The 54,436-nt window shown below is 72.4% G+C and carries 57 protein-coding genes and 1 tRNA gene (2 of these 58 only partly in view); 21 read left to right on the plus strand and 37 right to left on the minus strand.

The window, feature by feature from the left end; translation table 11 throughout:
• The 5 genes from ACI3EY_RS09395 to ACI3EY_RS09415 form a co-directional block, all read left to right on the plus strand.
• Positions 1-382, plus strand: the 3' portion of a protein-coding gene (locus ACI3EY_RS09395) for a glutamate ABC transporter substrate-binding protein (protein ID WP_405040241.1). It extends 461 nt beyond the left edge of the window; 382 of the gene's 843 nt are visible here — the last part of the coding sequence; its start codon lies beyond the left edge, outside the window; the stop codon is at positions 380-382.
• Positions 383-473: 91 nt separating this feature from the next.
• Positions 474-1,154: an amino acid ABC transporter permease gene (locus ACI3EY_RS09400; RefSeq protein ID WP_405037618.1), complete on the plus strand. Its 681-nt coding sequence runs from the start codon at positions 474-476 to the stop codon at positions 1,152-1,154.
• Entirely contained in the window at positions 1,151-2,077 is a 927-nt protein-coding gene (locus ACI3EY_RS09405) for an amino acid ABC transporter permease (protein ID WP_405040242.1), read from the plus strand. The genes ACI3EY_RS09400 and ACI3EY_RS09405 overlap by 4 nt, the downstream gene beginning before the upstream one ends.
• Before the next feature lie 185 nt (positions 2,078-2,262).
• Positions 2,263-2,982, plus strand: coding sequence for a TetR/AcrR family transcriptional regulator (locus tag ACI3EY_RS09410; protein WP_405040243.1), 720 nt, complete (start codon positions 2,263-2,265; stop codon positions 2,980-2,982).
• Entirely contained in the window at positions 2,979-4,280 is a 1,302-nt protein-coding gene (locus ACI3EY_RS09415) for an alpha/beta fold hydrolase (RefSeq protein ID WP_405040244.1), read from the plus strand. The genes ACI3EY_RS09410 and ACI3EY_RS09415 overlap by 4 nt, the downstream gene beginning before the upstream one ends.
• An 89-nt stretch (positions 4,281-4,369) precedes the next feature.
• Here the strand turns inward: ACI3EY_RS09415 and ACI3EY_RS09420 are convergent.
• The 3 genes from ACI3EY_RS09420 to dnaG form a co-directional block, all read right to left on the minus strand.
• A tRNA-Asn gene (locus ACI3EY_RS09420) sits at positions 4,370-4,442 on the minus strand.
• Positions 4,443-4,497: 55 nt separating this feature from the next.
• Positions 4,498-5,064, minus strand: a complete 567-nt coding sequence (locus ACI3EY_RS09425; RefSeq protein WP_405040245.1) for a hypothetical protein — start codon at positions 5,062-5,064, stop codon at positions 4,498-4,500.
• A gap of 2 nt (positions 5,065-5,066) precedes the next feature.
• A complete protein-coding gene (dnaG, locus tag ACI3EY_RS09430) occupies positions 5,067-7,010 on the minus strand; it encodes a DNA primase (RefSeq protein WP_405040246.1) in 1,944 nt (647 codons plus the stop codon).
• A 232-nt stretch (positions 7,011-7,242) separates the two neighbouring features.
• Between dnaG and ACI3EY_RS09435 the strand changes: the two genes are divergently transcribed.
• Both ACI3EY_RS09435 and ligD read left to right on the plus strand, forming a co-directional pair.
• Positions 7,243-8,748 carry a DHA2 family efflux MFS transporter permease subunit gene (locus tag ACI3EY_RS09435; protein WP_405040247.1) on the plus strand — a complete coding sequence of 502 codons (1,506 nt, stop codon included), beginning with the start codon at positions 7,243-7,245 and terminating at the stop codon, positions 8,746-8,748.
• 4 nt (positions 8,749-8,752) lie between these two features.
• Positions 8,753-9,712, plus strand: coding sequence for a non-homologous end-joining DNA ligase (gene ligD / locus ACI3EY_RS09440; protein WP_405037605.1), 960 nt, complete (start codon positions 8,753-8,755; stop codon positions 9,710-9,712).
• 5 nt (positions 9,713-9,717) lie between these two features.
• Here the strand turns inward: ligD and ACI3EY_RS09445 are convergent, their stop codons facing one another.
• Genes ACI3EY_RS09445 through ACI3EY_RS09460 form a run of 4 tightly spaced genes read right to left on the minus strand, consistent with a single transcriptional unit; the run spans position 9,718 to position 13,755 of the window.
• Positions 9,718-10,332: a hypothetical protein gene (locus tag ACI3EY_RS09445; protein WP_405040248.1), complete on the minus strand. Its 615-nt coding sequence runs from the start codon at positions 10,330-10,332 to the stop codon at positions 9,718-9,720.
• Positions 10,332-11,453 (minus strand): hypothetical protein, encoded by a 1,122-nt coding sequence (locus ACI3EY_RS09450; RefSeq protein WP_405040249.1) that lies wholly within the window; start codon positions 11,451-11,453, stop codon positions 10,332-10,334. Before ACI3EY_RS09450 ends, ACI3EY_RS09445 begins: the two co-directional genes overlap by 1 nt.
• Positions 11,450-12,472, minus strand: coding sequence for an NAD(P)H-dependent flavin oxidoreductase (locus tag ACI3EY_RS09455; RefSeq protein ID WP_405040250.1), 1,023 nt, complete (start codon positions 12,470-12,472; stop codon positions 11,450-11,452). The genes ACI3EY_RS09450 and ACI3EY_RS09455 overlap by 4 nt, the downstream gene beginning before the upstream one ends.
• Positions 12,472-13,755: a deoxyguanosinetriphosphate triphosphohydrolase gene (locus ACI3EY_RS09460; protein WP_405040251.1), complete on the minus strand. Its 1,284-nt coding sequence runs from the start codon at positions 13,753-13,755 to the stop codon at positions 12,472-12,474. The genes ACI3EY_RS09455 and ACI3EY_RS09460 overlap by 1 nt, the downstream gene beginning before the upstream one ends.
• A gap of 40 nt (positions 13,756-13,795) precedes the next feature.
• Between ACI3EY_RS09460 and ACI3EY_RS09465 the strand changes: the two genes are divergently transcribed.
• Positions 13,796-14,593 (plus strand): MOSC domain-containing protein, encoded by a 798-nt coding sequence (locus ACI3EY_RS09465; RefSeq protein WP_405037600.1) that lies wholly within the window; start codon positions 13,796-13,798, stop codon positions 14,591-14,593.
• On the opposite strand, the gene ACI3EY_RS09470 is transcribed toward ACI3EY_RS09465, so the two are convergent.
• The gene (locus tag ACI3EY_RS09470; RefSeq protein WP_405040252.1) at positions 14,552-15,109 is read right to left on the minus strand and encodes a hypothetical protein; all 558 of its coding nucleotides are present in this window, start codon (positions 15,107-15,109) and stop codon (positions 14,552-14,554) included. The genes ACI3EY_RS09465 and ACI3EY_RS09470 overlap by 42 nt on opposite strands.
• On the minus strand, positions 15,109-15,381 hold the full coding sequence (locus tag ACI3EY_RS09475) for a DUF2277 domain-containing protein (RefSeq protein ID WP_405040253.1): 273 nt from the start codon (positions 15,379-15,381) through the stop codon (positions 15,109-15,111). The genes ACI3EY_RS09470 and ACI3EY_RS09475 overlap by 1 nt, the downstream gene beginning before the upstream one ends.
• Positions 15,382-15,440: 59 nt before the next feature.
• On the opposite strand from ACI3EY_RS09475, the gene ACI3EY_RS09480 reads away from it, so the two are divergent.
• Positions 15,441-16,340, plus strand: a complete 900-nt coding sequence (locus ACI3EY_RS09480) for a sulfurtransferase (protein WP_405040254.1) — start codon at positions 15,441-15,443, stop codon at positions 16,338-16,340.
• Between the two features lie 18 nt (positions 16,341-16,358).
• On the opposite strand, the gene ACI3EY_RS09485 is transcribed toward ACI3EY_RS09480, so the two are convergent.
• From ACI3EY_RS09485 to ACI3EY_RS09505, 5 genes are all read right to left on the minus strand, one after another.
• Complete coding sequence (locus ACI3EY_RS09485) at positions 16,359-16,883, minus strand: type 1 glutamine amidotransferase domain-containing protein (RefSeq protein WP_405037596.1); 525 nt, start codon at positions 16,881-16,883, stop codon at positions 16,359-16,361.
• A 37-nt stretch (positions 16,884-16,920) separates the two neighbouring features.
• Entirely contained in the window at positions 16,921-18,123 is a 1,203-nt protein-coding gene (dusB, locus tag ACI3EY_RS09490) for a tRNA dihydrouridine synthase DusB (RefSeq protein WP_405040255.1), read from the minus strand.
• Between the two features lie 68 nt (positions 18,124-18,191).
• Complete coding sequence (locus ACI3EY_RS09495; protein WP_405040256.1) at positions 18,192-19,004, minus strand: hypothetical protein; 813 nt, start codon at positions 19,002-19,004, stop codon at positions 18,192-18,194.
• Entirely contained in the window at positions 19,004-19,537 is a 534-nt protein-coding gene (locus ACI3EY_RS09500) for a SigE family RNA polymerase sigma factor (RefSeq protein ID WP_405040257.1), read from the minus strand. The genes ACI3EY_RS09495 and ACI3EY_RS09500 overlap by 1 nt, the downstream gene beginning before the upstream one ends.
• Before the next feature lie 118 nt (positions 19,538-19,655).
• On the minus strand, positions 19,656-20,546 hold the full coding sequence (locus ACI3EY_RS09505) for a LysR family transcriptional regulator ArgP (protein ID WP_405037592.1): 891 nt from the start codon (positions 20,544-20,546) through the stop codon (positions 19,656-19,658).
• A gap of 83 nt (positions 20,547-20,629) precedes the next feature.
• Between ACI3EY_RS09505 and ACI3EY_RS09510 the strand changes: the two genes are divergently transcribed.
• Positions 20,630-21,241 carry a LysE/ArgO family amino acid transporter gene (locus ACI3EY_RS09510; protein WP_405037591.1) on the plus strand — a complete coding sequence of 204 codons (612 nt, stop codon included), beginning with the start codon at positions 20,630-20,632 and terminating at the stop codon, positions 21,239-21,241.
• Here the strand turns inward: ACI3EY_RS09510 and ACI3EY_RS09515 are convergent, their stop codons facing one another.
• Positions 21,242-22,651 carry a glycine--tRNA ligase gene (locus tag ACI3EY_RS09515; protein ID WP_405040258.1) on the minus strand — a complete coding sequence of 470 codons (1,410 nt, stop codon included), beginning with the start codon at positions 22,649-22,651 and terminating at the stop codon, positions 21,242-21,244.
• A 57-nt stretch (positions 22,652-22,708) separates the two neighbouring features.
• On the opposite strand from ACI3EY_RS09515, the gene ACI3EY_RS09520 reads away from it, so the two are divergent.
• Complete coding sequence (locus tag ACI3EY_RS09520) at positions 22,709-23,071, plus strand: DUF6703 family protein (protein WP_405037589.1); 363 nt, start codon at positions 22,709-22,711, stop codon at positions 23,069-23,071.
• Between the two features lie 7 nt (positions 23,072-23,078).
• Here the strand turns inward: ACI3EY_RS09520 and ACI3EY_RS09525 are convergent, their stop codons facing one another.
• On the minus strand, positions 23,079-24,014 hold the full coding sequence (locus ACI3EY_RS09525; protein ID WP_405040259.1) for a hypothetical protein: 936 nt from the start codon (positions 24,012-24,014) through the stop codon (positions 23,079-23,081).
• A gap of 255 nt (positions 24,015-24,269) precedes the next feature.
• On the opposite strand from ACI3EY_RS09525, the gene ACI3EY_RS09530 reads away from it, so the two are divergent.
• The 5 genes from ACI3EY_RS09530 (at position 24,270) to ACI3EY_RS09550 (ending at position 28,132) form a co-directional block, all read left to right on the plus strand.
• Positions 24,270-25,226 carry a metal ABC transporter substrate-binding protein gene (locus ACI3EY_RS09530; RefSeq protein ID WP_405040260.1) on the plus strand — a complete coding sequence of 319 codons (957 nt, stop codon included), beginning with the start codon at positions 24,270-24,272 and terminating at the stop codon, positions 25,224-25,226.
• Positions 25,223-25,969, plus strand: coding sequence for a metal ABC transporter ATP-binding protein (locus ACI3EY_RS09535; RefSeq protein WP_405040261.1), 747 nt, complete (start codon positions 25,223-25,225; stop codon positions 25,967-25,969). Before ACI3EY_RS09530 ends, ACI3EY_RS09535 begins: the two co-directional genes overlap by 4 nt.
• Positions 25,966-27,006, plus strand: a complete 1,041-nt coding sequence (locus tag ACI3EY_RS09540) for a metal ABC transporter permease (RefSeq protein WP_405037585.1) — start codon at positions 25,966-25,968, stop codon at positions 27,004-27,006. Before ACI3EY_RS09535 ends, ACI3EY_RS09540 begins: the two co-directional genes overlap by 4 nt.
• Positions 27,006-27,392, plus strand: coding sequence for a Fur family transcriptional regulator (locus tag ACI3EY_RS09545; RefSeq protein WP_405037584.1), 387 nt, complete (start codon positions 27,006-27,008; stop codon positions 27,390-27,392). Before ACI3EY_RS09540 ends, ACI3EY_RS09545 begins: the two co-directional genes overlap by 1 nt.
• 80 nt (positions 27,393-27,472) lie before the next feature.
• Positions 27,473-28,132: a GNAT family N-acetyltransferase gene (locus ACI3EY_RS09550; protein WP_405040262.1), complete on the plus strand. Its 660-nt coding sequence runs from the start codon at positions 27,473-27,475 to the stop codon at positions 28,130-28,132.
• Between the two features lie 13 nt (positions 28,133-28,145).
• Here the strand turns inward: ACI3EY_RS09550 and ACI3EY_RS09555 are convergent, their stop codons facing one another.
• Positions 28,146-28,931 carry an isoprenyl transferase gene (locus tag ACI3EY_RS09555; RefSeq protein WP_405040263.1) on the minus strand — a complete coding sequence of 262 codons (786 nt, stop codon included), beginning with the start codon at positions 28,929-28,931 and terminating at the stop codon, positions 28,146-28,148.
• Positions 28,931-29,662, minus strand: coding sequence for a DNA repair protein RecO (recO, locus tag ACI3EY_RS09560; RefSeq protein ID WP_405040264.1), 732 nt, complete (start codon positions 29,660-29,662; stop codon positions 28,931-28,933). The genes ACI3EY_RS09555 and recO overlap by 1 nt, the downstream gene beginning before the upstream one ends.
• 126 nt (positions 29,663-29,788) lie before the next feature.
• Between recO and ACI3EY_RS09565 the strand changes: the two genes are divergently transcribed.
• Entirely contained in the window at positions 29,789-30,424 is a 636-nt protein-coding gene (locus ACI3EY_RS09565) for an alpha-ketoglutarate-dependent dioxygenase AlkB (RefSeq protein ID WP_405037580.1), read from the plus strand.
• A gap of 24 nt (positions 30,425-30,448) precedes the next feature.
• Positions 30,449-31,123: a VOC family protein gene (locus tag ACI3EY_RS09570; protein WP_405037579.1), complete on the plus strand. Its 675-nt coding sequence runs from the start codon at positions 30,449-30,451 to the stop codon at positions 31,121-31,123.
• Between the two features lie 31 nt (positions 31,124-31,154).
• On the opposite strand, the gene ACI3EY_RS09575 is transcribed toward ACI3EY_RS09570, so the two are convergent.
• The 15 genes from ACI3EY_RS09575 to fumC form a co-directional block, all read right to left on the minus strand.
• Positions 31,155-31,682 (minus strand): hypothetical protein, encoded by a 528-nt coding sequence (locus tag ACI3EY_RS09575; RefSeq protein WP_405040265.1) that lies wholly within the window; start codon positions 31,680-31,682, stop codon positions 31,155-31,157.
• Positions 31,660-33,126 carry a sodium:solute symporter family protein gene (locus ACI3EY_RS09580; protein WP_405040266.1) on the minus strand — a complete coding sequence of 489 codons (1,467 nt, stop codon included), beginning with the start codon at positions 33,124-33,126 and terminating at the stop codon, positions 31,660-31,662. Before ACI3EY_RS09580 ends, ACI3EY_RS09575 begins: the two co-directional genes overlap by 23 nt.
• Positions 33,123-33,392, minus strand: a complete 270-nt coding sequence (locus ACI3EY_RS09585; protein WP_405037576.1) for a hypothetical protein — start codon at positions 33,390-33,392, stop codon at positions 33,123-33,125. Before ACI3EY_RS09585 ends, ACI3EY_RS09580 begins: the two co-directional genes overlap by 4 nt.
• Before the next feature lie 92 nt (positions 33,393-33,484).
• On the minus strand, positions 33,485-36,016 hold the full coding sequence (gene ptsP / locus ACI3EY_RS09590) for a phosphoenolpyruvate--protein phosphotransferase (RefSeq protein WP_405037622.1): 2,532 nt from the start codon (positions 36,014-36,016) through the stop codon (positions 33,485-33,487).
• 6 nt (positions 36,017-36,022) lie between these two features.
• On the minus strand, positions 36,023-36,649 hold the full coding sequence (gene dhaL / locus ACI3EY_RS09595; RefSeq protein WP_405037575.1) for a dihydroxyacetone kinase subunit DhaL: 627 nt from the start codon (positions 36,647-36,649) through the stop codon (positions 36,023-36,025).
• A 4-nt stretch (positions 36,650-36,653) separates the two neighbouring features.
• Positions 36,654-37,655: a dihydroxyacetone kinase subunit DhaK gene (gene dhaK / locus ACI3EY_RS09600; protein ID WP_405037574.1), complete on the minus strand. Its 1,002-nt coding sequence runs from the start codon at positions 37,653-37,655 to the stop codon at positions 36,654-36,656.
• Between the two features lie 64 nt (positions 37,656-37,719).
• Positions 37,720-38,643 (minus strand): GTPase Era, encoded by a 924-nt coding sequence (era, locus tag ACI3EY_RS09605; RefSeq protein ID WP_405037573.1) that lies wholly within the window; start codon positions 38,641-38,643, stop codon positions 37,720-37,722.
• Positions 38,633-40,000 carry a hemolysin family protein gene (locus ACI3EY_RS09610; RefSeq protein ID WP_405037572.1) on the minus strand — a complete coding sequence of 456 codons (1,368 nt, stop codon included), beginning with the start codon at positions 39,998-40,000 and terminating at the stop codon, positions 38,633-38,635. Before ACI3EY_RS09610 ends, era begins: the two co-directional genes overlap by 11 nt.
• The gene (gene ybeY / locus ACI3EY_RS09615; protein WP_405040376.1) at positions 39,997-40,512 is read right to left on the minus strand and encodes an rRNA maturation RNase YbeY; all 516 of its coding nucleotides are present in this window, start codon (positions 40,510-40,512) and stop codon (positions 39,997-39,999) included. Before ybeY ends, ACI3EY_RS09610 begins: the two co-directional genes overlap by 4 nt.
• On the minus strand, positions 40,509-41,540 hold the full coding sequence (locus ACI3EY_RS09620) for a PhoH family protein (protein WP_405037571.1): 1,032 nt from the start codon (positions 41,538-41,540) through the stop codon (positions 40,509-40,511). The genes ybeY and ACI3EY_RS09620 overlap by 4 nt, the downstream gene beginning before the upstream one ends.
• A 12-nt stretch (positions 41,541-41,552) precedes the next feature.
• A complete protein-coding gene (locus ACI3EY_RS09625; protein ID WP_405037570.1) occupies positions 41,553-42,944 on the minus strand; it encodes an MFS transporter in 1,392 nt (463 codons plus the stop codon).
• A complete protein-coding gene (locus tag ACI3EY_RS09630; RefSeq protein WP_405037569.1) occupies positions 42,941-43,672 on the minus strand; it encodes a 16S rRNA (uracil(1498)-N(3))-methyltransferase in 732 nt (243 codons plus the stop codon). The genes ACI3EY_RS09625 and ACI3EY_RS09630 overlap by 4 nt, the downstream gene beginning before the upstream one ends.
• 4 nt (positions 43,673-43,676) lie before the next feature.
• Entirely contained in the window at positions 43,677-44,795 is a 1,119-nt protein-coding gene (gene dnaJ, locus ACI3EY_RS09635; RefSeq protein WP_405037568.1) for a molecular chaperone DnaJ, read from the minus strand.
• Positions 44,796-44,887: 92 nt separating this feature from the next.
• A complete protein-coding gene (gene hrcA / locus ACI3EY_RS09640) occupies positions 44,888-45,907 on the minus strand; it encodes a heat-inducible transcriptional repressor HrcA (RefSeq protein ID WP_405037567.1) in 1,020 nt (339 codons plus the stop codon).
• 117 nt (positions 45,908-46,024) lie between these two features.
• Positions 46,025-47,437 (minus strand): class II fumarate hydratase, encoded by a 1,413-nt coding sequence (gene fumC / locus ACI3EY_RS09645; protein ID WP_405040267.1) that lies wholly within the window; start codon positions 47,435-47,437, stop codon positions 46,025-46,027.
• A gap of 24 nt (positions 47,438-47,461) precedes the next feature.
• Here fumC and ACI3EY_RS09650 point away from each other — a divergent pair, with 24 nt between their 5' ends.
• On the plus strand, positions 47,462-48,334 hold the full coding sequence (locus tag ACI3EY_RS09650; RefSeq protein WP_405040268.1) for a DUF3097 family protein: 873 nt from the start codon (positions 47,462-47,464) through the stop codon (positions 48,332-48,334).
• Between the two features lie 5 nt (positions 48,335-48,339).
• The gene (locus tag ACI3EY_RS09655) at positions 48,340-48,765 is read left to right on the plus strand and encodes a DUF4870 domain-containing protein (RefSeq protein WP_405037564.1); all 426 of its coding nucleotides are present in this window, start codon (positions 48,340-48,342) and stop codon (positions 48,763-48,765) included.
• 23 nt (positions 48,766-48,788) lie between these two features.
• Here the strand turns inward: ACI3EY_RS09655 and hemW are convergent, their stop codons facing one another.
• Positions 48,789-50,012 (minus strand): radical SAM family heme chaperone HemW, encoded by a 1,224-nt coding sequence (gene hemW / locus ACI3EY_RS09660; protein WP_405037563.1) that lies wholly within the window; start codon positions 50,010-50,012, stop codon positions 48,789-48,791.
• A gap of 84 nt (positions 50,013-50,096) precedes the next feature.
• Between hemW and ppk2 the strand changes: the two genes are divergently transcribed.
• The gene (gene ppk2, locus ACI3EY_RS09665; protein WP_405037562.1) at positions 50,097-50,987 is read left to right on the plus strand and encodes a polyphosphate kinase 2; all 891 of its coding nucleotides are present in this window, start codon (positions 50,097-50,099) and stop codon (positions 50,985-50,987) included.
• Positions 50,988-51,006: 19 nt separating this feature from the next.
• Here ppk2 and ACI3EY_RS09670 read toward each other — a convergent pair whose 3' ends face one another.
• The 3 genes from ACI3EY_RS09670 to lepA all read right to left on the minus strand — a co-directional run.
• Positions 51,007-51,861 (minus strand): hypothetical protein, encoded by an 855-nt coding sequence (locus ACI3EY_RS09670; RefSeq protein WP_405040269.1) that lies wholly within the window; start codon positions 51,859-51,861, stop codon positions 51,007-51,009.
• Between the two features lie 199 nt (positions 51,862-52,060).
• Positions 52,061-52,768 (minus strand): tRNA (guanosine(46)-N7)-methyltransferase TrmB, encoded by a 708-nt coding sequence (trmB, locus tag ACI3EY_RS09675; RefSeq protein WP_405040270.1) that lies wholly within the window; start codon positions 52,766-52,768, stop codon positions 52,061-52,063.
• Positions 52,765-54,436: the 3' portion of a translation elongation factor 4 gene (gene lepA / locus ACI3EY_RS09680; RefSeq protein ID WP_405037559.1), read on the minus strand. 218 nt of this gene lie beyond the right edge of the window; the window shows 1,672 of its 1,890 coding nt (coding positions 219-1,890); its start codon lies beyond the right edge, outside the window — the gene reads right to left on this strand; its stop codon occupies positions 52,765-52,767. Before lepA ends, trmB begins: the two co-directional genes overlap by 4 nt.

Raw genomic sequence — 54,436 nt, forward strand, 5'->3', positions numbered from 1 at the left:
CGCCGGGTCGACCCCGGCGGAGCGCGTGGCCGAGGAGTACCCGGGCGTCCAGATCCAGGAGTTCGACACCTACTCCCTGTGCGTCGAGAACCTCTCCAGCGGCCAGGTCGACGCGTTGACCACCGACGACGTCATCCTCGCCGGGTATGCCGCACAGTCCCAGTGGGAGGGCCAGTTCCAGGTCGTGGGCGCCCCGTTCAGCGAGGAGCTCTACGGCGTCGGCCTGAACCAGGACGACGAGCGGTGCGAGGAGATCAACACCGCCCTCGAGGAGCTCTACGAGGACGGCACGATGGACCAGATCATCGAGGACAACTTCGGAGCCGTGGGGTACACCCCCAGCGACGCGAACCCGCCCGAGATCGGTGGGCACTGCGCCTGACACCTGCTCGTCGTGGTGGCCGGCCGACGGTGGCTCACCGTCGGCCGGCCACCGGTGATCTACCTGCCGCTCTCACTCCGAAAGGGAGGTCATGCTCGAACTCATCGAGCGGTTCGATCTCGTCGGCGCCTTCAGGATGACCCTGTGGCTGGCCTTCTGGTCGGCCCTGTGGTCGTTGCTCATCGGCACCGTGGTGGCCATCATGCGGCTGTCCCCCGTGCGGGCACTGCGGATGCTGGGCAGCGCCTACGTGACGCTGATCCGCAACACGCCGCTGACCCTCATCATCGTCGCCTGCAGCTTCATCCTCTGGACCCAGCTCGGGGTGAACATGGCCTCCCGCGAGTCCCCGACCTACATCGACGACAACAACGTCCGCCTCGCGATCCTCGGCCTGTCCGTCTACCACGCAGCCTTCGTGTGCGAGGCGCTGCGCAGTGGTGTCAACACCATCCCGCTGGGGCAGGCGGAGGCCGCCCGGTCGATCGGCCTGACTTTCGCACAGAACATGCGGCACGTCATCCTGCCTCAGGCATTCCGAGGCGCCATCACACCGCTGGGCAACGTCCTGATCGCGCTCACCAAGAACACCACCGTGGCGACAGCCATCGGCGTCAGCCAGGCTGCCTTCGCGATGCGCAGGATGATCGAGTTCCGTCCTGATGTGCTGTTCAGCGTCTTCGCGCTGATCGCCATCGGCTTCGTCATCATCACGCTCCCGATGGGTATGGCCATCAGTGCACTCTCCTCGCGACTGGCGGTGAAGCGATGAGCTCCAGCAACGTCCTCTTCGACGTGCCCGGCCCCAAGGCCCTGCGGCGGCACATGATCTTCTCGGTCGTCGCGGCTGTCGTCATGCTGGGCGGACTCGGCTACGTCGTCCTGGTGCTGTGGAACCAGGACCAGATCACCGCGAGCCAGTGGGCTCCGATGCTCACCGCGGAGGCGTGGACGCAGTACGTCCTCCCCGGGGTCCGGGCTACGGTCGTCGCCGCCTTCTTCTCGATCATCATCGCCTTCGTCCTGGGCCTGGTGGCAGCCATGGGGCGGATGTCCGAGCTGCTGCCGCTGCGCTGGGTGGCGACTTTGTTCATCGAGTTCTTCCGCGCCGTCCCGGTGCTGATCATGATGATCTTCGCCTTGACCTTCCTGACGCGGTACACGGGCTTGGAAGCCGGGTCTCGGCCGTTGGTCGCGGTGATCATCGGCCTGGTCCTCTACAACTCGGCGGTGATCGCCGAGGTCATCCGATCCGGTGTCGGGTCGCTCCCCGCCGGCCAACGCGAGGGCGGCCTCTCCATCGGACTGATGCCGGCGCAGGTGCGGCGGGCCATCCTGGTTCCTCAGGCGCTCACGTCCATGCTGCCGACCTTGGTGAGCCAGATCGTCGTGATCCTCAAGGACACCGCACTGGGCTACATCATCCTGTATCCGGAGCTGCTGAACGCGGCGAGGCAGATGGGCTCGCGCTACGGGAACATGACCGTGGCGCTCTTGGTCGGGGCCGTGCTCTTCATCACCATCAACTGGCTGGTGACGACCTTCGCCGAGTGGCTGGAGGGCCGTCTACGGCGGCGCGGCCGCTCTGCCGGGCCGATCGGGCCCGCCCACGACGCCATCCAGACCGACGGGACGCCGGACGCGGCCGACGCGGGGGGCGGGCCGATCGGCGCGGTCGGTTCGAGAGGGACCTGAGCCGTCCCGGCGACGGCACGTGGAAGGGCCCGGCGCAGTGCGTCGGGCCCTTCCACGTGCGCTGCGCCCGACCAGCCTGAACCTCTCCTCACTCGTGTGGCTCACGACCGACGCTGCACCGCCGCCGAACATAGATCAAGATGACTCGATGTACTCTTACGGTCATCTAGTCATACGGAGGTCTTGTGCCACGTCCCAGCGTCAGTACCGACCACATCCTTGATGCCGCCGCCGAGCTGGTCGCTCGGCACGGCTTCGATCACGTGACCACAGCCGAGATCGCCAAGGCTGCAGGCGTCGCCAAGGGCGTCCTGTATCTGCGCTTCCCCGGCAAGGACGAGTTGCTTGATGGGGTCCTCGACCGTGAGTTCGCCAACGCTGTCCGTTCGATGCGCACGTCCGTCGAGGAGGACCCCCGGGGGGGCCTGCTGTCCCGGCTGTACCTTCACTCGCTGAAGGCTGTCCGCGCCAGTCCCGTCCTGACCGCTTTCTACGACTCCGTGCACGGCGAGTCACGTGTGGTGGCGCGGCTGGTCAGGCGTCGTTCCGGTAGCCGGTATCCGGCGCGTGAGCTGGTCGGAGCGGACTTCGTGGCCGAGCTGCACCGGGTCGGAATGATCCGCGGCGACGTCGACCCCGCCACCCTTCACCGGATCCTGAGCCTGTGGTCGATCGGTCTGGCTGTGAGCGCACCCCATGATGACGTCGACGAGCTCATCGTCGGCATGGGTGACCTCGTCGCACGCTCCCTCGACAGCGACGTCGCTGACACCACACCGGGCAAGATCGCGTTCAGCACGTTCGCGCAGAGAATCATCGACCAGGCAGACCGGCGTGCTCCCGTGACGGTGGCCCCGACGGCCCCACGGGGGCAGCGGACCAGCCCAGAGGCGGCGCCCTCGTGAGCCTCATCCCACCGGGGAGCACCGAGACCTTCCTCGATCTCGATGGCGGGCGGGTGCGGGTCCTCCGCTCCTCGATGGGCCATCCTGACGGGCGTGCCGTTCCCTCGCCCGTGCTGCTGATCCACGGTGGTGGCACGGATAACTCGGCCATCTCTTGGTACGAGGTCTTCGGCGCTCTTGGCCCGGAGCGCGAGGTGGTCGCCATCGACCTGCCCGGCTTCGGCCGTACGACCGGCATCGAACCGGTCGGCGGAGCACCCCAGCTCGCCGACTTCGTCGCCCGTGCCGCCCATGAGCTGAGCCTCTCCCCTGCCGTCGTGATGGGCGTATCCATGGGAGGGGACGTCGCGCTGAACCTGGCCATCCGCCACCCTCAGCTGGTCGAGGCCCTGGTGCTCATCGCCCCGGGCGGCCTGGTCCCGGTGTTCCGCAACCGGGTCGCGCAGTTCTTGGCGTGGTCGGCCGCCCAGCTACCCGACGTGTTGCTGATCCCCCTCACCGGGCTGGCGAGCCGCTACGTCGAGGCGGCCATCAAGGGGGTGGTCAAGGACCCGGACAGCTTGCCTCCGGACGTCCTGGACGAGTTCGTCCAGGAGGCCAAGCGTCCCCGCGCCGGGCTGGCCTATGGCCGCTACAACCAGGCGTCGCTCGGGCCGTGGTCGATGCGCAACAACCTCCTGCCCGAGGTGCACCGGGTCAGCGTGCCCGCGCTCTTCTTCCACGGCACGGACGACCCGCTGGTCGACCCCCAGGGCTCTCGCCGGGCCAGCGAACTCATGCCGAATGCCCGACTCGTGCTGGTCCCCGACTGCGGCCACTGGGCGCAGCTGGAAGCGCGGGACCGGTTCTTGACCGAGGTCCACGACTTCCTCCGCGCGGGCGACACCGGACGTCAGGCCGGTCATGAGGAGGTTGACGTCGATATGGTTGATGCAGCTGCAGGCAGGAGGACCGGCAAGGTGCGATGCGTGCTGGCCGCTGATCATGAGATTCCGACGCGTGCCCCGCTGGTCCTCGTGCCTGGCGATGTCGTCCAGGTCGGTGAGAGGGACAGGGAATGGCCGGCTTTCGTCTTCGTCACGGCGTCGTGGGGGACGGGGTGGGTACCCACTCGGCACATCGACATCGAGGGCTCGGTGGGCACTGTCCGTGTCGGATACGACACGACGGAACTTCCCGCATCGTCGGGAGAGCACGTCGACGTCGTCCTGGACGACCCTGAGAGCGGCTGGGCATGGTGTCGGAACACGGATGGTCGCGAGGGATGGATCCCTCATCGGGTGCTCACACCCGCGTGACGCCATCGAGTTCCCAGCCGCTCCCCACATCCACCCCAAGAGAGAGACCTCTGGCCAGCGCTTTCGCTGGCCAGAGGTCTGTGGACCTGCTCCCCCGACTGGACTCGAACCAGTAACCTGCCGGTTAACAGCCGGCTGCTCTGCCAATTGAGCTACAGGGGACTGTGCAAGCAAGGACGATAGCAAACGGCGCCCTGAGCACCGAAATCGTGTCCGGCTACGACGGGGCGGGGGGCATACCGACCTGGTCGCGGAGGTCGGCACGGGCCTCCAGCACGCCGTGCGCCAGCTCGGGGTCGTCCTCGTCGGCGCCCCGCCCGAAGAGCACCTGCTCGGTCAGCTCGCGGGTCGAGAGCACCGTCCGGATGGAGACCCGTGCCTTGCGGCGTGGCCCCAGGTCCACCGCCCGGGTCAGCACGACCGTGGCGCTGGTCCGTTCCCGGAAGACCTCGGGGACCGAGCCCGGGCCGGTACGTCGCTGCAGCACCCACTGGCGGCCACCGAGGAGGTCGACGAAGGTCACCGACAGCGCCCACAGGTCAGGGTCCCAGGCACCGGCGTCCACCTCGTGCCACGGCCGGTCCAGCACCATCTCCCCCTGCTCGGTGCGCTCCAGCAGCCGGTGGTTGGTGAGCACCAGCCAGTGCCCGTGCGCGTCCTCCTGGGCGGTGACCAGGACGCGCTCACCCCGGTCGAGCTCGGGCAGCGCGCCCGGCGGGAGGTCGGCGGGCGAGCCCTCCGGTGGAGGGAGCTCTCCGATGGTTCGCTTCGGCCACAGACGCATGATCAGTCCATCCTGGCCCGCAACCGGGCCCTCTCGCGATGCAGCTCCATGAGCCGCTCGTCCAGTCTCCGCTTGTCCGGGCTGCTCTCCGGCGCCCGGGACAGCTGTCCCCGCAGGTCGGCGATCTCCTGGTCGATGCCAGCCTGGCGGACGCGGAGCACGAGCCAGTCCACGAAGGCCTCCCGGGGCATGCCCGTGTCCGGGTCCAACCGGTCCGGGAGCATCGAGACCGCCAGCTCGTGCACCAGCGGGTGGACGGGCGGGGGTGTCCGCCCCAGCACCGCCTCCACCCAGCCGCGGGCGCTGACCTGGGCCGCCCCGGTGATCCCCCCGGCCTCTCGCAGGGCGTGCCAGATCGCCTGGTGCATCGGGGCCCGCAACGCCTCGGGGGCCAGCTCCTCCATGTCCTCGGCGACGATCGCCAACGGGTACTGCAACGCCACCTGGACCAGGTGACGCTCGGCCATCTGCACCGGGTCCCGCAGGTCGGGCGGGGGCAGCGCGGGCCGTTCCGGCGGGCCCTGCGCCTCCCCCCGGCCCTCCTCCGGGGAGGCGGGCCGCCGCTCGGGCGCGGCCGGCCGCTGCTGGGCGCGGTGCACCTCGGTGGTCAGCGAGGAGGGGTCGATGCCCATCCAGCCGGCGACGTCGCGGGTCACCTCGGGGCGCAGGGTGGCGTCCTTGATCTGCGCGAGGATCGGGGCCACCGCGCGCATGGCCTGCACCCGTTGGGCCGCCTCCCCCAGGTCGTAGGGGGCCAGCGTGGTCCGCAGCGCGAACTCGAACAGCGGGGTCGCGCCGGCGACGAGCTCGCGCACACCGGCACCCCGCTGCTCGTCGTCATCTCCCTCCCCGGCCAGCCACAGGTCGTTGGGGTCCTGCCCGTCGGCGGCGACCGCGACGTAGGACTGGGCGGCCCAGCGCTGGTCCTGCTCGAAGGCCTTCATCGCCGCCTTCTGCCCTGCCGCGTCACCGTCGAAGGTGAAGATCACCCGGGCCGGGGCCCGCCCCGCCTCGTCCCGCAGCATCCGGCGCAGGATCGAGATGTGGTCGCTGCCGAAGGCGGTGCCGCAGGTGGCCACCGCGGTCGGCACCCCGGACAGGTGCGCCGCCATCACGTCGGTGTAGCCCTCGACGACGACCGCGGTCCGCTCGGTCGAGATGGCCCTCTTCGCCAGGTCCAGCCCGTAGAGCACCCCGGTCTTCTTGTAGATCGGGGTCTCGGAGGTGTTGAGGTACTTCGCCGGGCTCCAGTCGTCGTCGTAGAGCCGCCGCGCCCCGAAGCCGACGGTGTCCCCGGTGATCGCCCTGATCGGCCACAGCACCCGCCCCTGGAACCGGTCCGAGAGCCCCCGGCCCCGCCGGTTCGCCAGGCCGCCCAGCAGCAGCTCCTCCTCGGTGAAACCCCGACCCCGCAGGTGCGAGACGAGGGCGGTCCCCTCACGGGGGGCATACCCGACCATGAAGGTGCCGGCGTGCGCCCCGGTGAAACCCTTGTCCCGCAGGAAGTCGCGGCCCTTGCGGCCCTCGGCCGAGGCCAGCAGCGCCTCGTGGTAGAACTCTTCGGCCACCCGGTGCGCCTCCATCAGCCGGGTCCGCTGACCGACCGGGGCCTGCTCACCGCGACCGCGCTCCCCCGGTCGGGTCTCCTCGTAGCGGAGCGTGATCCCGAGCTTGTCGGCGAGCCGCTCGACCGCCTCGCTGAAGGTCAGGTGGTCGATCTCCTGCAGGAAGGAGATGACGTCGCCACCCTCACCGCAGCCGAAGCAGTGGTATGTCCCCAGCGCCGGTCGGATCTGGAAGGACGGCGTCTTCTCGTCGTGGAACGGACACAGGCCCTTCATCGCGCCGACTCCGGCCCCGCGCAGGGTCACGTGGTCGCGGACCACCTCCTCGATGGAGGCGCGCTCCTTGACCGCCTGGACGTCCTCGTTCTTGATCCGCGGCACACGCACCTCCTCCTCGGCCACACCGTCGGCCGGGCGGCTGGTGTCCGGCCCGGGCCTGACCACGAGTCTAGGTCGGGGCGCCGACGTGATCTCCACCTCGTCCCCAGCTCCGCGGGAATGTTCCCGGACGGACGTACGCTGGAACCGCCGTCGAGGTCATCGATGACCATCCGGCCCCATTGTTGTCAGTACCACCAGCCGTGCGTACCCCGTGACCCTCGAGGAGCCCTCCGTGTCCGCTGCCGCCCCGCCCCAGGCGCCGCCGATCCCCGCCGTCGACGAGGCCCGGGTGCGGCTGGTGCTGCGCGTCCTGACGGCGGCGGCCTTCGTGGTGATCCTCAACGAGACGTTGATGCTCAACGCGCTGCCGCCGTTGATGGACGCCTTCGACATCACCGCCAGCACCGGGCAGTGGCTCACCACCGGCTTCATGCTCACGATGGCCATCGTCATCCCGATGACGGGCTGGCTGCTGCAGCGCCTCAGCCTGCGAGCCGCCTTCCTGCTCGCGATGAGCGTCTTCCTCACCGGCACCGCGATCGCCACCATCGCCCCCACCTTCGAGGTGCTGCTGCTCGGCCGCGTGGTGCAGGCGAGCGGCACCGCGGTGATGATGCCGCTGCTGATGACCACGATCATGACGCTGGTGCCCAAGGAGCGACGCGGCCGGGTGATGGGCAACCTGACGCTCGCGATCTCAGTCGCGCCGGCGATGGGCCCGCCGGTCTCCGGGCTCATCCTCGAGCTCGGGTCCTGGCGCTGGATCTTCGGGCTGGTGCTCCCCATCGCGGTGCTGATGCTGGTCGCCGGAGGCCGCCTGCTGCGCGGTGCCGAGCCTGGTCGCAGCGCCCGCCTGGACGTGCTCAGCGCCCTGCTCACCGCGCTCGGCTTCGGTGGCCTCGTCTACGGCCTCAGCGCCTTCGGTGAGGGCGCCGCCGGTCCGGTCGGCCCCGGCTGGGCCCTCGGTGTCGGCATCGCCTCGCTGGCGCTCTTCGTCTGGCGCCAGCTGGTGCTGCAGCGGCGCGAGGACGGCTCGGTCTTCCTCGACCTGCGCACCCTGAAGGTGACCCGCTACCTGGTGCCCTTCGCCCTGATGTGCCTGGCCTTCATGGCGCTCATCGGCGCCATGCTGCTGCTGCCCCTGGTCTTCCAGGAGGTGCGCGGCTTCGGCACCCTCGCCTCCGGCCTGATGCTGATGCCCGGCGGGCTCGCGATGGGCCTGCTCGGCCCCACCGTGGGCCGGTGGTACGACAAGGTCGGCCCGCGGCCGCTGGTCATCCCCGGCGGTGTCGGGCTGGTGGCCAGCATGTCCGGGATGGCGCTGCTCGTGCAGGACGCCCCCTGGTTCGTGCTGGTCGCCCTGCACGTCGGGATCAGCCTGTCCCTCGCCCTGCTGTTCACCCCCTGCTTCACCGCCGGTCTCGGCGCGCTGCCGCAGAAGCTCTACAGCCACGGCAGCGCGCTGCTCGGCACCGGCCAGCAGGTGGCCGCCGCCGCCGGCACCGCCCTGGTGGTCACCGTGATGGAGACGCGTGCGCTGCAGCTGATGGACGAGGGCGTCGCCGAGACCTCCGCCACCGCCGGGGGTGTGGCCACCGGCATGCTGGTCGGCACCGGGATCGCGGTCGGGGTGCTGCTGCTCGCGCTCGGCGTCCGGGCCCCGAAGGACGGCGACGCGCCCGAGGGTGCGCTGGAGCCGCAGGACAAGCACGGGGCATACCCCGAACCCGTAGCCTGAGCTCATGCCGAAGGCGACCAGCCCTGCCACCGAGATCGAGGTCGGCGGCCGGACCGTGCGCCTGTCCAACCCCGACCGGGTGTACTTCCCCGAGCTCGGGCTGACCAAGTTCGACCTGGCCCGCTACTACCTGTCCGTCGGGGACGGGATCGTCAGCGCGCTACGGGAGCGCCCGTGCATGATGCACCGCTTCCCGGACGGGCTCGCCGGCGAACGGGTGCACCAGAAGCGGCTGCCCCGGGGCGCCCCGGACTGGATGGAGACGGTGCACGTCACCTTCCCCCGCTGGAACCGGACCGCCGACGAGCTGTGCGTGACGGAGCTGGCGCAGGTCATCTGGTCGGTGCAGATGAGCTGCGTGGAGTTCCACCCGTGGAACAGCCGCCGCGGCCACGTCGAGCAGCCGGACGAGTGGCGGATCGACCTCGACCCCGGCGACGACTGCGACTTCGCCGCCGTGCGCCGGGTCGCCGGTGTCGCCCACGAGGTGCTCGATGAGCTGGGCGCCGTGGGCTGGCCCAAGACGACCGGCTCGAAGGGGCTGCACGTCTACGTCCGGATCGCACCCGAGCACGGCTTCACCGACGTCCGCCGGGCCGCCCTGGCCTTCGCCCGGGAGGTCGGACGACGCACCGACGAGGCGACCACGACCTGGTGGCGCAAGGACCGGGACCCGCGCCAGGTCTTCGTCGACTTCAACCAGAACGCGCGCGACCACACGATCGCCGCCGCCTACTCGGTACGCGCCACCCCCGACGCCCGGGTGTCGGCACCGCTGCGCTGGGACGAGGTCGCCGACTGCGACCCGGGCGAGCACACCGTGCTCACCATGCCGGCCAGGTATGCCGAGCTCGGCGACGTGCACACCGGCATCGACGACGCCGTCTTCGACCTCGCGCCGCTGCTGGAGTGGGCCGAGCGCGACGAGGCGGCCGGGCATACCGTGCCGGACGCGGAGGACTGAGCCGCTCAGCGGGGCACGAGCCTGCCCTCGGGGACCGAGAGCAGCAGCACCTCCGGCCCGTCCAGCACGTGCAGCGCCCCGCCGCCGGGCAGCACCCACATCCAGAAGTCCTCCATCGCCTGCACATCCCCCGGGCAGCCGATGTCGGTGGTCGAGACCTCCGGTCCCGAGAACGTCCCCTCCGCGTCCAGGGCCAGGGCGTCCTGCGCCCAGACACCCCCGCACCCCTCCACGTCCAGGCCCCAGCCCTGGCCCTGCGCGTCGGTGAAGGAGAGGGTGGTCCCGGCCGACGAGCCGGTCACCTCCGCCAGCTCCCGCTCGCTCATCCACACGTCCTGCAGCTCCCAGACGGTGCCGCCCAGGGCCGCCGGGTCCGCCACCCGCAACGACCCGGTGGTCAGCTCTTCCGCGTCGAACGTCCCCCCGGGGGTGAAGGCGAAGGTGACGCTGTCCGCCGGGAGCTGCACGTCCCCGGCCGGGTCGGCCCCGTCCCCCGTCCCGGCGTCGACGCACCCGGCGAGCGCCAGCAGAGCCGCCACCGCGCCACCCCGGGCGAGTGCCCCGTTGCGTCGGGTGCTGCGAATGCGTCGGGTACTCCCGTGCTCGCGCTGCGCGGTCATCACGTCCTCGCTCCGTCGCCGGTCGGTCCTGCGAAGGCAGGGTACCCGGGCAGCTCCAGCGGGCTGTCCCGCCAGCTGCGCAGCGCCCAGCCGATGGCCTCCTCGCAGGCGTACGCGATGTCGGGCAGCTCCTCGCCGCACTCGCGCACCACCCACCGCCACCGCGCCAGCAGCAGGGCCCGGAACGGCGGCCCGGTGCGTCCCGAGGGCGCCATCACCCGGTCCCCCACCGCGCCGTCCATCAGCCACAGGCCACCGGAGAGCACCCACAGCACGACCGCGGCACGCACCTGCCGCGGCCAGTCCGGGTCCTCGCGCAGCCCCGGCACCGCGCAGGCTCCGGTGAAGGCGTCCAGCATCGCGGTCGTCAGCCCGGCGGGCGGCGTGAACACGCACCAGCAGGTGCTGAACGGCTCCGCGGCGTAGGCGGCCTCGTAGGCGACGTGCCGCACCCCGGTTCTTTCCAGGTCCACCAGGCGCACCCCGTCAGGGGCGAGCACCGCGTTGTCCGGACACGCGTCCCCGGGACCGAGCACCTGCCGGGAGGTGTCGGACTCGAGCCAGTCGACCAGGTCCAGGGCCTGCGCGGTGGCGGCCCCCGCGCCGCGGACGCCCGCCACCTCGGCGAGCCGGGCCAGCCCCGCACGCGGGTACTCGCGGCGCACGTCCCGGTCCTGGGCCAGCACCCCGGCGCCCAGCCCGCGCCGTGCCCGCTCGAGCACCCGGGGGTCGGCCACCACCGCCGACCCGAGGGTCGCCGCCCAACCGAGGGTATGCCGCCACGCGGCTGCGGGGTCGCCCCCCAGCAGGGCGTCGGCCAGGGTCGGGTGCTCCCCCACATCCTCCATCACCAGGCTCTGCGCGTCCTCGTCCGCGGCCAGCAGCCGGGCCGCCGCGGGCAGGTGCGCCAGGCCGGTGACCTCCCGCCCCCAGCCCATCGCGGCGCGCGAGCCCACCGGCTGCGGCAGGAACCGTTTGACCACCACCGAGGCGCCCCACCCGGGCGGGCCGGCGAGCACCGGCCGGCGCTGCACCTGTGAACGGCCGGAGCCGCCCAGGTCCACGGGCTCCCCCAGCTCGACCCCGTCCGGCAGCCAGGCCCCGAGCCCGCCCCCGTTCACCCCGCGAGCTCCGCCACGATCTGCGCGGCGGCCCGGTCCTGCGCGGCCCGCCACCCCACCCCGGCCCAGAGGTGGGTCCGGTCCGCGTCCCCGCGTTCGGCCGCAGCCCGCCGCAGCGGCCTGGTGAGCTGGTCGACCACCGGGAAGGCAGCGGGGGCGTCGGCATACCGGCGGGTCCAGTCGTTGGCGAGCGCCCCCGCCACCCGCCCGGAGAAGGCTCGGGTGGCGACGCGGTGGTCGAGCCGGGGGTCGCGCAGGGCGCGCCGGTAGGTCGGCGAGGCGCCCGACTCGGTGGCCAGCAGCAGCGCGGTGCCCACCTGCACGGCGGCGGCACCGGAGGCGAGCGCGCGGCGCACGTCCCCGGGCACGGTGATGCCGCCGGCCACGACCAAGGACAGCGAGGTGGTCGGGGCGACGACCTCCAGCAGGCCCAGGTGGTCGATCGCCTCCGGCTCGGTGGCCGGGTCGTGGGTGCCCCGGTGCCCACCGGCCTCCTGCCCCTGCAGCACCAGCGCGTCAGCGCCCGCCTGCTCGGCGGCGCGGGCCTCGGCGAGCGAGGTGACGGTGACGTGCACCTCGCTCCCGGCCGCCTTCCACCGCTCCACGACCTCGGCCGGGGGGATCCCGAAGGTGCAGGACACCACCGCCGGCGCGAAGGTCTGCACCAGCAGCGCCTTGTCGGCGAAGTGGTCGGTGTCCCCCCAGGACACCAGGCCCGGGCGGGTGCCCAGCGACTCGGCGTCCGGGACGAGGCGGGCCGCGAAGGCGTCCACCTCGGCCTCGAGCGCCTGACGGTCCGGGGGGTTCGGGACGAAGAGGTTCACCCCGAACGGGCGGTCGGTGAGGTCGGCGACGTGCACCAGGTCGGCGGCCAGCTGCTCCGGCGTCTGGTACCCGGAGCCCAGCATGCCCAGGCCACCCGCGTCGCTGACCGCCGCGACCAGCAGCGGGGTGGAGACCCCGCCGGCCATCGGGGCGCCCACCACCGGGCGGTCCAGGCCGTCCAGCACGCCCGCCATCAGAGCGCCCCCAGCCCGCCGAAGACGGCCAGGGCACGGGCGTCGGACAGACTGGCCACCTGGTCGACCACCACCCGGGCCCGGGCGACGTCGTCCCCGTCGGCCTCGGCGGCGTCCGCCGCCTCGGCGTGCACCGCGTCCAGCCGTCGCGGGTCCTGCCGGTAGTGCTCCACCAGGGCGATGATGACCTCCCGTTCCCGAGCCATCGTGACCCGCCGTTCCTCGCTGAGCATGACGAAGTGCGCGGCGACCGCCTTGAGCACGGCCGCCTGGGCCCGCACCCGGTCCGGCACCACCAGGTCGGCGGCGTACCGGGTCAGCGGACCGGGCCCGTGGCGGCGCCGGGTGGCGAGCTCGACGGTATGCACGAAGTGCCCGATCAGCCGGGAGGTCATGTCCTTGAGCTCGGCCAGGTCGGCGCGCGTCCCGTGGTGCTCGGTGGGCACCCACCCGGTCTGCAGCACCTCGCGCAGCGCGACGGCCAGCTGCTCCACCTCCAGGTCGGCGGCGTACCAGTCCTGGGCCAGGACGGCCACCGCCTGCTGGACCTGCGGGTCCCGCAACGCCCGCGGGTCGACCCGTCCGGAGGCGATCGCGTCCTCGACGTCGTGCACGCAGTAGGCCACGTCGTCGGACCAGTCCATCACCTGGGCCTCCAGGCAGCGGCGGTGCGGCTCCCGCTCGGGAGCGTGCCGGCGGACCCACGCGAAGGCGTCCAGGTCCTCGGCATACACCCCGAACTTGCGGGCGGACGGTCCGTCGGGGCCACCGCCGCGCGGCCACGGGTACTTTGTCGCCGCGTCCAGGCTGGCGCGGGTGAGGTTGAGCCCGGCGGAGCGCCCGTCCGGGTGGGAGCGCTTGGCCTCCAGCCGGGTCAGCACCCGCAGCGTCTGCGCGTTGCCCTCGAACCCGCCGATGTCGGCGCACAGGCCGTCCAGCACGGCCTCCCCGCTGTGCCCGAACGGCGGGTGCCCGATGTCGTGCGCCAGGCACGCGGTGTCCACGACGTCCGCGTCACAGCCCAGGGCGGCGCCGAACTCGCGCCCGATCTGGGCCACCTCCAGCGAGTGCGTCAACCTGTTGCGGACGAAGTCGTCGCTGGTCGGAGCCACCACCTGGGTGGTCGCCGCCAGCCGGCGCAGGGCCGCCGAGTGCAGCACCCTGGCCCGGTCCCGGGCGAAGTCGTGCCGGTCCGAGCGCTTCTGCGCCGGGTCCTCGGACACCCACCGCTCACGGTCGGCGGCGTCGTAGCTCTCCTCGGCGACGCTGGGCAGGCTGCTCACACGACGAGGGTATGCCGTGCCCGCCTGCGAGGATGACCCCATGGTGATCACCGACCTGCGGATCTATCCCGTCAAGTCGCTCGGCGGCCTCCCGGTCGACGAGGCCGAGGTGGAACCCTGGGGGTTGGCCGGCGACCGTCGTTGGGGCCTGGTGGACCCGGCCGGCGAGAAGGTGACCGCCCGGGAGCTGCCGGCGCTGCTCGGGCTGCGTGCGGAGCAGCTGGACGAGGACACGATCCGGATCCACGCGGGGAGCGACGGCAGCAGCATCCTTGTCGAGACCCCGCTGGGTCTCGGGCCGGTCCCCGTCAGCCACTCCCGACAGGGCTTCGCCGCCCCGGCCGACGCGGACGTCAGCCAGTGGCTGAGCGACGTGCTGGGCACCCCGGTGCGCCTGGTCTGGCAGGAGGACCCCGGCGTGCGCCGGGTCTCCGGCGCGCACGGCGGGCAGGAGGGTGACGTGCTCTCCCTCGCCGACGCCGGCCCGTTGCTGCTGACCTCCCGCACGTCCCTGGCCCGGCTGCAGGAGTGGGTCGGGCCCGAGCCGCAGCTGTCGATGGTGCGCTTCCGACCGAACGTGGTCGTCGACGGGCAGCTGCCTTTCGCCGAGGACGACTGGGCCACGGTGCGCCTCGGCGACGTGGAGTTCCGGACCTGCGAGCCGTGCGACCGCTGCGTGATGACCACCATCGACCCGGACACCCTGGCCAAGGGCAAGGAGCCGATCGCCACCCTGGCCCGGCACCGCGCCTGGGACGGCAAGACCTGGTTCGGCACCCGCCTGGTGCCGCTCGGCTCAGGGACGCTGCGGGTCGGCGACGAGGTCGTCCCGGGCTGAGCCCGTCGCCGCGCGACCGACCCCGGTGATCCGGGCTGCCGCACCGCGCAGCACCGGACCCAGCGGGCGGGGCGGGACGTCGGCATACCCGCCGTCCGCGAGACCGGCGTGCCGTTCGAAGACGCTACCGGCGGCCCGGTCACCCGTCCGCAGCCAGGACCAGCCCATGGAGGCCAGGTAGAGCGGCAGGAAGGGCAGCCCGAGGCTGACCGCCCACTGGGTGCTGTGCACCAGCTCGTGCCGGAGCAGGGTCGGTCGGCGCGCCGCCAGCAGGTCCAGGTCGTGCCGGGTGATGACCACGTCGCCGACGGTGAACGCGGCGGCCGCCGGGAAGGACCACCGGTAGCGGTCGGCCAGCAGGCTGAGCGCGGGTCCGCGCCGTACCCGGGCCCCGCCCAGCCTGGCGATGCCCAGCCCCAGCGGGGTGGACAGGTTGATCCAGTTCGCGGCGTGACGCACCCGGACCGCCCGGGTCACCGGCAGCGCGCCCGGCGCCAGGGACGGATGGTGTCCCATCAGGGGGTGGCGTAGCGCTGGGCGGAGCGAGCCCGGGCCTTGGCCGCCTCCACCTCGCGGTCCTTGGGCGGCGCCGTGGTCACCAGTGCGTCGAGCAGCTCCTGGGTGGCATGTGCCACCGCCGCCACGGCGCGCGCGTAGGCCTCCTCGTTGGCCTGGGAGGGCTTGCTCGCCCCGCCTACCTTGCGCACGTACTGCAGGGCGGCGGCCTGCACCTCGGGCCGGGTCGCCGGCGGGTCGAAGTTGTTCAACGGGCGGATGTTCCGGCACATGGAAACACTGTGCCACGAGCCACCCGCCGCTGTCCGGGGTGAGCGCTAGGGTCGGCGGCATGGGACCTCTCCAGCCCGAGTCCGAGCGCACCGTCGGCCCGCTCCTCACCGCCACCGAGCTGCAGGGGATGCTGGTCGGCCCGGTGCCGGGGCGGCCGGTGCTGGTGGACGTGCGCTGGTCGCTGGGGGCGGGGTCCGAGGCCAACCGGGCGGGCTACCTGCAGGCGCACCTGCCCGGTGCTGCCTTCCTGGACCTGGAGACGGTGCTCTCGGACCCGGTGTCCCCCGACGGCGCCGGCGGGCGGCACCCGATGCCCTCCGCGGACCGGGTGCAGACCGGGCTGCGGGCGGCCGGGGTGCGCGGCGACCGGCCGGTGGTCTTCTACGACGCCGGGACCAGTCTCGGGGCGGCCCGCGCCTGGTGGGTGGCCGCGTACTACGGGATCGAGCAGGGGGCCGTGCTGGACGGTGGGCTCGCCGGCTGGCAGGCGGCCGGGCTCCCGGTGCAGGAGGGTATGCCCACGCGGGAGTCCGCCCCCGGCGACGTGACCCTGGTGCCGGGTGGGCGTGAGCTGCTGGACGCCGACGGCCTGCAGGCCCATCTGGCCGACGGGGGGCAGGTCCTGGACGCGCGGCCGGCCGACCGGTTCCGGGGAGAGAACGAGACCGTGGACCCCGTGGCCGGGCACGTCCCCGGTGCGCTGAGCCTGCCCGCGCTCTCGTTGCTGACCCAGGACGGCACCTTCGTGGACGCCGAGCAGTTGGTGCAGGCGCTGACCGGGGCCGGGGGGCACACGGACAGGGTGAGCGCGCTCTACTGCGGTTCCGGGGTGCAGGCGGCGCACGCGGCGCTGGTGCTGGAGGCGCGCGGGGTGGGCCCGCGGCCCGCCCTGTACGCCGGCTCGTGGAGCGACTGGATCACCGATCCCCGGCGGCCGGTGGCCACCGGGGATCGGTGAGGAGCGTGCGGGGAGGTCTCAGCCCTGGATGGCGGCGACCATCTCGCGGTTGAACGCGGGCAGGTCGTCCGGGGTGCGGCTGGAGACCAGCCACTGGTCCACCACGACCTCCTCGTCGACCCAGGTGGCGCCGGCGTTGCGCAGGTCGGTGCGCAGCGAGGGGAAGGAGGTCATCCGTCGTCCGCCGAGGACGTCGGCGTCGGTGAGGATCCAGGCGCCATGGCAGATGACCGAGACCGGCTTGGTCTGCGCGCCGAAGTGCCGGGTGAAGGCGACGGCGTCCTCGTCCAGCCGGAGGGCGTCCGCGTTGCCGGTGCCCCCGGGCAGCACCAGGGCGTCGTAGGAGGCGGGGTCGGCGTCGCCGACGACCACGTCCACGTCCTGGGTGTGCCCGTTCTTGCCGGTCACCGTCCCCTCGGAGGGGGCCAGCAGGTGTGCGGTGCCTCCCGCCTCCACCACGGTGTTCCAGGGGCTGGTCAGCTCGCTGTCCTCGAAACCGTCGGTGAGCAGGAAGGCGACTGTCTTTCCGTCTAGTGATGCCATGTCTCCAGCCTAGGAGCGGCCCGGCGATCCCGCAGGCTCAGCCGCCACTGACCGAGAGCTCGGCCTGGGCGACCTCGTCACGCTGACGCTGGTCGAGCTCCGGGGAGTCCAGCCACCGGTCCGGCAGCGCCACCACCCGGGCCGAGCCGGCCCGCCCACGCTGACCCTCGGCGGCCTCCCCCGGCCAGGGCTGGTCCAGCTCCAGGGTGTCGATGAGCCGGTCCAGGTCGGCCAGGGTGTGCACCATGCCCAGCTGGTGGCGCAGCTGCCCGCCGACACGGAAGCCCTTGGTGTACCAGGCGATGTGCTTGCGGATGTCCCGGCAGCCCTTCGCCTCATCGTCGTGGAAGGCGACCAGCAGCTCGGCGTGCCGGCGCAGCACCGCGCATACCTCCCGCAGGGTCGGTTCCACCCGGACCCGTGACCCGGCGAAGGCGGCCGCCAGGTCGGTGAAGAGCCAGGGCCGGCCCAGGCAGCCGCGGCCCACGACCACCCCGTCGCAGCCGGTCTCCCGGACCATCCGCAGGGCGTCGTCGGCCGACCAGATGTCACCGTTGCCCAGCACCGGGATCGAGGTCACGGCCTCCTTGAGCTGGGCGATCCGGGTCCAGTCCGCCTCGCCGGAGTAGGCCTGGGCCGCGGTGCGGGCGTGCAGCGCCACCGCGCTCACCCCCTCCTGCTCGGCGGTCCGACCGGCCTCCAGGAAGGTCTCGTGGTCGGCGTCGATCCCGACCCGCATCTTGACCGTGACCGGGATGTCGGCGGGCGCGGCCTCGCGCACGGCGGCCCGCACGATGCCCCGGAAGAGATCGCTCTTCCACGGCAGCGCGGCGCCGCCGCCGCGGCGGGTGACCTTGGGCACCGGGCAGCCGAAGTTGAGGTCGATGTGGTCGGCCCGGTCCTCGCTGACCAGCATCCGCACCGCGGCGCCCACGGTGGCCGGGTCCACGCCGTAGAGCTGGATCGAGCGGGGCGTCTCGTCGGGCCCGTGCTCGATGAGCTTCATCGAGATCGGGGTGCGCTCGACCAGGGCCCGCGAGGTGATCATCTCGCTGACGTAGAGGCAGTCCTCTCCCCCGGGCTCGGAGCTGGCCGCGGCCAGCCCCTGCTGACCGTACTCACGGCACAGCTGGCGGAAGGCGCGGTTGGTGATGCCGGCCATGGGTGCCAGCACGACGGGCGAACCGATCGTGTGGCGGCCGATCTGCAGGGGCGGCAGGGCAGGGGCGGTGATGGTCATGGCCCCTCCAGTGTCCCATCACCGCAGGGCGCGTCCGCCGGGGCACAGCGGTGGTGGGGCCGTGCGGCTCAGTCGCCGGCGACCATGAAGGACCACTGCCCGTCGGCGTCGACGCCGACGCGCCACCCGGTGTAGCCCGTCTCCGAGCTGCTCATCAGGTCCACCTGCTCCTGGGTGTAGAGCCCAGTGTCCACCAGCAGCGCCCAGTCCTGGGAGGTCTCGATCGTCCCGGGCCAGGCGTAGGGCGCGTCCGGGATGTCCTGCTCCGGCTCGAAGGAGGTCAGCAGGGCGGTGATCGCCGCTGCCCGCTCGGCGCCCCCGTCGGCGGAGAAAGCTTCCTCGGGGCCGACCGCCCCGAAGGAGAGGAAGGTCTGGTCCTGTTCGGCCAGCGCAGCGAGGCCGTCCAGGTCGCACTCCGCCGCCAGCCTCAGCACTTCCTCCGCCGAGGCGGAGGAGGCCTCGGGGAGTCCGTCGGCGAGCAGGACGGGGTCGGGATGTGCCGTGGTGCACGGGTCCACGGGCCCGGCGGCCGTGGGCTCGTCCGGCTCCGGCTCCTCCTCGGCGCTCGTCTCCTCCTCGGGGGTGGACTCCTCGGAGGCCGTCTCCTCCGGCGCGGTGGTCTCGACCGCGACGGTGGTGGCGGCCGGGTCGTCGGCCGGCGTCTCGGCCGGCCCTGGCAGCGCCTCGCGGTCACCCAGCAGCCCGCCGCCGACCCAGAACGCCCCCACGAGCACAGCGGCCGCGGCCAGCCCACCCACCGTCTGAACGGTCTGCCGGTGACGTCGTACGACGCGCCCCTGGGCCCAGACCTCGTCGGTCAGGTCGTAGTCGGGTCGGTCCCCGGCGGCGCGGTCCAGCGCCCTCCTGAAGCCATCGTCCATCACGCGCCTCCTCGGCTCGTCGCGTCCCGCATGACCGCGGGCAGCAGCTCTCTCAGGTTTCGCAGGGCCTTGCTGGCCTGGCTCTTGACCGTCCCGGGCGCGCATCCCAGGGCTTCGGCGATCTCCAGCTCGGAGAGGTCCTCGAAGTAGCGCAGCACGACGACGGCCCGCTGGCGGGGTGGGAGCTGCGCCAGGGCCGCCCGCACGTCCGCGCCCTCGACCCAGTCGTCCACCTCGGCCGGCGCAGCATCCTCGTCCCACCTGTCGCGCTCGCCCGGCGCGGCCGCATACGGGACCTCTCGACCCCACTTGCGCCACCGGGAGACCGTGTCGCGGTAGAGGATCCGCCGGACGTAGGCATCAGGCGAGCCCTCACGCACCGACTCCCAGCGGGAGGCCAGCTTGATCAGGGCGTCCTGGACGAGATCCTCGGCCGCGTGGAAGTCGCCGCAGTAGAGCCGTGCGGCGCGCACCAGCTGGTGCTGGCGCGCCCGCACGAACCCGGCAAACTCCTCGTCGATCTGGACGCTCATGCCGGACAGACGCTCCCGCGGGTCCTTCAGGTTGCCCCCAGCTCGGCGGATCTTGGGCCCGGCCGCCTCAGCCGATGAGACGCAGGGCGGTGATGGTCATGGCCCCTCCAGTGTCCCATCACCGCAGGGCCGCGTGCGCCTCCTCCGTCACGCACCGGGTGAGCACGTCCAGGGTGCGCGAGGGCAGCCGGGAGCTGAGCCAGTGCAGCGGCACCTCGTGCTGGGCCCGGGGCCCCAGCGGCACCAGCGTGCCGTCCTCGACCCAGGGCTGCGCCCAGTCCACCGGGATCAGGCCCCAGCCCATCCCCAGAGCCACCGCCTCGGCGAACTCGCGGCTGGAGCCGATGACGTGTGCCGGCGGGTCCACGTCCCGGCGCACCCAGCGTCGCGCGACCCGGTGCTGCATCGTGTCCTTGTGGTCGAAGCGGACCACCGGCGCCGCGTCCAGGGCGGTGGCCCGCAGCCCGTCGGCGAACCAGCGTCGGTGGAACGCGGGGGTGCAGGCGGCCAGGTAGCGCATCGACCCCAGCCCGGTGATCCGGCACCCGGCGACCGGACGGGGGTCGGCGGTCACCGCCGCGAGGGCGACCCCGGAGCGGACCCGGTCGGAGGCATACTCCTCGTCCTCCCGGATGACGTCCAGGGTGACCCGCAGTTCCTCCTGCGCCCGGGCCAGCGCCGGCAGGATCCAGGTCGCCAGCGAGTCCGCGTTCACCACCACCGCCACCCGCGGGTATGCCGCCTCCCGCGCCTCCGGCACGAGCTCGGCCAGGGCGTCCCCGCGCAGCAGGTCCCAGTGCCCGGCCAGCCGGAGCAGCACCTCGCCCGCCGGTGTCGCGACCACCGGTTTCGAGCGGCTGACCACGACCCGGCCGACGCTCTGCTCCAGGGCCCGGATGCGTTGGGACACCGCCGAAGGGGTGACGTGCAGCCGGGAGGCCGCCCGGTCGAAGGTGCCCTCCTGCACCACGGTCACCAGGGTCTGCAACGCCGTCGGGTCCAGGTCCATGTGAAGACATGCTAAAGGTTCTGCAGAATCCTTCATGGCTCTTGATGCCAGAATGCGCCCTCCCGCCGCCTAGCGTGGAGGCCATGACGATGTGGATGCTGGTCCCGACCGGCCTGCTGACCGGGGTAGCGCTGATCGCCGCGGTCGGGGCGCAGAACGCCTACCTGCTGCGCCAGGGCCTGCGCCGTCAGCACGTGGGCGCCCTGGTGGCCTTCTGCGCGCTCTCCGACATCGTGCTGATCGGCGGTGCCGTGCTCGGGGTCGGGGCGGCGATCTCGGCCTGGCCACCCTTCCTGGACGTCGCCCGCTGGGGTGGCGGCCTGTTCGTCATCGGCTACGGGCTGCACGTGGGCTGGCGGGCGCTGCGCCCCGGGGCGGCCCTGACCGCGGGGGTGACACCGACCATCAGCCTGCGCAGGTCGCTCACCACGATGGCCGCACTGACCTGGCTCAACCCGCACCTCTACCTGGACATCATCGTGCTGGGCTCGATCGCCAACAGCCACGGCAGCGAGGGGCGTTGGTGGTACTACGCCGGGCTGGTGAGCGCCAGCGCACTCTGGTTCAGCGTGCTCGGGTTCGGCTCGCGGCGGCTCGCCGGGTTCTTCACCCGGCCCCGCTCCTGGCAGGTCCTCGACGCGCTGATCGCCGTGGTGATGCTGGCCATCGGCATCGGCCTGATCACCAGCGGCTGATCAGCAGCCGATCAGCCGCTGAGCCAGGTAGCCCTCGACCTGGTCAAGGGAGACGCGCTCCTGGCCCATGGTGTCGCGGTCCCGGATGGTGACGGCGTGGTCGTCGAGGGTGTCGAAGTCCACGGTGACGCAGTAGGGCGTGCCGATCTCGTCCTGACGCCGGTAGCGCTTGCCGATCGCGCCCGCGTCGTCGACGTCCACCATCCAGTGCTGCCGCAGCGTGGCGGCGAGGTCCTGGGCCTTGGGCGTCAGGTCGGCGTTCCGGGACAGCGGCAGCACGGCCACCTTGACCGGCGCGAGCCGCGGGTCGAGGCGCAGCACCACCCGCTTGTCCACACCGCCCTTGGTGTTCGGCGCCTCGTCCTCGGCATACGCGTCCACCAGGAAGGTCATGAGCGAGCGCGACAGGCCGGCCGCCGGCTCGATGACGTAGGGCGTGTAGCGCTCGCCGCTGGCCTGGTCGTAGTAGGACAGGTCCGACCCGGAGTGCTTGCTGTGCGTGGTCAGGTCGAAGTCGGTGCGGTTGGCCACCCCCTCGAGCTCCCCCCACTCGCTGCCGGCGAAGTTGAATCGGTATTCGATGTCGACGGTGCGCTTGGAGTAGTGCGAGAGCTTCTCGGCCGGGTGCTCGTAGTGGCGCAGGTTCTCCGGGTCGATGCCCAGGTCGGTGTACCAGCGGGTGCGCTCGTCGATCCAGTACTGGTGCCACTCCTCGTCCTCGCCGGGCTTGACGAAGAACTCCATCTCCATCTGCTCGAACTCGCGGGTGCGGAAGATGAAGTTGCCGGGGGTGATCTCGTTGCGGAAGCTCTTGCCGGTCTGGGCGATCCCGAACGGCGGCTTCTTGCGGGAGGTGCCCAGCACGTTGGAGAAGTTGGTGAAGATGCCCTGGGCCGTCTCCGGGCGCAGGTAGTGCAGCCCGGACTCGTCCTCGATCACCCCGAGGTAGGTCTTGAGCATCATGTTGAACTCGCGGGGTGCGGTCCAGGCCTTGTTGCCGCAGTTGGGGCAGGTGATGTCGTCGAGGGAGATCTGGTCCGGGTCCACCGCGTCACCGGTCCTGCCCTTCTTCGCGGCCTTCTCGGCCACCGCCTCCTGCATGTGGTCCACCCGGAAGCGCTTGTGGCAGGACTGGCACTCGGTCAGCGGGTCGGAGAACTCGCCGACGTGACCGGAGGCCACCCAGGTCTGCCGGGGCAGGATGATCGAGGAGTCGAGGCCGACCACGTCGCCGCGGGTCTGCACCATCGACCGCCACCACTGACGCTTGATGTTCTCCTTCAGCGCCACCCCGAGCGGGCCGTAGTCCCAGGCGGAGCGGGTGCCTCCGTAGATCTCCCCGCACGGGAAGACGAAGCCACGACGCTTGCACAGGGACACGACGGTATCGACGGTGGAGGTGGGAGCCATGGGGACGAGTCTAAGCGGGGTGGGGTATGCCGGACCCACCCGGTTTAGGCTGTGCCGGTGAGCACCGCCGAGCCCGATCGCACCGACGATCCGCACCAGGACCGTGGCCCGCAGCCCGGCCCGGAGGCGGGCCCGGGTGCGCTGCGCCGCCGGATCGAGCAGGCCAGCCTGCCCGTGCTGGAGCTGCTGGCCCGGCTCCCGGTGTGGCTTCCCTTCCTGCTGCTGCTCGTGCTGATCCTGGGCGGGGGCTTCATCGGCGGGACCGTCGGCTGGGTCCTGGTGGGCGTCGCGATGTTCTTCGTGGCCTGGCTGCTCTACCTCTCCTGGCCGCGGCTCACCGGCGTCGAGCGGCTCATGCGGGTGGCGGTGCTGCTGCTCTTCCTGGCCGTGACCGTCGTCCAGCTCGTCCCCCGAGGCTGACCACTCGTCAGCGGTCCGCCAGCGGCCGGACGGTCCTGGCCGCCGGCTCGACCTTGCGGCGGATGCGCTCCGGATCACGCAGGTCGGCCCAGACGATCCGCACCACGGCGAGGCCCAGCGCTCGCAGCCGGTCCTCCCTGCGCTTCTCCCGGACCAGCGCCTCCCGACCGTCGGCACCGGCATACTTCACCGCCCCGTCGAACTCCAGCACCACCCCGAGCTCCGGCAGGTAGGCGTCGACCCGCCCCACCAGCCCGTCCGCGTCCCGGAACTCCACCTGAGTCCGCACCTCGTACCCCAGCAGCCGCAGCACGAGCCGCAGCCCGCTCTCCCCGAGCGACTCCGCCCCCGGGTCCGCCTGCTCCACGGCGTGCCGGGCCCGTGGCCCCCACCCTGCCGCCCGCTCCAGAAGCAGCTCACGGGTGGCCAGCCCGACCCGCAGGGCGGCGTCGGCCACCGCCTGGGCCGACAGGTCGCTGCCGATCGACAGCGCTCCCAGCACCGCGTCGACCGGCCCGACGGTGGCGGCTCCGCGCAGGCTCCCGAACTCCTCCGGGTGCCCCTCGTGGACCGTGTATGCCGACCGCCGCCGCCCGTGCCCCCGCCCGGAGCGCCGGACCACGTGGACCTGCCCCAGGTCGGCGGCGAGCAGCGGCAGCCCGAAGAGCACCGCGGCGCTCAGGTGGCTGGCGGCATACCGGGGGTGGGCGGCCAGGACGGCCCGCAGCCGCAGCTCGTGCACCGCCTCCAGGGTGGCTCCCTCCATCGAGCGGGCGTCGGCATACCCGCCACGGCAGACCCGGACGAGCACCCCCGCCCGCGTCAGGCGCGCGAGGTCGTCCGCGGCCAGCCCCAGGTCCAGCCGGGCGCCCACCGCACTGAGCGCACCGTGGTGGGTGCTCAGGTAGGTCGGCAGCGTCTGGAGGTCGGGGCCTGCGGTCATGGGTGCCAGCCTGACGGTGCCGGCGCCGCGCTGGACGGCACGGCGCAGATCTGTGGACAACCCCGGCTGATGGTCACCACATGGAGGCGGGAGGGCCCCGCGCTTCCTCGGCTGCCCCGCGCTTCCTCGACTCCCCCACCGCCGTAGCCACGGGGCTCTCGACGAAGCGATGGGCCATGAGCGGGACCGTGGGATCTCAGCCACCCGGCATGCGCGTTTTGACAATGATTCTCATTCAGTACGACACTGGTGGGTATGACCGTCCGCCGCCTGCTCCTGCCGCTGCCCCTGCTCCTCGTCCTCGGGGCGTGCGGCGATGACGCAGGGAACGGCGACGACACCGCCGGTGGTGCCGACGGCGGGGACGCCGGTCTGCAGGTGATCGCCAGCTTCTACCCGCTCCAGTGGCTGACCGAGCAGGTCGCCGGGGAGCACGCCGAGGTGACCATGCTGACCAGCCCGGGCGCCGACCCGCACGACCTCGAGCTCACCCCGCAGGCTGTGGGCTCCGTCGGCAGCGCCGACCTGGTGGTCTACTCCGCCGGCATGCAGGCCGCCGTCGACGACGCCGTCTCCTCCCAGGCGCAGGACTCCTCGCTGGACGTCGCCCCGAGTGCCGACCTGCTGACGGCGGAGGAGGAGGGGCACGAGGGCGAGAGCGAGGAGGAGCACGCCGAGCACGACCACGGCCCCGAGGACCCCCACTTCTGGCTCGACCCGGTGCGCTACGGCCAGGTCGGCGAGGTGATCGCGGAACGGCTCGGCGAGCTGGACCCCGAGCACGCCGAGGACTACACGGCCAACGCCGCCGACGTGGTCGCGGAGCTGGGCGCGCTCGACGAGGAGCTCAGCACCGGCCTCGCCACCTGCGAGAGCCGGGACCTGGTCACCACCCACGAGGCGTTCGGCTACCTGGCCGCCCGCTACGACCTGCACCAGATGGGCATCACCGGCATCTCCCCGGAGTCCGAGCCCTCCCCCGCCCGGCTGGCCGAGGTCAGCTCGCAGGTCGAGGAGCTCGGGGTGAGCACCGTCTACGCCGAGCCCATCCTCACCGACGCCATCGCCAGCACCATCGCCCGGGAGACCGGCACCACCGTGCTCACCCTGGACCCGCTCGAGGGCCTGACCGACGCCTCGGCCGGTGAGGACTACCTTGAGGTCATGCGCGCCAACCTCGACTCGCTGCGTGACGGCCTCGGCTGTTCGTGAGCACCGCCCCCACCGGCGCCCCCGCCGTCCGGCTGCACCGGGCCGCCTTCGGCTACCAGGGCCGCCCCGTCCTCTCCGGTGTCGACCTCACGGTCCACCCCGGTGAGGTCGTGGCCCTGCTCGGTCCTAACGGCTCCGGCAAGACGACGCTGGTCAAAGGTCTGCTCGGCCTCTCCGAGCACCTGTCCGGCGAGGTCGAGGTGCTGGGCACCCCGCTGGCCCGGCTGCGCGACCGGACCCGGACGGGGTACGTGCCGCAGCGGCATACCCTCACCGGCGGGGTGGGGGCCACGGTGACCGAGGTGGTCGCCACCGGCCTGCTCGCCAGCCGCCCGTGGTGGCGCCCCGCCCGGCGCGCGGACCGCGCCGCGGTGCACGAGGCCCTGGAGCAGGTCGGGCTCGCGGACCGGGCCCGCTTCGATGTCGAGACCCTCTCCGGCGGCCAGCAGCGGCGCGTGCTGATCGCCCGGGCCCTGGTCCACGCCCCCGACGTGCTGGTGATGGACGAGCCGACCGCCGGGGTGGACCACGCCAGCCAGCACGTGCTCGCGGAGGTGCTGCGCCGGCTGGGGACCAGCGGCACCACGATGCTCGTCGTCACCCACGAGCTGGCCGCGCTGCGCGGGGTGGTCGACCGGATCGTCGAGATCGACACCGGCCACCTCACCTTCGACGGCACGCCGCAGGGGTATGCCGACCACCTGGGCGAGCACGCGCTCTCGGCGGGCAGGGAGGCACGGTGAGCGAGATGCTGTCGCTGGAGTTCATGCGCAACGCGCTGCTGGCCGCCTTCGTCGTGGGCCTGGCCGCGCCGATGGTCGGGATCTTCCTGGTGCAGCGCCGGTTGTCGCTGATCGGCGACGGCCTCGGCCACGTGGCGCTGGCCGGGGTGGCCATCGGGGTGGTGACCCAGAGCAGCCCGGTGTGGACCGCCCTGCTGGCGGCGGCCGCCGCCGGGGTCACCATCGAGCTGGTCCGCGCCCGGGGACGCACCTCCGGGGACGTGGCCCTGGCGCTGATGTTCTACGGCGGGATCGCCGCCGGGGTCGTCATCATCAACAAGGTGGACGGGGCCCAGACCGGCAACCTCACCGGCTACCTGTTCGGCGCCATCACCACCACCACCCGTGCCGACGTCATCGTCTTCAGCGTGCTCTCGGCGGTCATCGTCGGTGTCGTCCTGGTGCTGCGGCAGCGGCTGTTCGCGGTGGCCGGGGACGAGGAGTACGCGCGCGCCTCCGGCCTGCCGGTGCTCGCCCTGAACATCGTGCTGGCCATCCTCACCGCGGTCACCGTGGTGGTGGCCATGCGCGTCATCGGGCTGCTGCTCATCAGCGCGCTGATGATCATCCCGAACGCCGCCGCCCAGCAGGTGGCGGTGAGCTTCCGCAGCGCCCTGTGGTGGGCGGTGGGGCTGGGGGTGCTGTCCTCCGTCGGGGGTGTGGCGACCTCCTACTACGCGGACACCGCCTCCGGCGGCACCATCGTGCTGCTCGCGATCGGGGTCTTCGTCCTGGCCACGCTGGCCGGGTGGCTGACCCGGGTGGTCGCGGCGGCCCGGCACCGTCGCGCCGAACGGCACCTGCACGAGCACGGCAGCGGGTGCGGGCACGAGACGGTCCCGCACGGTGACCACGTCGACTATCTGCACGACGGGCACCGGCACGCGGCGCACGAAGGGCACTACGACGAGCACGCCGAGGGGGGCGTGCCGCACGACCACCCCACCGCCCCTAGGCTGGAGGGCCATCAGGTCCACCCGGAGGAGGCGAGCCGCTGATGAGCACCACCCGACGGCCGACCCGTCAGCAGTCTGCGGTGATCGAGGCGCTGGGCGCGACCGAGGACTTCACCAGTGCCCAGGAGCTGCACGCCTCCCTGCGCGACTCCGGCGCCAAGGTGGGTCTGGCCACCGTCTACCGGACGCTGTCCACGCTGGCCGACTCCGGTGACGTGGACGTGCTCCGTACCGGCGACGGTGAGTCCGTCTACCGGAAGTGCTCCACCGGGCACCACCACCACCTGGTATGCCGCTCCTGCGGCCGGACGGTGGAGATCGAGGGTCCCACCGTCGAGCGCTGGACGGACGCGGTCGCCGCCGAGCACGGTTTCTCCGAGGTCGCCCACACCCTGGAGATCGTCGGCACCTGCAGCGACTGCCGCTGATCCCGACGGTCCGCGACGAACCCGACGGTCCGCGGCAAACCGGTTGCTCGCAGACCCGGGGCTGCCTAGCCTCGCCCACCATGGGCTTCACGATCCGCGACTACGCCGACCTGGACGAACCCTCGTGGCTGCGCTGCCGGGTGCTCTCCTTCCTCGGCTCGTCGTACTTCGACGACGTCCGGGCCGCCCGGACCACCTTCGCGGGTGACGCGCTGCAACTGGTCGCGGTGCTGCCGCGCCCCGAGGGCGTGACCACCCCGGGCGCGGAGCAGGTCGTCGGCATCCTGGACGTCGAGCTGTGGGAGGAGTCCGGTGAGCCGGTCGCCACGATCGACACCGTCGCGGTGCACCCCGACCACCAGCGTGCGGGGATCGCGGGGGCTCTCCTCGGCACTGCCGTCGCCGAGCTGGGTCACCGTCCGGGCGGCGTCCGGTGGCTGGACGCCTGGACCCGCCAGGACCCCGAGGCCTGCGGCTGGTACGAGGCGCAGGGGTTCAGGCTCGACCAGACGTACCTGCACGTCTACGCGGACGCCGAGGCCGATCCACGAACGAAGGTCCCGGCGCCGGGGACGGCGACGGGGCATACCGGGGCGGGGCCGTTCGGCCTGGGGGCACCGGTGAAGGCGTTCTACCACGGTCCCGACGAGGACCCGGTGAAGTGGCGGGAGCGCTTCGCGCGGGTGCATCAGTGCCGGCGCTACCTGCGCCGGCTCGACACGGGGTCGCCCGGCAGCTGATGGCTCCCGAGCCTCAGGAGCCGGAGGCGTCCACCGCGCCGCCGTAGCGGCGGTCCCGGCCGACGTACTGCTCGATCGCCCGCCACAGGTCCCGGCGGTCGAAGTCGGGCCACAGCGTGTCCAGGAAGATCATCTCGGCGTAGGCGTTCTGCCAGAGCAGGAAGTTGGACGTGCGCTGCTCTCCGGAGGACCGGACGAAGAGGTCCACGTCCGGCACCTCGGGGTGGTAGAGGTAGCGGCCGATCGTGCGCTCGTCGATGCCGCGCGGGGAGAGCCGTCCGTCACGCACGTCCTCGCCGATCCGCTTGACGGCGTCGGCGATCTCGGCCCGGCCGCCGTAGTTGACGCAGAAGTTCAGCGTGATGACGTCGTTGTCCCGGGTCCGCCGCTCCGCCTCCTGCAGCTCGGAGATCACCGACCGCCACAGCCGGGGTGTCCGCCCGGACCAGAGCACCCTGACCCCCCAGGAGTCGAGCTCGTCCCGGCGACGGTGGATGACGTCCCGGTTGAAGCCCATCAGGAACTTCACCTCGTCGGGGCTGCGGCGCCAGTTCTCGGTGGAGAAGGCATACGCGCTGACGCAGCTCACCCCGACCTCGATGGCACCGGCGATGACGTCGAGCAGCGAGGCCTCCCCCGCCTCGTGACCCTGCGTGCGCTTCAGACCACGCTGGTTGGCCCAGCGTCCGTTGCCGTCCATCACGATCGCGACGTGCTGCGGCACCTGCTCGCGCGGGATCTGCGGGGGCCGCGCACCCGAGGGATGCTCAAACGGTCGGACCGGCTGTCGACCTGCCATCACAGGCTCCTCTCCAGGTGGCGCAGCGAGCGCACCCCGCGCTCCAGGTGCCACTGCAGGTAGGCCGCGACCAGGCCGTTCGCCTCGCCCCGATGACGACCCTGCGCCGCGTCCGCCACCGACCAGTCCCCGGCGAACAGCGCCTGCAGCAGCGCCAGCGTCTCCGGCGCCGGGGCGGTGGACCCGGGGGGACGGCAGACCGGGCAGACCACGCCACCGGAGGGGACGTGGAAGGCGCGGTGCGGCCCGGTCATCCCGCACCGGGCGCAGTCGACGAAGCTGGCCCGCCAGCCACCGATCGCCAGCGCCCGCAGCAGGTAGGAGTCCAGCACCATCCGGCTGTCGTGCTCCTGCCCGGCGAGCGCCGCCAGCCCACCGGCCAGCAGCCGGAAGTGCGCGACCGCCGGCTCCTGGTCGTCGGTGAGCTGCTCGCAGGTCTCCAGCATGACGTTGGACGCGGTGAAGGCGGGGTAGTCGCGGGCGATCATGTCGCCGTAGGGGGCGAGCCCGTCGGCCTGGGTGATGATGTCCAGGCTTCGTCCCTCGTAGCACTGGACGTCGACGACCATGCCCGGCTCCAGGCGGGCCCCGAACTTGCTCGAGGTCCTCCGGACCCCCTTGGCCACCGCCCGGATCCGACCCCGCCCACGGCCCAGCATGATGACGATGCGGTCGGCCTCCCCCAGCTTGTACGTCCGCAGCACGATGGCGGCGTCGCGGTACGTGGGCATACCGCCAGTGTCCCACCTCGCACCCACGACGCACCGGCCACCACACCGGTCATCGCACCGGCCGGCCAGCCCGATCGGCGACCCTCCACCCTGTCGTATGTCGTACACCTGTTCTATGCTCTCACCATGATGCTCCAGGGATCGCTGCTCGACCAGGTCGACGAGGTGGGGTTGCGCGCGCTCGGGGACGCGGTGCACCGCACCGGGCTCGACCACGGCGCCTGGGTCGACCTGCGCCCCGGTTGGGTCACCGGCTCGGACCAGCTCTTCTCCCGGCTGGCGCTGGGCGGACCGGCCGGCGTCGCGTGGCGCGGCGAGGAACGGCAGATGTGGGACCGGCAGGTGACCACGCCTCGGCTGCTGCGCTTCTACCGCGAGGGGGAACGGCTGCCCGACCCGGTGCTCGAGCAGGCGCGCCTCGACCTCGGTCGTCGGTATGCCGACGAGCTCGGCGAGCCCTTCACCACCGCGGGCATGTGCCTCTACCGGGACGGCCGCGACAGCGTCGCCTGGCACGGGGACCGGGTCGGGCGCAGCAGCACGCGCGACACCCTGGTCGCGATCGTCTCGCTGGGCGCGCCCCGGGCACTGCTGCTGCGGCCCCGTGGTGGCGGCAGCAGCCGGCGGTTCGTGCTGGGCCACGGTGACCTGCTGGTGATGGGCGGCTCCTGCCAGCGCACCTGGGACCACTGCGTGCCCAAGACGTCCTCGCCCGTCGGGCCCCGGATCAGCATCCAGTTCCGACCCCGGGGCGTGCGCTGAGGGCCGCGCACTACAGTGGCGCCCGTGCTGCACCCCTCCGACGACGCCGCCCTCGACCATCTCGTGCTGGCCGTCCCCGCCCTGGACGCCGCCATCGACGACCTAGCCCGGCGGACGGGCGTGCGACCGGTCCCAGGTGGCGCGCACCCGGGTCGAGGCACCCGCAACGCGCTGCTGGGGCTGCGCTGGCACGGCAGCACCCGGTGCTACCTGGAGCTGCTCGGACCCGACCCGGACCAGCCGGCGGTGGCCCCTGAGGACACCATGCTGGGGCTGGGGCACCTCGGCGCCGACTTCGCGCCACGGCTGCACGGCTGGGCGGTGCGCCCCGCCGACCTCGCCGGGAGCCTCGACCGGGCGGCCGCCGCCGGAGTGCAGGCGGGGCGTCCGTTCGCCGCCTCCCGCGTCACCCCGGCCGGGACGCCGCTCGCCTGGGAGATGGCGGTCCCGGACCCGCTGGGTCTCGGCGGGCTGCAGCCGTTCCTGGTCGACTGGCGCGGTGGCGCCCATCCCGGTGACGACCCGATGCCGGTGCTGGACCTGATCGGGCTGGACCTGGAGCACCCGGAGCCCGGGACCGCCGAGCGGGTGCTGGGTGTCCTGGGCGTGCGCGCCCGCGTCGACCTCGGCCCGGAACCGCAGCTGGTCGCGACCCTGGGCACCCCCGACGGCGAGGTCCGGCTCGGCGCACCGGGCTGAGCCGGGCTGCACGGCATACCTCTGCGGCGGCCTAGGTCCGCGGCGCGTCCCAGCGTCCGGCCAGATAGGTCTCGTCGGCGCCCGAGACCGCGTTGACATGTCCGACCGCGGTCCCGTCTGCGGGGTCGAACCGCCACACCGGCAGGTGCAGCAGCTCCAGGCGGCGCACCTCGTGCCTCGGCTTGCGGAGGAGGTAGCTGCGGTTGATCTGCGTCTGCTGCACGTCGGCGACCAGTTCCAGGGCGCGCTCGCGTCCTACCGTCGCCGGATGCACGACCCCGTCCTCGACCACCTGGGTGTGCGGCACCGTCGCCAGGAGCCCGCGGTACTGCGAGACCGCATCCACGAAGATCACGGTGGGGCGCACCGCCGTGCGGAACGGCGGTCGGTCCGCCAGCACGTCGGACCAGGCGATCCACAGCGGGTGCAGCACCAGCTCGCCGACGGCCCGCCCGGCGGGGCCCCGGCGCGGCCGACGCGGCATCCGGGACCGGGCCTGCTCCTGGGTGAGCAGACGGTCCCCGATGACGGTGAGGTCAGCGGGTCGGACCGGCGGCACCGACCGACTCCTCCTCGACCGCGTGGTAGTGGTCGACCAGCTCGCGCTGCCTCGACGTCGTGGGGCCGGTCAGCAGGCTGACCACGACGATGAGCAGCAGGCTGACGGGCGCGGCGATGATCGGCTCGGCGTTCGTCGGCAACCAGCCGCCGACGATGAGCACGACGAAGATCACGGCACCGCCGACCATCCCGGACAGGGCCCCGGCGGTGGTGGCGCCGCGCCACCAGAGACCCAGCACCATCGGGAAGCCGAAGCTGGAGAGCAGGAAGCCGCCCACCCAGCCGACCATGACCGCGATCAGCTGGGGCGGGTCGAGGGCGAAGTAGATGCCGATCGCGCTGGCCAGGACCATGACCACCAGACCTAGCCCGGTGACGACCCGCTCCTTCGCGTGCGGACGCAGGTGGCCCTTGTAGATGTCGTGGGCGACGCCGGCGGAGACCGCCAGCAGCATGGCGTCGGCCGAGGACATGATCGCCGCGAGCAACCCGGCCAGGACCAGACCGCCCAGCAGGGCGGGCAGGTACTGCTCGATGACCACGACGAGGACCAGGTCGGCGTTGTCCAACGAGTCCACGACGTCCATCGAGGTCCCGGCCATCGCGATCACCGCGCCGCTGAGGAAGAGCACCAGGTAGAGCACCGCGCCCCACATCGAGGATCGGCGGGCGACGAAGACGCTACGGGACGCGAAGTTCCGCATGACCACTGATGGCGAGATGATGCCGAACCACAGGAACGCCACGAACAACCCGAAGTAGGACATCCACGGCTGGGTGACCTGGCCGAACTCGGGGCTGACGGCCAGTGCGTCGTCCAGGACGTTTCCGAGCCCTCCGTGCGCGATCAGGATCGTGCCGGCCAGGAGGACCATGCCGACGATCATGATCCCGCCCTGGATGAGGTCGGTGTAGGTGATCGCCCACATCCCGCCCAGTGCTGCGTACAGGGTGAAACCCAGACCCAGGACGATCACCGCGACCGGGTAGTCGATGCCCAGCACGTAGGAACCGATCAGCCCGGAGGCGGTCAGCTGGGGGACCATGTAGAACGTCATCGCGAGCACGACGATCACCGCGGCCACCAGCTGGACGCTGGTGCCGAACCGCTGCCGGAAGAAGTCCGGCATGGTCTTCACCCCGGCCTTGCGCAGCTGTCCGGCCACGAGCAAGATCGCGAACGGCAGGATCGCGACGGCGCCGAAGGCATACGTGAAGAAGTACGGCAGGCCCAGCTCGACCCCGGACCCGACCGCTCCCATCAGCGAGCTGGAGCTGGCCACCGCGGCGAAGACCGCGAAGGCACCGACGAAGGTGTTGATGCTGTGGCCCGCGGTGTAGTACTCCGACGCGGAACTGCGCGCGCGCCGGTAGAAGTAGACCCCGACGCCGGTGACGACGACCAGGTAGATGCCCAGGATGACGCTCTCGGTGACCCTCATCGTGCTGCCTTCCCTGCGCGGTCGAGACGTTCGGTCCACCAGCAGTAGACGAACCCGATGACCACCCAGGCGATGATGCCGACGAGCATCAGCCAGGTGACCAGGGAGACACCGGCGATCTCGGTGTCCGTCGGCCACCAGGCGAACACCAGGGCGGAGTAGGCCAGCAGCACGGCGGTGAGCACCAGACCGGGCTCCTGGTGCGGCGGACGTCGGGTGGGCGCGGTCCCGGCCCGTGGTCGGGCAGGCGGGTCGTGGTCACTCATCGAAGCTCCGTCGTCGAGATGGAGGGGCAGGTGAGCGTCCACTCCACCACAGCGGGCGGCCCTGACCAAAGGCCGAGCCTCGCGACTCCGGGTCAGAGAGCGGCGTCGGTCGGCAGCTGGGGCAGCAGGTCCCGGACCGCGGCGGCGTCCCGGGCCACCACGGCACCGGCAGCCAGGTCCTGCAGGTCCCGCAGCGAGGCCGCCCGTAGCCGCGCCTTGACCGTCGGGATGACACTCGGGGCCACGCTGAGCTCGCGCACCCCCAGCCCGACCAGCAGGCCTGCCGTCGCCGGGTCGCCGGCCATCTCACCGCAGAGGCTGACGACCACCCCCTCCGGGGCCCGGTCGCAGATCAGCCGGATCAGCTGCAGCACCGCCGGGTCCAGGGGGTCGGACCAGGTCGCCACCCTCGGGTTGCCGCGTTCCGCGGCGAGCGTGTACTGGCTGAGGTCGTTGCTGCCGATGGAGATCAGGTCGAGGCCACGGGCCAGCCGGGCCAGCCGCACGGCGACCGCGGGCACCTCGACCATGATCCCGACACCCAGCTGGTCCGGCAGCCGGCTCAGGCCGATCCGGCGGGCCGCCTCCAGCAACCGCGCGCGGGCCCAGTCCACGTCGTCCATGGAGGTCACCATCGGGAAGAGGATGTTCACCCGGTGGGTGCGCGCCACCTCGCAGATCGCCTGCATCTGGTCCAGCAGCAGGGTCGGGTCCTCGCGGAAGGCACGCAGCCCGCGCACCCCCAGGAAGGGGTTCTCCTCGGCCTCGACGGGGATGAACTCCAACGGCTTGTCCCCGCCGACGTCCCAGGTGCGGATGGTCACCGGCTGCGGGTCGAAGGCCTGCGCCATCGCGGCATACACCTCGACCTGCTGCTCCACCGTGGGCGCCCGGTGCCACTGCGCGAAGACGGCCTCGGTCCGCACCAGCCCGGACCCCTCGGCGCCCAACCCGGCACCCAGCCGGGCCACCGCCAGCGAGGACACGTTCGCCTTCACGGTGATCCGGGCCCCGTCCCGGGTGACCACCGGCAGGTGGGTGTCGGCGAGGGCGTGGTCCCGCTCGTCCCGCCGCCGGGCCAGCATCTCGTCGAAGGCGGCCTGGACCTCCCCGGGAGGGTCCACCTCGAGCCGGCCGGTGCGGGCGTCGAAGGCCAGCAGCGTCCCGGCCGGGACCCGGGCGCGCTCCCCCGCACCGGTGAGCACGGGCACCCCCCGGGCCCGGGCGATCAGCACGCCGTGACCCAGGGCGCCCCCACGCCGGGTGACCACGCCGGCGATCGCGCCCGCGTCCAGGGAGATCGCCAGGGCCGGGTCCAGCTCGTCGACCACCAGGATCCCGTCTCCGAGCGCCTCCGGCTCCGCCACGTCCAGCAGCACCCGCATCACCCGCTCGCCGACGCTGCGCACGTCCTGGGCGCGGGCCTGCAGGTAGGGGTCGGTCAGTGCCTCGAACCGGCCGGCGACCTCCGCCACCGCGTCCTGCCAGGCCTGCGCGGCGCTGGCACCCGCGTCGATGCGGGCTGCGACGCCGCCGAGCAGCTCGGGGTCGCGCAGCAGCGCGGTATGGGCGTCGAAGACCTCGGCGTGCCCCTGACCGAGGTGACGCCGGGCGCGGGTGGCGAGCTCGGTGAGGCGTGCCAGCGCCTCCGCGACCGCCCCGTCCAGGCGGTCCTGCTCCTCCCCCGGTGCACGGGCCACCAGGTCGTCCGGCTCGGGCATCGTGTGGTCCAGCACCGCCTGTCCGATGGCGGCCTCGAGCCCTGACCCGGCCACACCCGGTTCGTCGGAGACCGCCGGAGCGGGCTCGTCCACGTCGGCGAGCGGCTCGGCGGGTCCCGGGGCGTCACCGAAGGCCGTCGCCGCCAGCGCCTCGACGTCGGCCAGCACCGAGGTGGCCTGCGGCCCCGTCGCCTCCACCCGTAGCACGTGCCCGTGCAGGGCGCCGAGGGTCGCGACCGCGGACATGCTCATCGCCTCGACCGGGCCGGTTCCTCCGGTGAGGTTGCGCACCCGCACACGGGTCTCTGGTGCCACCGCGGCGACCGTGGTGACGAGCCGGGCGGCCGGTCGGGCGTGCAGCCCGTGGTCACCGAGCACGGAGACCTCCACCTGCTCCCAGGCACCGGCGTCCTCGGGCGAGGCGATGTCCGCGTCCGGCTGCGGTGCCGTCGAGGGCGCGGGGTCCGCCACCTCCGGCCCGGTGCCACCGGTGCCCAGCTGGGTGGCCTTGGCCTCGGCGCCGCGGACGGCCTCGAGGGCACAGGCCTCCAGGTCCGCGCCGGTGCCGGCCGCGACGGTGGCGGCGACCAGGCCCTCCACCAGGGGTGCCGGGCTGAGCCTGACCCGGGAGGCCACCTCCGGGTCCATGAACTCCAGCGCCATCTCCGCCGACAGGACGGCGCTGCCCAGGTCGAGCAGGACCAGTACCCCCGACCCCTGCGACGCCTCGTCGGCGCGCTGGATGGCCTCGGCGATGGCGCTGGCGTCGGTCCCCGTGGTCTCCTCGTCCAGCCCGGCGGCGATCTCGACCGGGGCGGCGTCTCCCGGGCGCATCTCCGCCGCCAGGGCCACGGCCGCCCGGGCCAGGGCACGGCTGTGCGAGACGACGACCAGCCCGACCATCGTCACTCAGCCCAGGGTTCTGGCGGCGGCCTCGAGCAGCATCGTGGCGCTGGTCGCCCCCGGGTCGAGGTGGCCCGCGCTGCGCTCGCCCAGGTAGGAGGCCCGGCCCTTGCGGGCGATCATCGCCTCGGTGGCGTCCCGCCCCTCGGCGGCGGCCCGGGCCGCGTCCTGCAGGCACTCTGCCAGCCCGGCACCCTCGGCGGCGCTCCGGTCGAAGGCCTCCAGCGCGGGGGCGAACGCGTCGTACATCGTCTTGTCCCCCGCCTCCGCCTTGCCGCGGGCGACGATCCCCTCGACCCCTGCCCGCAGGGCCTGGCCGAACTCGCGGGCACCGACGTCCTCGGTGGCGGCGAGCGGTGCCGCGAGGCGGAGGAAGAACGTGCCGTACAGCGGGCCCGAGGCACCGCCGACGGTGCTGACCAGGGTCATCCCCACCTTCTTGAGATAGGCGTCGACGCTGCCGAAGTCCTGCTGCTGCGCGAGCTCCGCGCAGGCCTTCAGGCCCCGGCTGACGTTGCTGCCGTGGTCGGCGTCGCCGATGGGTCTGTCGAGATCGGTGAGGTGGTCGCTCTGCTCGGTCACGGTCGCGGAGCAGTCCGCGATCCAGGCCTGGAAGGCGTTCAGGTCAGCCATGTGCTCATCCTCCCCAGCGCAGGCCGGGCGTGTCCACAGGAGCGTCCCACAGGTCGACCATGTCGTCGTCCACCCGCAGCAACGTCACCGAGCATCCCGCCATGTCCAGGGAGGTGATGTAGTTGCCCACCAACGACCGGGACACGGTGATCCCCGCCTCGTCCAGCAGACGGTGCACCTCGTTGAACATCAGGTACAGCTCCAGCAGCGGTGTGCCTCCCATCCCGTTGACGAAGGCCAGCACCCGTTCCCCGCGACCGACGCCGAGGTCCTCCAGGACCGGCTCGACCAGCCGGGCCGCGATGTCGCGGGCCGGGGCGATCTTCTCGGTGGAGCGTCCCGGCTCGCCGTGGATGCCGATGCCGACCTCCATCTCGTCGTCGGCCAGCTCGAAGGTCGGTCGACCCGCGGCCGGGACGGTGCAGGAGGTGAGGGCGATGCCCATCGAGCGCCCCTGGTCGTCGACCCGGCGGGCCAGCTCCGCGCACTCCGCGAGCGGGCGTCCCTGCTCTGCGGCGGCGCCCACGATCTTCTCCAGCAGCACCGTCACCCCGACGCCGCGACGTCCCGCGGTGAACAGGCTGTCCTGGACCGCCACGTCGTCGTCGGTCACCACCGACTCCACGGAGATGCCCTGCTCCGCGGCCAGCTCGGCGGCCATCTCGAAGTTCATCACGTCGCCGGTGTAGTTCTTCACGATGTGCAGCACGCCGGCGCCGCCGTCCACGGCGGTGGTGGCCGCCAGGATCTGGTCGGGGACGGGTGAGGTGAACACCTCACCCGCGCAGGCGGCGTCCAGCATGCCGCGACCGACGAAACCGCCGTGCAGCGGCTCATGACCGGAGCCGCCGCCGGAGACGAGGCCCACCTTGCCGGGCACGGCGCCCCCGGACCGCAGCACGAGACGGTGGTCGAGGTCGACGCGCAGCTGCGTGGGATGCGCCGCGGCCATCCCCGCCAACGCCTCGACGACCACGTCCGCGGGGTCGTTGAGAAGTTTCTTCATGGCCCCACTGTGCCACGTCCGGCGCGGCCGTGCCGGTCCTGCGGGGACGGGCCCGGACGGGCGCTCAGAACCCCAGCCGGTCCAGCTGCTTGGGGTCGCGCTGCCAGTCCTTGGCGACCTTGACGTGCAGGTCCAGGTGCACCCGGTGGCCCAGCACCTTCTCGATCCCCTGGCGCGCCTCGGTGCCGACGTCCCGCAGCCGGGTGCCCGCGCGACCGATGATGATCGCCTTCTGGCTGGGACGCTCCACGAAGACGTTGACCCGCACGTCGGAGAACGGTGAGTCCGCAGGCCGGTCCGCCCGCGGGACGATCTCCTCCACCTGCACCGCCAGGCTGTGCGGCAGCTCGTCGCGGACGCCCTCGAGCGCTGCCTCCCGCACCAGCTCGGCGATCTGCACCAGGGTCGACTCGTCGCTGACCTGGCCGTCGGGGTAGAGTTGCGGGGAGACCGGCAGGTAGCCGGAGAGCACGTCGGCCACCTCGTCGACCTGGTCACCACGCAGCCCGGAGCACGGGATGATCTCGTCCCAGTCGCCGAGCCGGTCGATGGCCATCAGGTGCTCCGCGAGGCGGTCCCTGCTGACGGCATCGGCCTTGGTGGCGATCGCCACCACCGGGACCTTGCGGACGGCGTGCAGGTCGGCCAGGTCCTTGGCGATGTAGGTGTCGCCGGGCCCGATCCGCTGGTCGCTGGGCAGGCAGAAGCCGATGACGTCCACCGACAGCAGCGTCTCCCGGACCACGTCGTTGAGCCGCTGCCCGAGCAGCGAGCGCGGCCGGTGCAGACCGGGGGTGTCCACCAGGATGAGCTGGGACCCGGCCGTGGTGCGGATCCCACGGATCGCGTGCCGGGTGGTCTGCGGCTTGGAGGAGGTGATCGCCACCTTCGTGCCGACCAGCGCGTTCGTCAGCGTCGACTTGCCCGCGTTCGGGCGTCCGACCAGGCAGGCGAACCCGCTGCGGTATGTCGTGTCGTCACCGGACACTGGTGCTCACCTCGTCCTTGCTCTGCTCGTGGTCCCGGTGCCCCTCGGGCTCCGGCGGGTGGTCCTGCGGCTCGCCCTCGGAGCGGTCCGTGGCGTCCAGACGGCGCACCAGGACCGTCGCGACCCGCCGCCGACGACCGGCCATCCGCTCGGCGGTGAGCTCGAGACCGGCGAACTGTCCGGTCGAGCCCTGGATCGGCACCATCCCGATCGCGGTCGCCAGCAGCCCGCCGACCGAGTCGACGTCCTCGGTCTCGATCTCGACGTCGAACATCCCGGCCAGGTCGTCGACCGGCAGGTTCGCCGGCACCCGGGTGGCCTGGCTGCCGTCCCCCAGGGTGACGTCCTCGACCTCGACGCTGTCCCGGTCGTACTCGTCGGTGATCTCGCCGACGATCTCCTCGACGATGTCCTCGATGGTCAGCAGCCCGGCGGTGCCGCCGTACTCGTCGATGACCAGGGCGACGTGCTGGCGGCCCTGCTGCATCTCGCGGAGCAGCTCGTCCACCCGCTTCATCTCGGGGATCCGCTGGACCGGCCTCATGACCTCGGTGACCTGCACGGTGCTGGCGGAGTCGGCGCGGCTGTTCACGGCCCGCACCACGTCCTTGAAGTAGAGCATCCCGAGCACGTCGTCGGTGTCCTCGCCGATCACCGGGACCCGGGAGAAGCCCGAGCGCAGGAACAGCGACATCGCCTGCCGCAGCACCTTCTCGGCCTTGATCGTCACCAGGTCGGGCCGGGGCACCATCACCTCCCGCGCCACGGTGTCGCCGAGCTCGAAGATGGAATGGATCATCTCCCGCTCTTCGTCCTCGATCACCGAGGACTCACCGGCGAGGTCGACCAGCTCACGCAGCTCGGTCTCGTTCGCGAACGGGCCCTCGGCATACCCGCGCCCCGGGGTCACCGCGTTGCCGATGACCACCAGCAGCTTGGCCACCGGGCCGAAGACCATCCGCAGCATCCGCACCACCGGTGCGGCCACCAGGGCGGCCGGCTCGGAGTGCTGGCGGCCGAGGGTGCGCGGCGAGACCCCGACCACCACGAAGGTGACGACGGCCATGATGGTCACCGCGACCAGCGCGGTCCACCAGTGCGAGTCCGTCACCGTGTCGACGGCCACCGTCACCAGGACGGCGGTGGCCGCCTCGGCGGTGACCCGGACGAAGGCGGCGACGGCCAGGTAGGGCGAGGGGTCGGTGCTGATCCGGACCAGGGCCGGCGCGCCACGGCGCCCGTCGTCGAGCAGCTGCTCGGCGCGGTGCCGACCCACCCGCTGCAGCGCCGTCTCACCGATGGTGAGCAGGAAGGCCACCACGGTGGTCAGCAGGGCCACCAGGACGAGAGACGTCATGGGCGCCCGGCCACGTCGCCGTCGGCGGCGGTGGTGGCCCGCCCCCGTTGCGCCAGGAAGGTGAGCAGCAGGGTGCGCTGCAGGTCGAACATCTCCCGCTCGTCCGCCGACTCGGCGTGGTCGAACCCGAGCAGGTGCAGGATCCCGTGGGTGGTCAGCAGCAGGATCTCGTCCCCCACCGCGTGCCCGGCCTGCTGGGCCTGGGTCTGCGCGACGCCCGGGCAGAGCACCACGTCCCCGAGCATCCCCGCCGGTCCGGAGTCGGGGTCGGCCCCGGTCCGGCCGGGGCGGAGCTCGTCCATCGGGAAGCTCATCACGTCGGTGGGTCCGGGCAGGTCCATCCACCGCTGGTGCAGGTTCGCCATCGTGCTCTCGTCCACCAGGGTGATCGTCAGATCGGCACGCGCGTTCACCCGCAGCTGCTCCAGGACGTGCCTGCCGAGGTCGGCGAGCTCGGCCTCCGGGACCGGCGAGGGCACCTCGCCCGACTCGTTGAGGACCTCGATCATCAGGAGCCCCCGCCGCCGGCGCGGGACCGGCGGGGGTTCTCCCGGCGCCGCTCGTCGTACCGCCCGTAGGCGTCGACGATGTCGCTGACGAGTCGGTGGCGCACGACGTCCTGGCTGGTCAGGTGGGAGAAGTGGATGTCGTCGACGCCGTCCAGGATGCCCTGCACCACGCGCAGACCGGAGTCGGTGCCACCGGGCAGGTCCACCTGGGTGGTGTCACCGGTGACCACCATCTTCGACCCGAAGCCGAGCCGGGTCAGGAACATCTTCATCTGCTCGGGCGAGGTGTTCTGCGCCTCGTCCAGGATGATGAAGGAGTCGTTCAGACTGCGTCCGCGCATGTAGGCCAGCGGTGCCACCTCGATGGTCCCGGCCGCCATCAGCTTGGACATCGACTCGCTGTCGACCATGTCGTGCAGGGCGTCGTAGAGGGGACGCAGGTAGGGGTCGATCTTGTCGGTCAGGGTGCCGGGCAGGAACCCCAGCCGCTCCCCCGCCTCGACCGCCGGCCGGGTCAGGATGATCCGGTTGACCTGCTTGGCCTGCAGCGCGGCGACGGCCTTGGCCATCGCCAGGTAGGTCTTCCCGGTGCCGGCCGGGCCGAGGCCGAAGACGATCGTGTGGTCGTCGATGGCGTCGACGTAGTGCTTCTGGTTCAGCGTCTTGGGCCGGATCGTCCGGCCGCGGCTGGAGACGATGTTCATGGTGAGCACGTCCGCCGGCCGGTCGGTGGTGGCGGTGCGCAGCATCCCGATGCTGCGCTCCACCGCGTCCCGGTTCAACGGCTGACCGCGCCGCACGATGGACTGCAGCTCGTCGACCAGGCGCTCGACGAGCGCGAGCTCACCGGAGTCGCCGGTCACCCGGAACTCGTTGCCGCGCACGTGCACGCCCACCTGGGGGAAGGCGCGCTCGATGGTGCGCAGCAGCTCGTCGTGCGGGCCGAGCAGGCTGACCATGGACACGTCGTCGGGGATGACGACGGTGTGCGTGGGCGGGGTGGGGGACGTGCTGGTGTCGGTCTCTGTCATGGGATCTCCAGTCTAGACGGCGGCGGTGACGTCCGCCCCCTGCGCGGGCCGCGCCCGCAGGGCGCTGAGCACGGACAGGGCACCCACCCCGAGCGCGACGACCAGGGTGCCGACGAAGGCCAGGTGCGGCGCGGAGGCGTAGTAGAGCCCGAAGACCACCCCGGTCAGCGCCAGTGCCAGGGCGCTGCTGAGCGCCTCCCCCACCTGCAGCGCGCTGGAGTTGTGGCCGATCTCGGCCTCCGGTGACAGCCGCATCGTCAGCAACGAGGTGGTGGGGTAGGCCAGCCCGACCCCGAGGGTCGCCAGCCCGTACACGGCGATCACCATCCACCCGGGCTGGGAGGTCCAGAACACCAGCGCCAGCACGCCCATCAGCACGGTGTAGAGCACGACCCCGACCATCATCAGCGCATACCGGTCCACGCCGGGCGGGAACCGGCTCTGCCACCAGGACCCCAGTGCCCAGGCGACCGAGGCGGCGGCCAGGGCACCGCCGGCCTGCGCCGGGGAGTAGCCGTGCTCGTCCCTCAGCATCAACGGCAGGTAGGCCTCGGCCGCCACGAACGACCCGCCGAGGGCCCCGCGCACGCCGATCACCGACGGCAGCCCACGACCCAGCGTCAGGGTGCCGCGCGGCAGCAGCTGCCGGGCGGCGACCAGCAGCACCAGCAGGGAGACCGCCCCGATGGCGTACTCGCGCCCCTCGACCCGCTCGCCGGCCAGGTTGAGCACGCCGACGCTGAGCGCCGCGGCGACCGCCCACAGGATCGTCGTGCGGCGCAGGTGCGCGCCGACGCCCCCGCGGCGGGTCGCCCGCAGCGCCGGGCCCAGCACCCACAGCGACAGCGCCGCCAGCGGGACCACCCCGAGGAAGACCCAGCGCCAGGACAGGTGCTCGACCATCGCCCCGGTGAGCAGCGGCCCGGCGAGCCCCGGCACCACCCAGGCCGCGGCCAGCAGCGAGAAGACCGCGGGACGCAGCCGGTCGGGCACCCGCTGGGCGATGACCACGTAGAGGGCGACCGTGGAGGCGCCGCTGCCCAGGCCCTGCAGGGCGCGGCCCAGGACGAAGACCTCCATGCTGACGGCGGTGCCCGCCAGCAGCAGGCCGCCGGCGAAGAGCGCGGTCCCGGTGACCACGCTGGGGCGCGGTCCCTGACGGTCGGCCCACCAGCCGCCGACGACCATCCCCACCACGCTCGCGGCGACGGTCGCGCCGAAGGCCATGTTGTAGAGGTGGTAGCCGTCCAGGGCCGCGGCGACGGTCGGCATCGCTGCGCCGACGGCGATGTACTCCAGCGCGAAGAGGGCGATCAGCGCGGTGGCACCGACCGAGGCGCTACGGATGCCCGGTGCGAAGATGTCGCGGCTGCGCGGGCGGGCCTCGGGCTGCTGCCCGGTCACCGCCACCTCGTGGTGGAGTTCAGCACGGCCAGCGCGGCCGGACCGGCGGTCGAGGTGCGCAGCACGGTGCTCCCGAGCCGCACCGGGTATGCCCCCGCCCCGGTCAGGGCGTCCAGCTCGTCCGGCGAGACGCCCCCCTCCGGGCCGACCACCAGCAGCACCTCCCCCGCCTCGGGCAGCGGCACGTCCGACAGCGGGCGGGTCGCCTCCTCGTGCAGCACCAGGGCCAGGTCCGCGGTCTGCACCCGCTCCAGCAGGGCGGACAGCTCCACCGTCTCCCCCAGCACCGGGACCCGCAGCCGGCGGGACTGCTTGGTCGCGGCCCGCAGGACCTGCTCCCACCGGCGGGCCGCCTTGACGCCCCGGTCCCCACGCCAGCGGACCACGCTGCGGCCGGCCTGCCAGGGCACCACCTCGTCCACGTCGAGCTCGGTCGCCGCCTCGATGGCCTGGTGGTCCCGGTCCCCCTTCGCCAGGGCCTGCACCAGCACCAGCCTGAGGGCCGGCGCCGGGGAGTCGAGGCGGTCGAGCACCACCAGGTCGGCCTCTCCCGGGCGCACCGCCTCGACCCGGCAGAGCGCGCCGCTGCCCTGGCCGTCGGCGACGAGCACCTGCTCACCGGCGCGGATCCGCTGCACGGTGACGGCGTGCCGCCCCTCGTCCCCCCCGAGCAGCAACTCGTCCGCCCGGAGCGACCCGGGATCGACCAGGAACAGCGGTGCACTCATCTGGTCAGCGACCCCGCAGGGCGTCCCAGAGGCTGTGCTTGCGGGAGTGGGCGCTGCCCATCCGCCCGGTCGGCACCGACTCACCTCGGCTCTCGGCGAGCTGGGCGAGCAGGTCGCGCTGGGTGTCGGTGAGCCTGGTCGGCACCTTCACGTCGAGGTGGACGACGAGGTCCCCACGCCCCTGGCCGCGCAGGTGGGTGACGCCCTTCTCGTCGAGCCGGATCGTCTGGCCGGGCTGGGTGCCGGCCCGCAGGTCGACCTCGACCGGCCCGTCCAGGGTCTCGACGGGGAGGGTGACCCCCAGGGCGGCCGCGGTCATCGGCACCTCCAGGGTGCAGTGCAGGTCGTCGCCCTGGCGCTGGAAGGTGTCGTGCGCCTCGACGGCGATCTCGACGTAGAGGTCCCCGGCGTCGCCGCCGAACGGTCCGACCTCGCCCTCGCCGGCGAGCGCGATCCGGGTGCCGGAGTCGACGCCGCCGGGCACCTTGAGGGTGAGGTCGCGACGGGTCCGCACGCGCCCCTCCCCGGAGCAGTCGAAGCAGGGGTGCTCGATGACGTCGCCGTAGCCGCGGCAGGCCTGGCAGGGACGGGAGGTCATCACCTGACCGAGGAAGGAGCGCTGCACCTGCTGCACCTCGCCGCGTCCGCTGCACACGTCGCACGTGCGGGTGCCGCTGCCCGGCTGGGCGCCGGCCCCGGTGCAGGTGCTGCAGACCACCGCGGTGTCGATCTGCAGGGTCTGCTCGCCGCCGAAGACGGCGGTCGCCAGGTCGATGTCGAGGCGGACCAGCGCGTCGTGGCCACGCTGGACCCGGCCGCGGGGGCCGCGGGTGCCCGCGGAGGTGCCGCCGAAGAAGGCGTCCATGATGTCGCTGAAGGTGAAGCCCTGGCCGTAGCCGCCGGTGGCCCCGCCGTAGGGGTCCTGGCCGCGGTCGTAGGAGGCGCGCTTGGCCTGGTCGCCGAGCACGTCGTAGGCCTGGCTGACCCGCTTGAACTCGGCCTCCGCCTCGGCCCCGGGGTTCACGTCCGGGTGCAGCTGGCGGGCCTTCTTGCGGTAGGCCTTCTTGATCTCCTCGGCAGAGGCCTCGCGGGAGACTCCGAGGTCGGTGTAGTAGTCATTCACGGGGTGGCATGTCCTTGGGGTTGCGTAACGGTCAACAGGTCAGGTCCGCACTCGTCAACGGTGCGTGCTTCTCGGGTATGCCGTGAGGTTGCTCACCCGTCGAGCATGTCGGCGACGTAGTGGGCGACGGCACGGACGGTGGCCATCGTCTGCGGGTAGTCCATCCGGGTCGGGCCGACGACACCGAGGCCGCCCGCCGTCCCGTAGGTGGTGGCGATGACGGAGGTGGTGCGCAACGGCTCGTAGGGGTTCTCCGCACCGATCGCGACGGCCACCGCCTCGGTCCGGTCGACGGTTGCCATGCTGCCCATCAACCGGAGCAGCACCACGTGCTCCTCGAGCGCCTCCAGCACCTGGGACAGCGAGGTCGGGAAGTCGCTGCCCACCCGGGCCAGGTTGGCGGTGCCGGCCAGAGCGACCCGCTCCTCGGCACGCTCCTGCGCCGCCAGGGTCAGCGCGTCCACGACGGTGCGGGCCAGCTCGGCGTCCGCCGGGGCGACCCGCTCGTCGGCGTCGGCCAGGCGGGCGCCCACCTCGTTCAACCGCTGCCCGACGGACAGCTCGTTGACGACGCCGCGCAGCTGGGCCACCACGTCCGGGTCCCCGGTCAGGTCGCGTCCGACGTCGACCACCCGCTGCTCGACCCGCCCGGTGTCGACGATGAGGACGATCATCAGCCGGGTGCCCCCGACCGGGACCAGCTCGACGTGCCGCACCGCCGACCGGGACAGCCGGGGGTACTGCATGACGGCCACCTGCTGGGTCAGGCTGGAGAGCAGCCGGGTGGTGCGGGAGACCACGTCGTCCAGGTCGACCGCGCCGTCCAGGAAGCGGGCGATCGCGGCCCGCTCGGCCCGGGTCATCGGCTTGATCTGCTGCAGCCGGTCCACGAACATCCGGTAGCCGGCGTCGGTGGGCACCCGGCCCGCGCTGGTGTGCGGCGCGGTGATCAGGCCTTCCTCCTCGAGCACGGCCATGTCGTTGCGGACGGTGGCCGCGGAGACCCCCAGCTGGTGGCGCTCCAGCAGGGACCGGGACCCGACCGGCTCGGAGGTGCGCACGTAGTCCTGCACGATGGCGCGGAGCACCTCGAGCCTGCGGTCGTCGCTCATCGTTCTCCCTCCTGGCCGGTCGGCGTGGCGCTGCTGGCACTCGTCATTCCCGAGTGCCAGTCTACCCGTTCGGGGGTCCGGCACCCGGAGCCCCGCGTCCGACCGGGCGAGCGGCGGTCAGTCGACCGCCCGCGGGTGGGTCATGTCGGCCGGCACCACCCAGGCGTCGAACTGCTCGCCGGTCAGCAGACCGCTGTCCAGCGCCGCCTCGCGCAGCGTCAGTCCCTGCCGGTGCGCGGTCTTGGCGATCGCAGCCGCGGCGTCGTAGCCGATGTGGGGGTTCAGCGCGGTCACCAGCATGAGGTTGCGGGCGAGGTTCTCCTCGATCTTGGCGGTGTGCGGCTCGATCCCGGACGCGCAGTGCTCGTCGAAGCTGCGGCAGCCGTCGGCGATCAGCCGGATCGACTCCAGCACGGCGTGCGCCATCACCGGCTTGAAGACGTTGAGCTGGAAGTTGCCCTGGGTGCCGGCGAAGGCCACGCAGGCGTCGTTGCCGAAGACCCGGGTGACGACCATGGTGAGCGCCTCGGACTGGGTCGGGTTCACCTTGCCGGGCATGATGCTCGAGCCCGGCTCGTTCTCCGGGATGGTGATCTCGCCGATCCCGGTCCGCGGCCCGCTGGCAAGCCAGCGCACATCGTTGGCGATCTTCATCAGGGCGCCGGACAGGGTGCGCAGCGCGGCGCTGACCGCGACCAGCTCGTCGTGCGCCGACAGCGAGGCGAAGTGGTCGGGGGCCACGGCGAAGTCCTGACCGGTCTCCTGCGCGATGTAGGCCGCGCACGCAGTACCGAAGTCGGGGTGCGCGTTCAGGCCGGTGCCGACCGCGGTGCCACCGATCGCCAGCCGCAGCACCCCGGTGTGCGCGTGCCGCACCTGCTCCAGGCCGAAGTCGAGCTGGGCCACCCAACCGCCGATCTCCTGGCCGAGGGTGAGCGGGGTGGCGTCCTGCAGGTGGGTGCGTCCGGTCTTGACCACGTCGGAGAACTCCTCCGCCTTGGCAGCCAGCGTGTCCCGCAGCTGCTCGACCGGGGCGTACAAGCGCTCGCTCAGCTCCAGGGCCACGGCCACGTGCATGGCGGTCGGGAAGGTGTCGTTGCTGCTCTGGCCACGGTTGACGTGGTCGTTCGGGTGGACGGTGCGTTCGGCGGAGAGCTCGCCGGTGAGGATCTCGTCGGCGCGGTGCGCGATCACCTCGTTGCTGTTCATGTTGCTCTGGGTGCCGCTGCCGGTCTGGAAGACGACCAGCGGGAAGTGCTCGTCCAGCTCGCCGCGCACGACCTCGTCCGCCGCCTGGACCAGGGCTGCCCGCGCCCGCTCGTCGAGGGCGTCCAGCTCTCCCAGGTCGGCGTTGGCCCGGGCCGCGGACTTCTTCAGCACCCCGAGGGCGCGGATCATCGGCCGACCCCACACGAAGGCGTCACGGCCGATGTCGAAGTTGCCGAGGCTGCGCTGCGTCTGCGCTCCCCAGTAGCGGTCGGCGGCCACCTCGACGGGGCCCATGCTGTCCTTCTCGGTGCGGGTGCTCATGTGCAGACGGTACCGTCGGGCGGTGTGAGTGATCGCTACGGCACCGACGTCCTGGCCACCGACTGGCGCGCACCCCGGCGGGGTCGCGCCAGAGAGCTGGTCGCCGAGGCCGGGCTGGTGGTGGAGGACGTGCAGACCGGCTGGTGCGGCGCCGTGGTCGCGGTCGAGAAGGCCGGGGGTATGCAGGTGGTCCACCTCGAGGACCGCCGCGGCCGGCGCAAGGGTTTCCCGCTGGGGCCCGGCTTCCTGGTCGACGGCGCACCCGTGGTGCTCGTCCCGGACACCCGCGAACGGGCCGCGCAGGTGGCCGCTGCCGCCTCCGCCGCCGCCCGGACGGCCAGCGGTTCGGTCCGGGCCCAGGCGGCACCGGCGCGGGTGGCCAGCGGCTCCCGGATCTGGGTCGAGGGCAAGCACGACGCGGAGCTGGTGGAGAAGGTCTGGGGCGACGACCTGCGCGGCGAGGGGGTGGTCGTCGAGATGCTCAACGGCGTCGACGACCTGGCCGGGGAGATCCGCGGCTTCGGCCCGCACCGGGACGCCCGCCTCGGCATCCTGGTCGACCACCTGGTGCCGGGCACCAAGGAGAGCAGGATCGTGCAGGGTGCGGCCGGGCTGAGCCCGCACGTGCGCATCCTCGGCCACCCCTACGTCGACGTCTGGCAGTCGGTCAAGCCGGCCCGCCTGGGGTTGACCGCATGGCCCGTCATCGAGCGCGGCCGGTCCTGGAAGCACGGGATCCTGGCCGAGCTCGGCTGGCCGCACTCCAGCCAGACCGACGTGGCCCTGGGGTGGAAGAAGATCCTGTCCACCGTTCGTTCCTACAGCGACCTGGAACCGACGCTGCTCGCCAGCGTCGAAGAGTTGATCGACTTCGTCACCGTGCCACCCGAGGAGTGAGCCCCATGAGCCAGAACCCCTATCCCCCCAGCGGTCAGCAGCCGTACCCGAACCAGCCCGCCGGACGTCCGCAGGGCGAGGAGCGGACCATGATGCTGCTGGCCCACCTGTCCGCGCCGGTGGCGATGCTGATCAGCGTCGGCTGGTTGCCCTTCCTGGGCCCGTTGCTGATCTGGCTGTTCTACAAGGACCGGTCCGCGGCGGTGCGTACCGCCTCGGCCGGCGCCTTCAACTTCAACCTGAGCCTGACCATCGCCAGCGTGCTGCTCTGGATCAGCGTCATCTTCACCCTGGGCCTGGGCTTCCTGTGGGCCATCCCCGGCTGGATCCTGCTCTTCGTCATCCAGCTGTTCTGCCACATCAAGGGTGCGGTCCGCGCCTCCAACGGCGAGACCTACACCTACCCGTTCCAGCTGCGCCTGCTGAGCTGAGCCGCACCTCGTCGGTGCACCGCTCAGCCGGCCAGCAGGCGGTGCACCACGGTGTCGGCCAGCAGCCGACCGGCGCGGGTCAGCACCACGGTGCCCCGCACGGCGTCCCGTCCGTCCACCAGGCCCTCGGCGACCAGGCCGGCCACCGCCCGGCGGCCGGCCTGGTCCAGGTCCGCGACCGGGAGCCCGTCCCGCAGCCGCACCTGGAGCATCACCTGCTCCTCGTGCCGTTGCTCCCGCGTCAGCACCTCCCGCGCGTGCACCGGGGCGAGGCCCCGGGCGAGACGGTCGGCGTAGGCGCGAGGATGCTTGACGTTCCACCAGCGCACCCCGCCGACATGGCTGTGCGCACCGGGGCCGGCCCCCCACCAGTCGGCCCCCCGCCAGTACGCGAGGTTGTGCCGACACCGCCCTGCGTCCGCACGGGCCCAGTTAGAGATCTCGTACCACCGGTACCCGGCGGCGGCCAGCACCTCGTCGGCCAGCTCGTACTTGTCGGCCTCGTCGTCGTCGTCGGGGGCCGGGACCTCCCCGCGGCGCACCTGACCGTGCAGCCGGGTCCCCACCTCCACCACCAGCGCGTAGGCCGACACGTGGTCCGGCTCCAGGGCGACCGCGGCCTCCAGGCTGGTCCGCCAGTCCGCCAGCGACTCCCCCGGGGTCCCGTAGATGAGGTCCAGGCTGACCTGCATCCCGGCCGCCCGTACCGCCTGCACCGCGCGGGCGACACCGTCCGGGTCGTGGGTTCGGTCCAGGGTGCGCAGCACGTGCGGCACCGCGGACTGCATCCCGAGGCTGACCCGGGTGAAGCCCTGCTCCGCGAGCTGCGCGGCCACGGCCGGGGTGATGGTGTCCGGGTTCGCCTCGGTGGTGACCTCGGCGTCCGGCTCCAGGCCCCAGCGCGTGTCCACCGCCCGCACCAGCGAGCCGAGGGCGGCCGGGGACAGCATGGTGGGGGTGCCCCCACCGACGAAGACGGTCGACACCGGTGGCGGACCGGCGGGCGCGAGCACCCGCCCGGCGAGCTCGACCTCCGCCAGCGCCGCGGCCAGGAAACCCTCGGGCGCCCCGTCGTCGGCGAGCTCGGGCAGGGTGTAGGTGTTGAAGTCGCAGTAGCCGCAGCGGACCCGGCAGAAGGGCACGTGCAGGTAGACGGAGAAGGGGCGCGAGCGCATACCCTCCAGGGCCGCGGAGGGCAGGGACCCGTCCTCCGGCGCGGGGTCACCCGGGGGGAAGGCGGAGGGCATACCCCCAGTGTCCCACCGGTCGGGCGCCGGGGCACCCACCACCCGACCCTGCCGGTGACCGGGACGCGCGCTACTCTCGGCAGCGTGCAGCAGCGCCTTCGCGAGTACATCGACAGCCTGCGGGACCAGGGCTACACGGTGCGCGACGACCAAGGGTCCGACCCCGACCTCATCACGCCCGACGGCAGCGCCGTCGACACCTGGCGGGAGGACTACCCGTACTCCGAACGGATGACCCGGGACTACTACGAGGTCGAGAAGTGGCTGCTGCAGGTGGAGCTGCTGAAGTTCCAGTACTGGGCCAAGGACAACGGCAGCCGGCACGTGCTGATCTTCGAGGGACGCGACGCGGCCGGCAAGGGCGGCTCGATCAAGCGCTTCACCGAGCACCTCAACCCTCGGGGGGCGCGGGTGGTCGCGCTCAACAAGCCGACCGAGGTCGAGGCCGGGCAGTGGTACTTCCAGCGCTACATCCAGCACCTGCCCACCGCCGGGGACATGGTGCTCTTCGACCGCTCCTGGTACAACCGGGCGGGTGTCGAGCGGGTGATGGGCTTCTGCTCCACGTCCGAGTACGAGCGCTTCATGACCCAGGCCCCGCAGTTCGAGCAGATGCTGGTCGAGGCCGGGATGTCGATCACCAAGTTCTGGTTCTCGGTCACCCAGACCGAGCAGCGCACCCGGTTCGCCATCCGCCAGCTCGACCCGGTCCGGCAGTGGAAGCTCTCCCCGATGGACCTGGAGTCGCTGGACCGCTGGGAGGCCTACACCTCCGCCAAGGAGGAGATGTTCCGGCGCACGGACACCGACTGGGCGCCCTGGGTGACGATCAAGTCCAACGACAAGAAGCGCGCGCGGATCAACGCGATGCGCCACTTCCTGTCCCAGTTCGAGTACGAGGGCAAGGACCACGACGTGGTGCTTCGCCCCGACCCGCGGCTGGTGAAGCGGGCCCGGGACGCAGTGGGCGACTGAGCATAGCTCGGCGCACAGGTCACTGCCGACCCGGGAAGTAGCGCCGCCACTCGTCACGGGGAGGCCCCGCGGGTATGCCGCGCTGCCGGAAGATCCGCCGCAACCTGTCGACCGTCGTCCCCGGCGAGACGTAGATGTCCCCGGAGATCAACGTCACGATGCGCCAGCTCTCATCCTCGAACTGCTCCCGGCGGCCCAGATCCGCCTCCCACTGCTCCTCACGCTGCACGTGGTGCCTGCCGTCGTACTCGACCGCCGTCCGCGTCCTCCTGTCACCGGCGTCCAGGCGCCGTCGCAACCGCCCGGAGTCGTCGTAGAACCTGATGTCCGTCTCCAGCTCCGGCAGGCCGGACAGCACCCGCAGCATGCGTGAGCGTGTCTCCATCGGCGAGTCGACACCGCTCCTGACCAGGGCCGCTGCACGCCGGGCGCGCCGGGCACCCCTGCCCGTGAAGGTGGCCGCAGCAGTCTGCAGGTGTGCCGGCGAGCATCGTCCCCGGCGCACCAGGGAGTCCCCGAGCACCACGAGGTCGACCAGGTCCACCAGGCGTGCCAGGTCGAGGAAGGTGTCCGCCGGAGGGGTCACGGGTACCCCACGGAAGAGCGTGCTCCGTCGGGCGGAGGAGTGCACCACCACGCCGTCCCGACGGCGCCGCTTGGTCCCGAGGGGCACCGAGACGTGCAGGTCCGAGGTGCTCGGGACCACGGCGCCGTAGAGCCTGGCGGCCAGGTGGTACGAGACGAACGCCTGCGGTGACGCCGCGACCAGGAGAGCGGCCCGCGCCTGGGTGAGGACGTCAGGAGCACCCGTGGACTGCACGTAGATTCCGCGGACCAGCTGGGTGCTCGAGGCCGCGAGCTGGCGGCGCGTCATACCTGCTGCTCGGGCAGCCTGGGCCGTGAAGGGTGCGTTCGGATCGAGGTCCCCCATGTCCTCAGCCTGCACCGGCCTGGGCACCATCACTCTCACCTGTCCACAGGCAATGACCGAGTGGCCCACATGTGCACGGGAATCAGACCGATCTACGGGCAGAACTGGGCCACTGGGCGCAGCGTCCGGCGCCGGGAGGTCCTCAGCGCACCGCGTACGTCAGGTCGGTGATGGACCGGCCGGCCTCGGTGCCCCGCCGCTCGAAGCGGGTGACCGGACGCAACGGAGCGCGGTCGGTGCCGACGAGCTCCCACCGGGGGTGGGGGTCCAGCACCTGCCGCATGGCCCCGGCATAGGCGGCCCAGTCGGTGGCCAACCTCCAGAGGCCGCCGGGCGGCAGCAGGTCGGCCACGGTGTCGGCGAACTCGGCGTCGACGAGGCGTCGCTTGTGGTGCTTGTTCTTCGGCCACGGGTCGGGGAAGAACGTCCACACCTCGTGCACCGAACCGGGCTCCAGCAGGGTGGTCAGCACCGGCGCAGCGTCGGCCTCGACGAAACGCACGTTGGGCAGCGCCTGCTCCCCCATCTTGGCCAGCGCGTGGCCGATGCCCGGCCGCCAGACCTCCAGCGCCAGGAAGTCCACCTCGGGGTGGGTGGTCGCGGCGTGCACCAGGGCGTCCCCGGACCCTGGGCCCACCTCGACCACCAACGGTGCCCGGCGCCCGAAGACCTGCTCCGGGTCGAGCCGGTATGCCGGGTCCACCAGCGTGGACCCGGGTCGCGGCCGGGGGACGTCCAGCACGGCCTGCGTGGCCAGCCGGTCCCACGCCGCCTGGTGGGTGCGCGGCATACGGTCCCCCCGGCGGGTGAACGACCGGGTCCGGGACAGTGCGGGGTCGATCCCCTTCACTTCTTGGCCTTCTCGGCCGCCGCCCCGTCCTGGGAGAGCGCGGCGATGAAGGCCTCCTGCGGCACCTCGACGGAGCCGACCATCTTCATCCGCTTCTTGCCCTCCTTCTGCTTCTCCAGCAGCTTGCGCTTGCGGCTGATGTCACCGCCGTAGCACTTGGCGAGCACGTCCTTGCGGATGGCGCGGATGGTCTCCCGGGCGATGACCCGCGACCCGATCGCGGCCTGGATGGGGACCTCGTACTGCTGGCGCGGGATGAGCTCCTTGAGCTTGCCCACCATCTGCACCCCGTAGGCGTACGCCTTGTCCCGGTGCACGATCGCGCTGAAGGCGTCCACCTGGTCACCCTGCAGGAGGATGTCGACCTTGACCAGGTCGGCCTCCTGGGTGCCGTCCGGCTCGTAGTCGAAGGAGGCATACCCCCGGGTGCGGGACTTGAGCGCGTCGAAGAAGTCGAAGACGATCTCGGCCAGCGGGAGCGTGTAGCGCATCTCGACGCGCTCCGGGGAGAGGTAGTCCATCCCGCGCAGGGTGCCGCGACGGGTCTGGCACAGCTCCATGATGGTGCCGATGAACTCGCTGGGGGCCAGCACCGTGGCCCGGACCACGGGCTCGGTGATGGCGCCGACCTTGCCGGAGGGGAACTCGCTCGGGTTGGTGACGTCGATGACGGTGCCGTCCTCGAGGCTCACGTCGTACTCCACGTTGGGCAGCGTCGAGATGAGGTCGAGGTTGAACTCCCGCTCCAGCCGCTCCCGGACGATCTCCAGGTGCAGCATGCCCAGGAAGCCGACCCGGAAGCCGAAGCCGAGCGCGACCGAGGTCTCCGGCTCGTAGACCAGCGCGGCGTCGTTGAGCTTGAGCTTGTCCAGGGCGTCCCGCAGGATCGGGTAGTCGGACCCGTCGATCGGGTAGAGGCCGGAGAAGACCATCGGCCGGGGCTCCTTGTAGCCCCCCAGCGCGTGCTCCGCCTGGCGGCGCTCCCCGGTCACGGTGTCGCCGACCTTGGACTGGCGGACGTCCTTGACGCCGGTGATCAGGTAGCCCACCTCGCCGACCCCCAGGCCGGGGCAGGAGACCGGCTCCGGGTTGCTCACCCCGATCTCGAGCAGCTCGTGGGTGGCCTTCGTCGACATCATCGCGATCCGCTCGCGCGGGGACAGCGAGCCGTCGATCACCCGGACGTAGGTGACCACCCCGCGGTAGGTGTCGTAGACCGAGTCGAAGATCATCGCCCGCGCCGGGGCGTCCGGGTCGCCGACCGGGGGCGGGATCTCCTGGACGATCCGGTCGAGCAGCTCGGGGACGCCGTCCCCGGTCTTCCCGGAGACCCGCAGCACGTCGTCCGGCTCGCAGCCGATGAGGCCGGCGATCTCCTCGGCGTACTTGTCCGGCTGGGCCGAGGGCAGGTCGATCTTGTTGAGCACCGGGATGATGGTGAGGTCGTTCTCCATCGCCAGGTAGAGGTTGGCCAGGGTCTGGGCCTCGATGCCCTGGGCGGCGTCCACGAGCAGCACCGCGCCCTCCCCGGCCGCCAGGCTGCGGCTCACCTCGTAGGTGAAGTCGACGTGGCCGGGGGTGTCGATCATGTTGAGCACGTGGGTGCGCAGACCGGTCGCGTCCGACGCGTCGGCGGCGGGCACGGCCCACGGCATCCGCACCGCCTGG

The organism is Serinicoccus shuyuelongi (assembly GCF_045032955.1).
GTDB lineage: Bacteria > Actinomycetota > Actinomycetes > Actinomycetales > Dermatophilaceae > Ornithinicoccus.

Coding starts and splice junctions, on each gene's coding strand:
- ACI3EY_RS09400 (WP_405037618.1), top strand. CDS start 474: ATGCTCGAACTCATCGAGCGGTTCGATCTCGTCGGCGCCTTCAGGATG.
- ACI3EY_RS09405 (WP_405040242.1), top strand. CDS start 1,151: ATGAGCTCCAGCAACGTCCTCTTCGACGTGCCCGGCCCCAAGGCCCTG.
- ACI3EY_RS09425 (WP_405040245.1), bottom strand. CDS start 5,064: ATGCGTCTGTGGCCGAAGCGAACCATCGGAGAGCTCCCTCCACCGGAG.
- ligD (WP_405037605.1), top strand. CDS start 8,753: ATGCCGAAGGCGACCAGCCCTGCCACCGAGATCGAGGTCGGCGGCCGG.
- ACI3EY_RS09445 (WP_405040248.1), bottom strand. CDS start 10,332: ATGACCGCGCAGCGCGAGCACGGGAGTACCCGACGCATTCGCAGCACC.
- ACI3EY_RS09455 (WP_405040250.1), bottom strand. CDS start 12,472: ATGGCGGGCGTGCTGGACGGCCTGGACCGCCCGGTGGTGGGCGCCCCG.
- ACI3EY_RS09465 (WP_405037600.1), top strand. CDS start 13,796: ATGGTGATCACCGACCTGCGGATCTATCCCGTCAAGTCGCTCGGCGGC.
- ACI3EY_RS09470 (WP_405040252.1), bottom strand. CDS start 15,109: ATGGGACACCATCCGTCCCTGGCGCCGGGCGCGCTGCCGGTGACCCGG.
- ACI3EY_RS09475 (WP_405040253.1), bottom strand. CDS start 15,381: ATGTGCCGGAACATCCGCCCGTTGAACAACTTCGACCCGCCGGCGACC.
- ACI3EY_RS09480 (WP_405040254.1), top strand. CDS start 15,441: ATGGGACCTCTCCAGCCCGAGTCCGAGCGCACCGTCGGCCCGCTCCTC.
- ACI3EY_RS09485 (WP_405037596.1), bottom strand. CDS start 16,883: ATGGCATCACTAGACGGAAAGACAGTCGCCTTCCTGCTCACCGACGGT.
- dusB (WP_405040255.1), bottom strand. CDS start 18,123: ATGACCATCACCGCCCCTGCCCTGCCGCCCCTGCAGATCGGCCGCCAC.
- ACI3EY_RS09495 (WP_405040256.1), bottom strand. CDS start 19,004: ATGGACGATGGCTTCAGGAGGGCGCTGGACCGCGCCGCCGGGGACCGA.
- ACI3EY_RS09500 (WP_405040257.1), bottom strand. CDS start 19,537: ATGAGCGTCCAGATCGACGAGGAGTTTGCCGGGTTCGTGCGGGCGCGC.
- ACI3EY_RS09505 (WP_405037592.1), bottom strand. CDS start 20,546: ATGGACCTGGACCCGACGGCGTTGCAGACCCTGGTGACCGTGGTGCAG.
- ACI3EY_RS09510 (WP_405037591.1), top strand. CDS start 20,630: ATGACGATGTGGATGCTGGTCCCGACCGGCCTGCTGACCGGGGTAGCG.
- ACI3EY_RS09515 (WP_405040258.1), bottom strand. CDS start 22,651: ATGGCTCCCACCTCCACCGTCGATACCGTCGTGTCCCTGTGCAAGCGT.
- ACI3EY_RS09525 (WP_405040259.1), bottom strand. CDS start 24,014: ATGACCGCAGGCCCCGACCTCCAGACGCTGCCGACCTACCTGAGCACC.
- ACI3EY_RS09530 (WP_405040260.1), top strand. CDS start 24,270: ATGACCGTCCGCCGCCTGCTCCTGCCGCTGCCCCTGCTCCTCGTCCTC.
- ACI3EY_RS09545 (WP_405037584.1), top strand. CDS start 27,006: ATGAGCACCACCCGACGGCCGACCCGTCAGCAGTCTGCGGTGATCGAG.
- ACI3EY_RS09550 (WP_405040262.1), top strand. CDS start 27,473: ATGGGCTTCACGATCCGCGACTACGCCGACCTGGACGAACCCTCGTGG.
- ACI3EY_RS09555 (WP_405040263.1), bottom strand. CDS start 28,931: ATGGCAGGTCGACAGCCGGTCCGACCGTTTGAGCATCCCTCGGGTGCG.
- recO (WP_405040264.1), bottom strand. CDS start 29,662: ATGCCCACGTACCGCGACGCCGCCATCGTGCTGCGGACGTACAAGCTG.
- ACI3EY_RS09565 (WP_405037580.1), top strand. CDS start 29,789: ATGATGCTCCAGGGATCGCTGCTCGACCAGGTCGACGAGGTGGGGTTG.
- ACI3EY_RS09580 (WP_405040266.1), bottom strand. CDS start 33,126: ATGAGGGTCACCGAGAGCGTCATCCTGGGCATCTACCTGGTCGTCGTC.
- ACI3EY_RS09585 (WP_405037576.1), bottom strand. CDS start 33,392: ATGAGTGACCACGACCCGCCTGCCCGACCACGGGCCGGGACCGCGCCC.
- ptsP (WP_405037622.1), bottom strand. CDS start 36,016: ATGGTCGGGCTGGTCGTCGTCTCGCACAGCCGTGCCCTGGCCCGGGCG.
- dhaL (WP_405037575.1), bottom strand. CDS start 36,649: ATGGCTGACCTGAACGCCTTCCAGGCCTGGATCGCGGACTGCTCCGCG.
- dhaK (WP_405037574.1), bottom strand. CDS start 37,655: ATGAAGAAACTTCTCAACGACCCCGCGGACGTGGTCGTCGAGGCGTTG.
- ACI3EY_RS09610 (WP_405037572.1), bottom strand. CDS start 40,000: ATGACGTCTCTCGTCCTGGTGGCCCTGCTGACCACCGTGGTGGCCTTC.
- ACI3EY_RS09620 (WP_405037571.1), bottom strand. CDS start 41,540: ATGACAGAGACCGACACCAGCACGTCCCCCACCCCGCCCACGCACACC.
- ACI3EY_RS09630 (WP_405037569.1), bottom strand. CDS start 43,672: ATGAGTGCACCGCTGTTCCTGGTCGATCCCGGGTCGCTCCGGGCGGAC.
- hrcA (WP_405037567.1), bottom strand. CDS start 45,907: ATGAGCGACGACCGCAGGCTCGAGGTGCTCCGCGCCATCGTGCAGGAC.
- fumC (WP_405040267.1), bottom strand. CDS start 47,437: ATGAGCACCCGCACCGAGAAGGACAGCATGGGCCCCGTCGAGGTGGCC.
- ACI3EY_RS09655 (WP_405037564.1), top strand. CDS start 48,340: ATGAGCCAGAACCCCTATCCCCCCAGCGGTCAGCAGCCGTACCCGAAC.
- hemW (WP_405037563.1), bottom strand. CDS start 50,012: ATGCCCTCCGCCTTCCCCCCGGGTGACCCCGCGCCGGAGGACGGGTCC.
- ACI3EY_RS09670 (WP_405040269.1), bottom strand. CDS start 51,861: ATGACGCGCCGCCAGCTCGCGGCCTCGAGCACCCAGCTGGTCCGCGGA.